At 62.1% G+C, this 55,250-nt stretch carries 55 protein-coding genes, 1 tRNA gene, 2 pseudogenes and 1 CRISPR repeat array (1 of these 59 running past the window's edge); of the genes and pseudogenes, 30 read left to right on the top strand and 28 right to left on the bottom strand.

Going from position 1 to position 55,250, the window contains the following annotated elements:
* Both fabB and fabA read right to left on the bottom strand, forming a co-directional pair.
* On the bottom strand, positions 1-624 hold the 5' portion of the coding sequence (fabB, locus tag BSG08_RS17075) for a beta-ketoacyl-ACP synthase I (RefSeq protein ID WP_093039058.1). Its footprint begins 606 nt before the window's first position; 624 of the gene's 1,230 nt are visible here — the first part of the coding sequence; the start codon lies at positions 622-624; its stop codon lies off the left edge, out of view.
* A 24-nt stretch (positions 625-648) separates the two neighbouring features.
* The gene (fabA, locus tag BSG08_RS17070) at positions 649-1,158 is read right to left on the bottom strand and encodes a bifunctional 3-hydroxydecanoyl-ACP dehydratase/trans-2-decenoyl-ACP isomerase (protein ID WP_093039057.1); all 510 of its coding nucleotides are present in this window, start codon (positions 1,156-1,158) and stop codon (positions 649-651) included.
* Positions 1,159-1,332: 174 nt separating this feature from the next.
* Between fabA and irrA the strand changes: the two genes are divergently transcribed.
* Both irrA and BSG08_RS17060 read left to right on the top strand, forming a co-directional pair.
* Positions 1,333-1,770: an iron response transcriptional regulator IrrA gene (irrA, locus tag BSG08_RS17065; protein WP_093039056.1), complete on the top strand. Its 438-nt coding sequence runs from the start codon at positions 1,333-1,335 to the stop codon at positions 1,768-1,770.
* Positions 1,771-1,781: 11 nt separating this feature from the next.
* On the top strand, positions 1,782-2,771 hold the full coding sequence (locus BSG08_RS17060; protein WP_093039055.1) for an NADPH:quinone reductase: 990 nt from the start codon (positions 1,782-1,784) through the stop codon (positions 2,769-2,771).
* Between the two features lie 48 nt (positions 2,772-2,819).
* Here the strand turns inward: BSG08_RS17060 and BSG08_RS17055 are convergent, their stop codons facing one another.
* Positions 2,820-3,248, bottom strand: coding sequence for an FKBP-type peptidyl-prolyl cis-trans isomerase (locus BSG08_RS17055; RefSeq protein ID WP_093039054.1), 429 nt, complete (start codon positions 3,246-3,248; stop codon positions 2,820-2,822).
* 209 nt (positions 3,249-3,457) lie between these two features.
* Here BSG08_RS17055 and BSG08_RS17050 point away from each other — a divergent pair, with 209 nt between their 5' ends.
* The 6 genes from BSG08_RS17050 to BSG08_RS17025 all read left to right on the top strand — a co-directional run bounded on the left by BSG08_RS17050 (position 3,458) and on the right by BSG08_RS17025 (position 9,212).
* Positions 3,458-4,144, top strand: coding sequence for a haloacid dehalogenase type II (locus BSG08_RS17050; protein WP_093039053.1), 687 nt, complete (start codon positions 3,458-3,460; stop codon positions 4,142-4,144).
* The gene (locus BSG08_RS17045) at positions 4,144-4,977 is read left to right on the top strand and encodes an alpha/beta fold hydrolase (protein WP_093039052.1); all 834 of its coding nucleotides are present in this window, start codon (positions 4,144-4,146) and stop codon (positions 4,975-4,977) included. Before BSG08_RS17050 ends, BSG08_RS17045 begins: the two co-directional genes overlap by 1 nt.
* A complete protein-coding gene (locus BSG08_RS17040; protein WP_093039051.1) occupies positions 4,974-5,948 on the top strand; it encodes a threonine ammonia-lyase in 975 nt (324 codons plus the stop codon). Before BSG08_RS17045 ends, BSG08_RS17040 begins: the two co-directional genes overlap by 4 nt.
* A gap of 9 nt (positions 5,949-5,957) precedes the next feature.
* Entirely contained in the window at positions 5,958-6,758 is an 801-nt protein-coding gene (pcaD, locus tag BSG08_RS17035) for a 3-oxoadipate enol-lactonase (RefSeq protein ID WP_093039050.1), read from the top strand.
* A gap of 66 nt (positions 6,759-6,824) precedes the next feature.
* Positions 6,825-7,910 carry an alcohol dehydrogenase catalytic domain-containing protein gene (locus BSG08_RS17030; RefSeq protein WP_093039049.1) on the top strand — a complete coding sequence of 362 codons (1,086 nt, stop codon included), beginning with the start codon at positions 6,825-6,827 and terminating at the stop codon, positions 7,908-7,910.
* A 69-nt stretch (positions 7,911-7,979) separates the two neighbouring features.
* Positions 7,980-9,212 (top strand): mandelate racemase/muconate lactonizing enzyme family protein, encoded by a 1,233-nt coding sequence (locus BSG08_RS17025; protein ID WP_093039048.1) that lies wholly within the window; start codon positions 7,980-7,982, stop codon positions 9,210-9,212.
* A 73-nt stretch (positions 9,213-9,285) separates the two neighbouring features.
* On the opposite strand, the gene BSG08_RS17020 is transcribed toward BSG08_RS17025, so the two are convergent.
* From BSG08_RS17020 to BSG08_RS16990, 7 genes are read right to left on the bottom strand one after another with little or no spacing between them, the layout of a single operon-like run.
* Positions 9,286-10,215 carry an AEC family transporter gene (locus BSG08_RS17020; RefSeq protein ID WP_093039047.1) on the bottom strand — a complete coding sequence of 310 codons (930 nt, stop codon included), beginning with the start codon at positions 10,213-10,215 and terminating at the stop codon, positions 9,286-9,288.
* Positions 10,216-10,219: 4 nt separating this feature from the next.
* Positions 10,220-11,017 carry an MBL fold metallo-hydrolase gene (locus tag BSG08_RS17015; RefSeq protein ID WP_093039046.1) on the bottom strand — a complete coding sequence of 266 codons (798 nt, stop codon included), beginning with the start codon at positions 11,015-11,017 and terminating at the stop codon, positions 10,220-10,222.
* Positions 11,017-11,808, bottom strand: a complete 792-nt coding sequence (locus tag BSG08_RS17010; protein ID WP_093039045.1) for a TatD family hydrolase — start codon at positions 11,806-11,808, stop codon at positions 11,017-11,019. Before BSG08_RS17010 ends, BSG08_RS17015 begins: the two co-directional genes overlap by 1 nt.
* 19 nt (positions 11,809-11,827) lie before the next feature.
* A complete protein-coding gene (locus BSG08_RS17005; RefSeq protein WP_093039044.1) occupies positions 11,828-12,949 on the bottom strand; it encodes a DNA polymerase III subunit delta' in 1,122 nt (373 codons plus the stop codon).
* Positions 12,946-13,572, bottom strand: a complete 627-nt coding sequence (tmk, locus tag BSG08_RS17000) for a dTMP kinase (protein ID WP_093039043.1) — start codon at positions 13,570-13,572, stop codon at positions 12,946-12,948. Before tmk ends, BSG08_RS17005 begins: the two co-directional genes overlap by 4 nt.
* Positions 13,569-14,732: a D-alanyl-D-alanine carboxypeptidase family protein gene (locus BSG08_RS16995; RefSeq protein ID WP_093039042.1), complete on the bottom strand. Its 1,164-nt coding sequence runs from the start codon at positions 14,730-14,732 to the stop codon at positions 13,569-13,571. The genes tmk and BSG08_RS16995 overlap by 4 nt, the downstream gene beginning before the upstream one ends.
* A 15-nt stretch (positions 14,733-14,747) precedes the next feature.
* Positions 14,748-15,665 carry an SPOR domain-containing protein gene (locus BSG08_RS16990; protein WP_093039041.1) on the bottom strand — a complete coding sequence of 306 codons (918 nt, stop codon included), beginning with the start codon at positions 15,663-15,665 and terminating at the stop codon, positions 14,748-14,750.
* Positions 15,666-15,880: 215 nt separating this feature from the next.
* On the opposite strand from BSG08_RS16990, the gene BSG08_RS16985 reads away from it, so the two are divergent.
* A tRNA-Ser gene (locus tag BSG08_RS16985) sits at positions 15,881-15,970 on the top strand.
* Positions 15,971-16,410: 440 nt separating this feature from the next.
* Here the strand turns inward: BSG08_RS16985 and BSG08_RS16980 are convergent.
* Positions 16,411-17,244 (bottom strand): ImmA/IrrE family metallo-endopeptidase, encoded by an 834-nt coding sequence (locus BSG08_RS16980; protein ID WP_093039040.1) that lies wholly within the window; start codon positions 17,242-17,244, stop codon positions 16,411-16,413.
* Positions 17,237-17,566: a helix-turn-helix domain-containing protein gene (locus tag BSG08_RS16975; protein ID WP_093039039.1), complete on the bottom strand. Its 330-nt coding sequence runs from the start codon at positions 17,564-17,566 to the stop codon at positions 17,237-17,239. Before BSG08_RS16975 ends, BSG08_RS16980 begins: the two co-directional genes overlap by 8 nt.
* A gap of 139 nt (positions 17,567-17,705) precedes the next feature.
* Between BSG08_RS16975 and BSG08_RS16970 the strand changes: the two genes are divergently transcribed.
* Together BSG08_RS16970 and BSG08_RS16965 are read left to right on the top strand one after the other, a co-directional pair.
* Positions 17,706-19,007: a site-specific DNA-methyltransferase gene (locus BSG08_RS16970; protein ID WP_093039038.1), complete on the top strand. Its 1,302-nt coding sequence runs from the start codon at positions 17,706-17,708 to the stop codon at positions 19,005-19,007.
* Positions 19,004-19,720, top strand: coding sequence for a DUF5681 domain-containing protein (locus BSG08_RS16965; protein ID WP_093039037.1), 717 nt, complete (start codon positions 19,004-19,006; stop codon positions 19,718-19,720). The genes BSG08_RS16970 and BSG08_RS16965 overlap by 4 nt, the downstream gene beginning before the upstream one ends.
* Before the next feature lie 18 nt (positions 19,721-19,738).
* Here BSG08_RS16965 and BSG08_RS16960 read toward each other — a convergent pair whose 3' ends face one another.
* Positions 19,739-21,436, bottom strand: a complete 1,698-nt coding sequence (locus BSG08_RS16960) for a recombinase family protein (RefSeq protein ID WP_093039036.1) — start codon at positions 21,434-21,436, stop codon at positions 19,739-19,741.
* Entirely contained in the window at positions 21,433-21,891 is a 459-nt protein-coding gene (locus BSG08_RS16955; RefSeq protein WP_217649908.1) for a DUF2924 domain-containing protein, read from the bottom strand. Before BSG08_RS16955 ends, BSG08_RS16960 begins: the two co-directional genes overlap by 4 nt.
* A gap of 703 nt (positions 21,892-22,594) precedes the next feature.
* Here BSG08_RS16955 and BSG08_RS16950 point away from each other — a divergent pair.
* From BSG08_RS16950 to cas2, 7 genes are all read left to right on the top strand, one after another.
* Positions 22,595-24,814, top strand: coding sequence for a CRISPR-associated helicase/endonuclease Cas3 (locus BSG08_RS16950; protein WP_093039035.1), 2,220 nt, complete (start codon positions 22,595-22,597; stop codon positions 24,812-24,814).
* Between the two features lie 76 nt (positions 24,815-24,890).
* Positions 24,891-25,589: a type I-C CRISPR-associated protein Cas5c gene (gene cas5c, locus BSG08_RS16945; protein WP_093039034.1), complete on the top strand. Its 699-nt coding sequence runs from the start codon at positions 24,891-24,893 to the stop codon at positions 25,587-25,589.
* Positions 25,586-27,316: a type I-C CRISPR-associated protein Cas8c/Csd1 gene (cas8c, locus tag BSG08_RS16940; protein WP_093039033.1), complete on the top strand. Its 1,731-nt coding sequence runs from the start codon at positions 25,586-25,588 to the stop codon at positions 27,314-27,316. The genes cas5c and cas8c overlap by 4 nt, the downstream gene beginning before the upstream one ends.
* Positions 27,313-28,266, top strand: coding sequence for a type I-C CRISPR-associated protein Cas7/Csd2 (gene cas7c / locus BSG08_RS16935; RefSeq protein WP_093039032.1), 954 nt, complete (start codon positions 27,313-27,315; stop codon positions 28,264-28,266). Before cas8c ends, cas7c begins: the two co-directional genes overlap by 4 nt.
* A gap of 193 nt (positions 28,267-28,459) precedes the next feature.
* Positions 28,460-28,903, top strand: a complete 444-nt coding sequence (cas4, locus tag BSG08_RS16930) for a CRISPR-associated protein Cas4 (protein ID WP_245770736.1) — start codon at positions 28,460-28,462, stop codon at positions 28,901-28,903.
* Positions 28,900-29,934: a type I-C CRISPR-associated endonuclease Cas1c gene (gene cas1c, locus BSG08_RS16925; RefSeq protein ID WP_093039031.1), complete on the top strand. Its 1,035-nt coding sequence runs from the start codon at positions 28,900-28,902 to the stop codon at positions 29,932-29,934. Before cas4 ends, cas1c begins: the two co-directional genes overlap by 4 nt.
* Position 29,935: 1 nt before the next feature.
* Positions 29,936-30,226, top strand: a complete 291-nt coding sequence (gene cas2, locus BSG08_RS16920) for a CRISPR-associated endonuclease Cas2 (RefSeq protein ID WP_093039030.1) — start codon at positions 29,936-29,938, stop codon at positions 30,224-30,226.
* Positions 30,227-30,422: 196 nt separating this feature from the next.
* A CRISPR array of direct repeats spans positions 30,423-33,168; the repeat unit is 32 nt; unit sequence GTCGCCCCCTTCCCGGGGGCGTGGATCGAAAC.
* A gap of 92 nt (positions 33,169-33,260) precedes the next feature.
* Here cas2 and BSG08_RS19850 read toward each other — a convergent pair.
* The 3 genes from BSG08_RS19850 to BSG08_RS16905 form a co-directional block, all read right to left on the bottom strand.
* Positions 33,261-33,395: a hypothetical protein gene (locus BSG08_RS19850; protein ID WP_093039029.1), complete on the bottom strand. Its 135-nt coding sequence runs from the start codon at positions 33,393-33,395 to the stop codon at positions 33,261-33,263.
* A gap of 106 nt (positions 33,396-33,501) precedes the next feature.
* A complete protein-coding gene (gene groL, locus BSG08_RS16910) occupies positions 33,502-35,139 on the bottom strand; it encodes a chaperonin GroEL (RefSeq protein ID WP_093039028.1) in 1,638 nt (545 codons plus the stop codon).
* A gap of 44 nt (positions 35,140-35,183) precedes the next feature.
* A complete protein-coding gene (locus BSG08_RS16905) occupies positions 35,184-35,468 on the bottom strand; it encodes a co-chaperone GroES (RefSeq protein WP_093039027.1) in 285 nt (94 codons plus the stop codon).
* Between the two features lie 218 nt (positions 35,469-35,686).
* On the opposite strand from BSG08_RS16905, the pseudogene BSG08_RS16900 reads away from it, so the two are divergent.
* Positions 35,687-36,828 (top strand): annotated as a pseudogene (locus tag BSG08_RS16900) (IS3 family transposase).
* 645 nt (positions 36,829-37,473) lie between these two features.
* On the opposite strand, the gene BSG08_RS16895 reads toward BSG08_RS16900, so the two are convergent.
* Complete coding sequence (locus BSG08_RS16895) at positions 37,474-38,595, bottom strand: fatty acid desaturase (RefSeq protein WP_093039026.1); 1,122 nt, start codon at positions 38,593-38,595, stop codon at positions 37,474-37,476.
* A 376-nt stretch (positions 38,596-38,971) separates the two neighbouring features.
* On the opposite strand from BSG08_RS16895, the gene BSG08_RS16890 reads away from it, so the two are divergent.
* The 3 genes from BSG08_RS16890 (at position 38,972) to BSG08_RS16875 (ending at position 41,022) form a co-directional block, all read left to right on the top strand.
* Positions 38,972-39,442, top strand: a complete 471-nt coding sequence (locus tag BSG08_RS16890; protein WP_093039078.1) for a hypothetical protein — start codon at positions 38,972-38,974, stop codon at positions 39,440-39,442.
* Positions 39,443-39,899: 457 nt separating this feature from the next.
* A complete protein-coding gene (locus BSG08_RS16880) occupies positions 39,900-40,544 on the top strand; it encodes a YiaD family glycine zipper/OmpA-like lipoprotein (protein ID WP_093039024.1) in 645 nt (214 codons plus the stop codon).
* A gap of 283 nt (positions 40,545-40,827) precedes the next feature.
* Positions 40,828-41,022, top strand: coding sequence for a hypothetical protein (locus BSG08_RS16875; RefSeq protein WP_093039023.1), 195 nt, complete (start codon positions 40,828-40,830; stop codon positions 41,020-41,022).
* Positions 41,023-41,077: 55 nt separating this feature from the next.
* Here BSG08_RS16875 and BSG08_RS16870 read toward each other — a convergent pair whose 3' ends face one another.
* Positions 41,078-41,809: a Crp/Fnr family transcriptional regulator gene (locus BSG08_RS16870; protein WP_425439306.1), complete on the bottom strand. Its 732-nt coding sequence runs from the start codon at positions 41,807-41,809 to the stop codon at positions 41,078-41,080.
* A 158-nt stretch (positions 41,810-41,967) separates the two neighbouring features.
* Here BSG08_RS16870 and BSG08_RS16865 point away from each other — a divergent pair, with 158 nt between their 5' ends.
* A complete protein-coding gene (locus BSG08_RS16865; RefSeq protein ID WP_245770734.1) occupies positions 41,968-42,219 on the top strand; it encodes a hypothetical protein in 252 nt (83 codons plus the stop codon).
* Between the two features lie 60 nt (positions 42,220-42,279).
* Here the strand turns inward: BSG08_RS16865 and BSG08_RS16860 are convergent, their stop codons facing one another.
* On the bottom strand, positions 42,280-42,435 hold the full coding sequence (locus tag BSG08_RS16860; protein ID WP_093039021.1) for a DUF3309 family protein: 156 nt from the start codon (positions 42,433-42,435) through the stop codon (positions 42,280-42,282).
* Positions 42,436-42,516: 81 nt separating this feature from the next.
* A complete protein-coding gene (locus tag BSG08_RS19320; protein WP_139274588.1) occupies positions 42,517-42,678 on the bottom strand; it encodes a CsbD family protein in 162 nt (53 codons plus the stop codon).
* Positions 42,679-42,890: 212 nt separating this feature from the next.
* Here BSG08_RS19320 and BSG08_RS16855 point away from each other — a divergent pair, with 212 nt between their 5' ends.
* Positions 42,891-44,087, top strand: a complete 1,197-nt coding sequence (locus BSG08_RS16855) for an AI-2E family transporter (protein WP_175544815.1) — start codon at positions 42,891-42,893, stop codon at positions 44,085-44,087.
* Here BSG08_RS16855 and BSG08_RS16850 read toward each other — a convergent pair.
* Together BSG08_RS16850 and BSG08_RS16845 are read right to left on the bottom strand one after the other, a co-directional pair.
* Complete coding sequence (locus BSG08_RS16850; RefSeq protein ID WP_093039019.1) at positions 44,034-44,420, bottom strand: hypothetical protein; 387 nt, start codon at positions 44,418-44,420, stop codon at positions 44,034-44,036. The genes BSG08_RS16855 and BSG08_RS16850 overlap by 54 nt on opposite strands.
* A gap of 6 nt (positions 44,421-44,426) precedes the next feature.
* Complete coding sequence (locus tag BSG08_RS16845) at positions 44,427-44,702, bottom strand: ElaB/YgaM/YqjD family protein (protein ID WP_093039018.1); 276 nt, start codon at positions 44,700-44,702, stop codon at positions 44,427-44,429.
* A gap of 457 nt (positions 44,703-45,159) precedes the next feature.
* On the opposite strand from BSG08_RS16845, the gene BSG08_RS16840 reads away from it, so the two are divergent.
* On the top strand, positions 45,160-45,372 hold the full coding sequence (locus BSG08_RS16840) for a DUF3185 family protein (RefSeq protein WP_093039017.1): 213 nt from the start codon (positions 45,160-45,162) through the stop codon (positions 45,370-45,372).
* A 106-nt stretch (positions 45,373-45,478) separates the two neighbouring features.
* Here BSG08_RS16840 and BSG08_RS16835 read toward each other — a convergent pair whose 3' ends face one another.
* Positions 45,479-47,326, bottom strand: coding sequence for an OmpA family protein (locus tag BSG08_RS16835; RefSeq protein ID WP_139274587.1), 1,848 nt, complete (start codon positions 47,324-47,326; stop codon positions 45,479-45,481).
* A gap of 638 nt (positions 47,327-47,964) precedes the next feature.
* On the opposite strand from BSG08_RS16835, the gene BSG08_RS16825 reads away from it, so the two are divergent.
* Both BSG08_RS16825 and BSG08_RS16820 read left to right on the top strand, forming a co-directional pair.
* Positions 47,965-48,486 (top strand): hypothetical protein, encoded by a 522-nt coding sequence (locus BSG08_RS16825; protein WP_245770733.1) that lies wholly within the window; start codon positions 47,965-47,967, stop codon positions 48,484-48,486.
* A gap of 182 nt (positions 48,487-48,668) precedes the next feature.
* Positions 48,669-49,373 (top strand): IS6 family transposase, encoded by a 705-nt coding sequence (locus tag BSG08_RS16820; protein ID WP_093039014.1) that lies wholly within the window; start codon positions 48,669-48,671, stop codon positions 49,371-49,373.
* A 9-nt stretch (positions 49,374-49,382) separates the two neighbouring features.
* Here BSG08_RS16820 and BSG08_RS16815 read toward each other — a convergent pair whose 3' ends face one another.
* The 4 genes from BSG08_RS16815 to BSG08_RS16800 are packed head-to-tail and all read right to left on the bottom strand — an operon-like array spanning position 49,383 to position 52,078.
* Entirely contained in the window at positions 49,383-51,047 is a 1,665-nt protein-coding gene (locus tag BSG08_RS16815; protein ID WP_093039013.1) for a recombinase family protein, read from the bottom strand.
* Positions 51,044-51,439 carry an HVO_A0114 family putative DNA-binding protein gene (locus BSG08_RS16810; protein WP_093039012.1) on the bottom strand — a complete coding sequence of 132 codons (396 nt, stop codon included), beginning with the start codon at positions 51,437-51,439 and terminating at the stop codon, positions 51,044-51,046. Before BSG08_RS16810 ends, BSG08_RS16815 begins: the two co-directional genes overlap by 4 nt.
* Positions 51,436-51,795, bottom strand: a complete 360-nt coding sequence (locus tag BSG08_RS16805) for a toxin-antitoxin system TumE family protein (protein WP_093039011.1) — start codon at positions 51,793-51,795, stop codon at positions 51,436-51,438. Before BSG08_RS16805 ends, BSG08_RS16810 begins: the two co-directional genes overlap by 4 nt.
* Positions 51,796-51,823: 28 nt before the next feature.
* The gene (locus BSG08_RS16800) at positions 51,824-52,078 is read right to left on the bottom strand and encodes a hypothetical protein (RefSeq protein ID WP_093039010.1); all 255 of its coding nucleotides are present in this window, start codon (positions 52,076-52,078) and stop codon (positions 51,824-51,826) included.
* A 201-nt stretch (positions 52,079-52,279) separates the two neighbouring features.
* Between BSG08_RS16800 and BSG08_RS16795 the strand changes: the two genes are divergently transcribed.
* The 3 genes and pseudogenes from BSG08_RS16795 to BSG08_RS16785 form a co-directional block, all read left to right on the top strand.
* A complete protein-coding gene (locus tag BSG08_RS16795) occupies positions 52,280-53,473 on the top strand; it encodes a DUF932 domain-containing protein (RefSeq protein ID WP_093039009.1) in 1,194 nt (397 codons plus the stop codon).
* 266 nt (positions 53,474-53,739) lie between these two features.
* Complete coding sequence (locus BSG08_RS16790) at positions 53,740-54,207, top strand: GNAT family N-acetyltransferase (RefSeq protein ID WP_093039008.1); 468 nt, start codon at positions 53,740-53,742, stop codon at positions 54,205-54,207.
* A 184-nt stretch (positions 54,208-54,391) separates the two neighbouring features.
* A pseudogene (locus BSG08_RS16785) lies at positions 54,392-55,165 on the top strand (ParB/RepB/Spo0J family partition protein); the annotation flags it as partial.
* Positions 55,166-55,250: the final 85 nt, after the last annotated feature.

Below are 55,250 nucleotides of genomic sequence, written 5' to 3'. Positions count from 1 at the left end.
CGAGGACATGGCCCCCATCGCGTCAAAGAGACAGCTGAGCGTCCAGTCCAGTTCCTCGGCGCCGCCGGCGAACATCACGTCCTGCCTGCCCATCATGATCTGCTCGGCGGCATTGCCGATACAATGCAGGCTTGTGGAACAGGCCGAGGTGATCGAATAGTTGATGCCCTTGATCCGGAACGCCGTGCTCAGATTGGCCGAAATCGTCGAGCACATGCATTTGGGCACGGCAAAGGGTCCGATCCGCTTGGTCGCGCCGGAATTCAGCACGACCTGATGCGCCTGCAGCATCGCCGAGGTCGAAGGCCCTCCCGATCCCGCCACAAGGCCCGTGCGCGGGTTGACGATATCAGCCTCTTCCAGCCCGCTGTCGGCAATCGCCTGGCTCATCGCAATATGGGCATAGGCCGCACCCGGCCCCATGAAACGCAGCGTGCGCTTGTCCACATGTTCGGTCACGTCGAGCTTGACCGCGCCCGCCACCTGGCTGCGAAAGCCGTGTTCGGCCATAGCTTCATTGGCGGTGATCCCCGACCGCCCCTCCCGGAGCGAGGTGAGAACTTCCTCGGCGTTGTTGCCGATGCTGGAGACAATCCCCAGACCGGTCACCACGACTCGACGCATAGGCGCACTCCTTCTTTGCGAGGCTCAGTTGTCCGACAAGGCGACCTTCATGTCGCTGACCTGATAGATGACTTCACCATCGGCCTCAACGCGGCCATCGGCAACCCCCATCGTCAGGCGACGGGTCTGCACTGCCTTTGTAAAATCCACGTAATAGGTCAGCATCCTGCGATCCGGGCGCACCATCCCGGTCAGCTTGACCTCGCCCACACCAAGAGCATACCCGCGCCCCTGCCAGCCCCGCCAGCCGAGGTTGAAGCCGGTAAGCTGCCACAAGCCGTCGAGCCCCAGACAACCCGGCATGATCGGATTACCGGGAAAGTGGCATTGGAAGAACCAAAGATCGGGACGGATGTCGAATTCCGCCACCACATGCCCCTTGCCATGCACGCCGCGATCCCCGGAAATATCGGTGATCCGGTCCATCATCAGCATCGGCGGTTCGGGCAATTGCGCATTGCCCGGTCCGAACAGCTCGCCGCGTGCGCATTTCAGCAGATCGTCCCGATCGAAGCTGCTTGGATAGTCGGCCATTCAGGCGGTTCCCTTGATTGCTAGACCCAGTCGTCAGAAACCCTCTACCATCCGGCAAAAGGCGCATGCAAGCCTGCGGCGTCAACACGCCTCCGTTTCAGGCGACAGTGTTTTTATTTGAAATCAGGGTGGTTCCGCCCCTATATTACTGGGAAACACGGGAATGACGAGACAATGACAGCGCAAGCAACGACAACAGCGCAGGCAACGACAGTTGCGACCAGATGGCTTTCGGGTGCCGGTCTGCGCCCGACCCGGCAGCGCGTGACGCTGGCCACGCTGCTGGTGGGCGACGGCCAGCATCGTCACGTCACCGCCGAAAGCCTCTTCGACGATGCCCGTACTTACGGGGAAAGCGTATCGCTGGCCACCGTCTACAACACCCTGCGCGCCTTTTGCGATGCGGGACTGGTGCAGGAGGTGACCGTGGACGGCTCGAAAAGCTATTTTGACACCAACACCCATGATCATCCGCATTTCTACTGGGAAGACGAAAACCGGCTCAGCGATGCGCCGGCGGGCGAGCTGGAAATCGCGCGTCTGCCCAAGGCTCCGGAGGGGGCCGAAATCACCGCAGTGGATGTGGTGATCCGCCTGCGCCGCACTCGCTGACCGGCCCCGCGATGCGCGCGGTCTGGTACTCGGAATTCGGCGCGGCAGCGGATGTATTGCGATTGTCGGATATGCCATCCCCCGACCCGGCACCGGGCGAGGTGCTGGTGCGGCTGCATGTCTCGGGAGTCAATCCGTCGGACGCCAAGGCGCGGGCAGGCAATCGCCCCGGTGCAACCAGGCCGCCCTTTCCGCGAATCATCCCGCATTCAGACGGCGCGGGCGTGATCGAGGCGGTCGGCCAAGATGTCGACGCCGGGCGCATCGGCCAGCGCGTGTGGATCTGGAACGGTCAGTGGCAGCGGCCATCGGGCACGGCGGCCGACTATATCGCCCTGCCCGCCGCACAGGCCGTGCCCCTGCCCGAAGGGGTGTCATTTGACACCGGTGCGACCCTGGGAATTCCGGGGTTGACCGCCGCGCACACCGTCTATGGCGGCGGCGAGGTGGCGGGACAGACGCTGCTCGTCTCGGGCGGCGCGGGGGCGGTGGGGCATAACGCGGTGCAACTGGCCAGCGCCTCGGGTGCGACGGTCATCGCCACCTGCTCGAACTCTGCCATAAAGCGGGTGCGCGCAGCAGGCGCCGCGCATGTGTTCGACTATGCCGACCCCGATCTTGCCGCGAGGATCCTCGATGCCACCGGCCGTCGTGGCGTCTCGCGCGCGATCGAGGTGGAATTCGGCCGGAACGCCGCCCTGCTGGCCGAGGTCATGGCCCCGAACGGCACCATCGCCGCCTATGGCTCGGGCAAGGACATGGTCCCGCAACTGCCCTTTGGCCCCTATCTCTTCAAGGCGCTCACGCTCGACATCACGCTGGTTTACATCCTGCCTGACGCCGCCCGGCAGATCGCCATCGCACGGCTGCATGAGGCCCTTGAAACCGGTGCGCTTCGCCCCGCGATCCACGCGCATTACCCCTTGGCAGACTGTGCCAGGGCGCATGAGGCGACGATGACGCCGGGGCGCATGGGCGCAGTTCTGCTCGACATCGCCTGACCCCTGCGACCCACGACGCGACCTGCCGCAGGGGCCGGAGCGCACGGTTCAGGCGATCGAGACCAATTCGATGGCAAAGGTCAGATCCTTGCCCGCAAGCGGGTGATTGGCATCCAGCACCACCTGCTCTTCGGTGACCTCGACCACCGTCACCGGCATCACCTGCCCCTGCGGCGTCTGCACCTGCAACTGCGTGCCCGGATCGAGCGGGATATCGGCGGGAATCTCGGCGCGGGGCACGGCCTGCTGGGCGCTCGGATCCGGCTGACCGTACGCCTCGTCGGCGGACACTTCGACGGTCTTCTTCTCGCCCACAGCCATGCCCGGCAGGGCGGCATCGAGACCGGGAATGATCTGCCCGGATCCAACCGCGAATTCCAGTGGATCGCGGCCCTCGCTGCTGTCAAAGGTAGTGCCGTCCGCCAGTGTTCCGGTATAGTGAATGCGGACGGTATCGCCCGGTTTGACCTGCGTCATGGCATATCCAATCTGTTGGGGGGATGAGTTTGCAAGGCCGCGTCTGCCACGCGGGTGCTTGTATGATGGATGAATCTTACCTGCCCCCGATCTGATTTGCAAACCGATCCTGACGATGACCCGCACTCCTCACAGCCGCGTGAGCGCTTGGGTCTTTCCCGCCGTTCTGTTCCGTGCCAGTCTGCGCCCGATCACAAAGGGGGACTGCCATGCCGATCACCACCTGCATCTTTGACGCCTATGGAACGCTGTTCGACGTCGCCGCCGCGGCGCGCAGCGCCGCGCAGGAACCGGGACGCGAGGTCTTTGCCCGCCACTGGCCGGCGATCGCCGAGAAATGGCGGCTCAAACAGTTGCAATACACCTGGCTGCGCGCCGTCATGGACCAGCACACCGGGTTCTGGCAGGTGACGCAGGACGGGCTGGACTGGGCGCTTGAAGCCGAAGGATTGCAGGCCGATGCCGGATTGCGCGAACGCCTGCTGCAACTCTACTGGGAGCTGGAAGCCTATCCCGAGGTTCCCGCCATGCTGGCCACACTCAAGGCGGCGGGCATGAACACCGCGATTCTGTCCAACGGATCACCGGACATGTTGCAGGGGGCAGTGCAGTCGGCGAGTATCGGGGATGTGCTTGACGACGTGCTCTCGGTCGAGAGCGTCGGCATCTACAAGCCCGCGCGCGTGGTCTATGATCTGGTGGGGCAGCGATTCGGCTGTGCACCGGATGAGGTGCTGTTCGTGTCGTCGAACGGCTGGGACGCCTGCGCCGCTGCAGGATATGGTTTCACGACCGCCTGGGTCAACCGTGCCGGCGACCCGGTGGACCGCCTGCCCGCAACACCAAGACACCGTCTGAGCGATCTGACCGGAATCCCCGATCTGGCGCGCGGCTGATGGCGCGATTCACCACCTCTGACGGATTGTCGCTGCATTACGAGGACGAAGGCGAAGGCCCCGCGATCCTCTGCCTTGCCGGGCTGACCCGCAACAGTGCGGATTTCAGCTTTGTGCTGCCGCATCTTGGCGGGCACCGGGTGATCCGCATGGACTATCGCGGGCGCGGACAATCGGATCACGCACCCGATTGCATGAGCTACAACATCCTGCGCGAGGGGCAGGATGCGATCGAACTGATGGATCACGCGGGATTGGACAGGGCCACCATCCTCGGCACCTCGCGCGGCGGGCTGATCGCAATGGTGCTGGCCTACAGCCATCCCGCGCGACTGTCGGGGGTGGTGCTCAACGATATCGGTCCCGAGGTTGATCCGAAGGGGCTGGAGCGGATCATGGATTATGTCGGCCGCGCGCCCGACCTGCCCGATCTCGACGCCGCCGCAGCAGCGCTTGCACATGTGCATGCAACCGGCTTTCCCGGCGTGCCGCTCGCCCGCTGGCGACAGCAGGCCGGATTCATGTTCGAGGAAAGGCCCGGCGGCGGCCTTGGCATCCGCTATGATGCCCGCCTGCGCGACGCGCTGATCGGTCAGGCTGGCGCGGGCGAGGCACCAGATCTGTGGCTGCTCTTTGACACGCTGCGCGATCTGCCGCTTGCCGCAATCCGCGGGACCAATTCCGACCTTCTGACACCCGCCACGCTGGCCGCGATGCAGGCCCGCCATCCCGGCATGATCGCCGCCACGGTGCCGGATCGCGGTCATGTGCCCTTTCTCGATGAACCCGAGGCGCTCGCCGCCATTCACGCCCTTCTGGACCAGATAGAATGACAGACATCACCATGATCCGCGCCTCCGCTGCCCGCCTTGCGGGCCATGCGAGGCGCACGCCACTGCTGTCCTCGCTCTTTCTCGACGAGATCGCGGGGCGTCGCGTGTTCGTGAAACCTGAATGCCTGCAACACACCGGCAGTTTCAAGTATCGCGGCGCGCGCTCTGCCATCTCGGCGCTTGATCCCGATACTCGTGCGCATGGCGTCATCGCCTTTTCCTCTGGCAACCACGCACAGGGCGTTGCCCTTGCGGCAAACGAATTCGGCGTGCCGAGCGTGATCATCATGCCCTCGGACGCGCCACGGACCAAGATCGACAACACCCGCGCTCTGGGAGCGGAGGTGGTGCTCTACGACCGCGCGACCGAGGATCGCGACGCCATCGGCGCGCGCCTGAGCGGCGAGCGCGGTCTCACGCTGATCAAGCCATATGACGAGCCGCAGGTGATCGCGGGACAAGGCACGGTGGGGCTGGAGATCGCCGAGGCTGCGGCCGCACTTGGCATCGGAACCGCCGATGTGCTGGTGTGCTGCGGCGGCGGCGGCCTGACCTCGGGCATTGCATTGGCACTCGAGGCAGATGCGCCGGGTTTGCGCGCGCGCCCCTGCGAACCCGAGGGCTTCGACGACGCCACCCGTTCGCTCGCCTCTGGCCGGATCGAACGCAACACGCGCCTTTCGGGCAGCCTATGCGACGCCATCGTGACACCGCAGCCGGGCAATATCACCTTTCCGATCATGCAACGCCTTTGCGGCCCCGGCCTTGTGGTCACCGAGGACGAATGTCTGCACGCCATGGCGCTTGCCTTCTCCCGGCTCAGGATCGTGGCGGAACCCGGCGGCGCGGTGGCGCTGGCAGCCGCCCTCTTTCGCCGCGATCAAATCGAAGGCGATGCGGTCTTTGCCACCATTTCCGGCGGTAACGTGGACGCCGATGTGTTCCGCGAAGCCCTGCACCGCTTTGCCTGAGGATCGCCCATGCCGTTTGCCGAATTCGATGATGTTACCCTGCACTACCTTGACGAGGGGACACGCGACGGCGCGCCCGTCGTCTTTGCCCATGCGCTCGGCACCGGCACGATGCTATGGGATGCGGTGGTGCCGTTGCTGCCACCGGGATTGCGGATCATCCGCTATGACGCGCGCGGGCATGGGAAATCCTCCTGCCCTCCCGCCCCCTATTCGATGGGGGCGCTGGTGCGCGATGCCGAGCGACTTCTGGATCACCTGAACATCACCGAAGCGATGTTCGTCGGTCTCTCCATCGGCGGCATGGTGGCCCAGGGGCTGGCGGTCAAGCGTCCCGATCTGATTCGCGCGCTGGTGCTCTCCAATACCGGGGCCAGGATCGGCACGCCGGAAATCTGGGCCGGGCGCATCGCCACCGCCCGCCGCCCCGGCGGGATGGCGGATCTGGCCCTCGCCTCCTGCCAACGCTGGTTTTCGCCGGTTTTCATCAGGGAGAACCGCCATTTGCCCTGGCTAGACCTGCTCAGCAGACATGATCCGGAGGGGTATGTCGGTTGTGCCTCGGCCATTTCAGGCACCGATTTCTATACCCCCACAAGCGGCCTGCGCCTGCCGACACTGGGGATTGCCGGATCAGAGGATGGATCGACCCCACCCGATCTGGTGCGCGAGACGGTAGCACTCGTTCCCGGATCACGCTTTCACCTGATCCGTCGCGCGGGCCATGTGCCCCCCATTGACCACCCCGAGGATTACGCGCGCCTGCTCGACGATTTCCTGCGTGGCACGGGCCATATCGACACGATGTGACGCGATCGTGCTTGCGGCCCCGCGCGAATCCGCATCACCTGACGCGAAACCAGAAGGAACAGAGACATGCAGATCATCAAAGCCGCGGTTTGCCACGCCTTCCGCGAGCCGCTCGTGATCGAGGACGTGCATCTGCGCGCGCCCCAGCCGGGTGAGGTGCAGATTGATCTCGAAGCGGTGGCGATCTGCCATTCCGACATCTCCTTTGCCGAAGGCGCCTGGGGCGGCACGCTTCCGGCGGTATACGGTCACGAGGCGGCAGGGCGCGTAAGCGCGGTGGGCGCTGGCACCACGGGCTTTGCTCCGGGTGATCCGGTGGTTGTCACGCTGATCCGCGCCTGCGGGAACTGTGCGCCCTGCGCTGCGGGACGGCCCACCGGCTGCGAGACGCCGCATGACGGCGAAGACGGACCGCTTGGTACGGCGTCGGGCGGGAGGCTGACACAGGCCATGGCCTGCGGCGCATTTGCCGAAAAGGTGGTGGTGCATCACAGCCAGATCGTGAAAATCCCCGAAGGCATCGACATGGCCGCCGCCAGCCTTCTGGCCTGTGGGGTCATCACCGGCGTGGGCGCGGTGGTCAATGCCGCACGCCTGCGTGCCGGTGAGGATGTGGTGGTGATCGGCGCGGGCGGCGTCGGGCTCAATGCCATTCAGGGCGCGCGCATTGCCGGCGCCCGGCGCATCGTCGCGGTAGATATGAGCGACGACAAGCTGGCCACCGCGCGCGCCTTTGGCGCGACCGACGGCGTGATGGCGACGCAGGAAAAGCCCTGGCGCGCAGCGAAACAAGCCATGGGGCGCGGGGCCGATGTGGTGCTGGTCACCGTGGGCGCGGCCCGCGCCTATGACGATGCTCCGCGTTACCTTGCCGGGGGCGGTCGCATGATCATGGTCGGCATGCCCCATACGGGTGCCGTCTCATCCTACGAGGCGGTCAATTTCGCGGCGGCAGGTCAGTCCATGATCGGCTCGAAAATGGGCGAGACGGTGATCCGCCGGGATATCCCCTGGATGGTCGATCTCTACCGGCAGGGGCGGCTCAGGCTCGATGAGCTGATTTCCGGCCGCTGGCGTCTTGACCAGATCAACGAGGCAATTGCCGATACCAGATCCGGCGCGGCCCGACGCAATGTGATCGTATTTGAATAGCGTTATTCCCGCCTGAAACGTCTCGGTGGCCCGAAGGCCGGGAACCAGAATACACAAAGGATAAATTCCATGAAACTCAAGGATCTGGACATCATCGTCACCGCGCCCCCGGCTCCGGGCTGGGGCGGGCGCTACTGGATTCTGGTCAAGCTCACCACCGATGACGGGATCACCGGCTGGGGCGAATGCTATGCCTCATCGGTCGGACCCGAGGCGATGCGCGCAGTAATCAACGATGTGTTCGCGCGGCACATGGCGGGCGAGAGCCCTGAGAATATCGAGTTGATGTTCCGTCGCGCCTATTCTTCGGGTTTCACCCAGCGGCCCGACCTGACCGTGATGGGGGCGTTCTCCGGGCTGGAGATCGCCTGCTGGGACATTCTGGGCAAGGCGCGCGGACGACCGGTCTGGGCGCTTCTGGGCGGGCGGATGAATGACCGCATCCGCGCCTATACCTATCTCTATCCCCTGCCCCATCATCCCGTCGCCGATTTCTGGACCTCACCCGAGATGGCTGCCGAAAGTGCTGCCGATTGCGTCGCGCGCGGCTATACGGCGGTCAAGTTCGATCCAGCCGGGCCATACACTCTGCGCGGCGGCCATATGCCCGCGATGTCGGATATCTCGATCTCTGTCGCCTTCTGCAAGGCTATCCGCGAAGCTGTCGGCAACAAGGCCGATCTTCTGTTCGGCACCCACGGGCAGTTCACCACGGCAGGCGCGATCCGGCTGGGTCAGGCGCTGGAACCCTATTCGCCGCTCTGGTTCGAAGAACCCGTCCCGCCCGACAATCCGCTCGCGATGACGCAGGTCGCGCAGGCCGTGCGCATCCCCGTCGCCACCGGCGAGCGGTTGACTACCAAGGCCGAATTCGCCGCCGTCCTGCAGGCCGGTGCCGCCGCGATCCTGCAACCCGCCCTTGGCCGTGCGGGCGGCATCTGGGAGATGAAGAAAGTCGCAGCCATCGCCGAGGCGCATAACGCGCAGATGGCCCCGCATCTTTATGCCGGACCCGTCGAATGGGCGGCCAATATCCACCTTGCCGCCTCGATCCCCAATATCCTGATGGCCGAGAGCATCGAGACGCCGTTTCACGATGCCCTGATCGGCGGTGGAATCCGTGTCGAAAATGGCCTTGTCACCCCGCCCGAGGCCCCCGGTCTGGGCATCGAGGTGAACGAGGATCTGGCGCGCGCGCATCCCTATACCGACAGCGGCCTGCATCTGGAAATGCAGGAGGCACCCTGCGATTACGTCAAAGGCAACAGCTTTGCCGGTGGGGCGCCGCTCAAGATCGGCTGACGTGCGCACAATGCCCCGAGCTACGCGCAAATCCGGTCGCCCGGCACCATCCCATCCCGTGGGCCCTTGCCTCTCAGGGCAGGATTTGCAGCCAGACCCATGCGGTGACGACCGTCAGCGCCGTCGACAAAAGCACGCTCGATGCCGCCACCCGCTTGGCGTTGCCATATATGTTGGCAAAGATATAGGCGTTGACCCCCGGCGCCATTGCCGCCGTCACCACCGCCGAGCGGACTGCCTCGACCGGCAGACCAAACCCCAGAACAAGGCCGTAGGTGATCAGCGGATGCGCCACCAGCGAGATCAGGCAGACATAAAGGATCACGCGCAGATCGCCCTCGGGCCGGTATTGCACCAGCACGCCGCCCAACCCGAAAAGCGCGGCAGGCAGCGCCGCGCGCACCATCAGATCAAGCCCGTCATTGACCGGCCCCGGCAGCGTGAGTCCCGAGAGATTGACCACGAAACCCAGCCCCACGCCCATGATCAGCGTGTTGGAGAACATCGCCTTGAGCACTTTGACGACAACCTGCGGCCCCGCCACGCCGCGCGCCTTCACCACCTCCATGACGGTGATTCCGATGCCGTAGCAGAATGGCGAGTGTACCGCGATGATCGCGAAATTCGCGGCGAGCGCATCCGCCCCATAGGCGCGTTCCATGATCGGCAGGCCCAGGAGAACCGAGTTGGAGAACAGACAGCAAAAGCCGATGGCCACTGCATCCTCCCATGTGCGCCCAAAGATCAGCCGCGCGCCGAACAGCCCCAGCAGAAAACCCGACAACGCGCCAGCATAGAATCCCGCCAACAGGCGCAGATCGAAATTTTGCCCCAGATCAAGCCGGGAAATGGCGGTAAAGAGCAGGCAGGGAATGGCGAATTTCTGGGTGAATGCCATCAGCCCGTCCACCCCCGCCTGACTGAACCAGCGCCGCCAGACCGCGACATAACCAAAGCCGATCACCAGAAAGACCGGCAGAATGACCTCGATCAACGCCTGCATCGGATCAGACCGGGTAGCGGATGATCATGCCGTCATGGGCCGGAGTCACATGTTCGGGGGTTTCCTCGACCAGTGTCCGGTAATCCATGTCGATATGCATGTTGGTCAGAACGCCGCGGCGCGGGCGCGCGCGCGCGATCCATTCGAGCGACCGCGAAAGATGCGCATGCGTCGGGTGCGGCGTGCGCCTGAGCGCATCGAGCACCCAGCAATCCAGCCCCTCCAGAATCGCCCAGGCGTCGTCGGGGATGACTGCCACGTCGGGCAGATAGGCCAGATCGCCGACCCGAAACCCGAGCGCGTCGATAGAGCCGTGCTGCACCCGGATCGGGCAGAGTTCGATTGCCCCACCCTCTCCCTCGACGCGAAACGGCCCTCTGATCGTATGCATGTCGAGGATCGGAGGATAGGGGCTGTCGTCAGGCTGGACGAACGCATAGCCGAAACGCGCATAGAGCGCGTTCTGCGTATCGCCATCCGCCCAGACCGGCAGCCGCCGACGCATGTTGAAGACGATCATCCGCAGATCGTCGATCCCGTGGACATGATCGGCATGAGAATGGGTATAGACCACAGCATCCAGCACTCCGACCCCGGCATCCAGAAGCTGCGCGCGCAGGTCAGGTGAGGTGTCGATCAGCACGCGGGTAGTGCCGGTTTCGGTCTCGCGTTCGATCAGCATGGAGCAGCGACGGCGCGCATTGCGCGGCTCGTCCGGGTCGCAGTCGCCCCAGTGTCCGCCCAGACGCGGCACCCCGCCCGAAGAGCCACAGCCTAGGATGGTAAACCGCAACTCGGCCATCACAGCACCGCCTTTGTGAAAAGCCGCTCGAAATTGGCCTCGGTCTGGGCCGCGAATTCGGGCCAGTCCATGCCATAGATCCCGGCCGCCTTCTGCGCCGTGTGAATCGTGTAGGCCGGTTCGTTGCGTTTTCCCCGATAGGGCGGTGGCGCCAGATAGGGTGCGTCGGTCTCGACCAGAATGCGATCCACCGGGGCGGCGGCAAGTATATCGCGCAGATCCTGACTCTTGGGAAAGGCGGCAATCCCCGACACCGAGAGGTAAAACCCCAGATCGAGCGCCGCGCGCGCGAGGTCGGGACCGGAGGAAAAGCAATGCATGACGCAGGTGTAGGCACCGTTGCGGTATTCGTCGATCAGGAGGCGCGCCATGTCCGCATCCGCTGCACGGGCATGAATGATCAGCGGCAGCCCGGTCCGACGCGCGGCCTCGATATGGACCCGCAGGCTGTCTTGCTGCACCGCCGCGCTGTCGGCGGTGTAATGGTAATCCAGACCCGTTTCACCGATACCCACGAATTTCGGATGATCCGCCAGTTTCACCAGATCCTCGACCGTGATCAGCGGCCCCTCCGACGCGCGCATCGGGTGAATGCCCGCCGCATAGAACACCGAAGGGTGCCGCTCGGCAATCGCGCGTACCAGGGCCTCCTGCTCCAGCCTGGTGCAGATCGTCACCATCCGATGCACCCCCGCCGCCACGGCACGCTCGATCACCGCGTCCCGTTCGGCGTCGAAATCTGGAAAATCAAGATGGCAATGGCTGTCGGTGATGCGGATGTCGGTGCTCATGCCTGTCCTCGGCCGGGGTTCAGGCCCCGGCGGTTTGCTGAATCCTGAACACCGTATCCAGCACCAGGGCGGCAGGGTCAAGGTTGACCGCCCGGCCGTGACGCGCCCGTGTACCGATCGCCTCGGCGCACTCCGCCCAGGCCCGGCCCTTGTGTGGATCAGGCGCCAGCCGCGAGAACAGCACCGCCTCTCCCGGCGCCGCCTCCGTCACGGGCGCTTGCCCCATCGCCCCGCTGCGCGCCAGACGAGCGAGCATCAGATCGGTCAGCGAAAACAAGAGGTCGAGCCGCTCTTCGGCCCCGCGCATGGCTACCGATTCGGCCAGTTTCAGCGCGCGCGCGCGGTCGAGGCGCGGCAGGCTCTCCATCAGGCCCATCAGTTCGCCATAAATCTTCAGGCCGCCCAGATTGATCAGCCGCACCGCCGCCCCCACCGAGCCGCCGGACAACTCCGCAAGCGCCGCCGGATCGCCATCGGACGCAATACCCACCTGTTCCAGCGCCTGCGCCATGTCGGGCGGTTCCAGCGGGACCAGCCGCAGCGTCCGGCAGCGCGAACGGATCGTCGGCAACAACCCCGAAGGCTGGTGCGAGACGAGCAGCATCACCGTGTGCGCCGGCGGTTCTTCAAGCATCTTGAGAAGCGCATTTGCGGCCTGCGTGTTGAGATCATCCGCCGCGTCCACTATCACCACCCGCCGCCCTCCATCCGCCGCCGAGAGGGCAAAGAAAGTGCCCAGTCTGCGCACCTCCTGCACACGGATTTCAGCGGCCAGCCGATCACCCTTGTCATTGGCCCCGCGCCTGAGCAGGAACAGCCCCGGAGCCGACAACGCCAGCAGCCGCCGCGCCACCGGATGATCGGCGGCAATGTCCAGCGTCTCGGGTGGCGGGGGCGCGCCAAAGAGCCCCTCGTTATGCGCCAGTGGCGTGGCCAGCAAGAACCGCGCCATGCGCCAGGCCAGCGTCGCCTTACCCACGCCGCGCGGACCGGTGATCAGCCAGCCATGATGCAATCGCCCGGTGTTGCACGCATCGAGAAACTCGGCCTCCGCCGCACCCTGACCGAAAAGCCGTGCGGTTTCGCGCGGATGTGGCGCGCCTTCTATACGGTCGGGTTCCGGAAGACTCTCATCGTTCATGGCAGCCGAACCCGAACCGCCTGCGCCACATCGGCAGCCACATCCTCCACATTGCGGTTGCCGTCGATCACAACGAAACGATCCGCGAATTCCTCTGCAAGCGCCAGAAATCCGGCGCGCATCCGCGCCTGCAACTCCTCGCCGAAAGACTCGAACCGCGCCTCCGCACCACCCCGCGCCAACGCCCGGTCCAGCCCGACTCCCGGCTCGATATCGACGAGCACGGTCATGTCCGGTTCGCGGCGGATCATCATCGCATGCAACTGGTCCACAGCCGCGCGCAGATCGCCCCGGCCCAACCCCTGATACATGCGCGTGCTATCGGCAAAGCGATCGCAGATCACCACCCTGCCCGCCGCAAGCGCCGGTTCGATCACCCGTTCCAGATGGTCCCGCCGCGCCGCCGTGAAGAGCAGCATCTCGGTTTCCGCCGACCAGCGATCCTTGTCCCCTTCCAGCACCAGCCGCCGGATTTCCTCGGCCCCCGGGCTGCCACCCGGCTCGCGGGTCAGAACCACGTCACGGCCCTGTTCGTGCAGCGCGTCGTGCAGCCGCCGCGCCTGCGTGGATTTGCCCGACCCGTCGATTCCCTCGAAACTGACAAAGAACCCCTGCCCGCTCAAAGCGTTCCCTCGGGCCCTTGCTGCAAGCGTGAGAGCAGCAGGCCCGAGACCGTGCGCAAGCGCGTCAGGAACCCGCCCTGCGCCACATCCTCGGCCGCCACCAGCGGCACCCGCGTCTCGGGCAGGTCGGCCGGCGCGAAAACCAGTTCGGCCAGCACATCGCCCTTGGCCAGCGGCGCGCGCACCGGCCCGGTAAACACAATCTCGGCCTTCAGTTCGCCACCGTCCAGAACCGGCAGGAGCGTGTTTACATCCTCGGCGGGTGTCAGACCAACGGTCGCCGCCTCTCCCATCCAGACCGGCGCGCGCGCCAGTTCCTCGCCCGCTTTCACGACCGATTTCTGCGCAAACTGACGAAAGGCCCAGTTCACGATCGCCTCGGATTCCCGCGCCCGCGCCTGCATGCTGTCCAGCCCGGAGATCGCGAAGATCACCCGCCTGTCGCCCTGTTTGGCCGATCCGGTCAGCCCATAGCCCGCCTCTTGCGTATGTCCGGTCTTGAGACCATCGGCGCCGATGCCAAGACCCAGAAGCGGATTGCGGTTGTGAATGTTGCTCGGCGCGCGCCCGTCAAAACGGAATTCGGTCTCGGCGAACATCTCGTAGAATTCCGGGAAATCCTCGATGATCCGCCGCGACAGCAGCGCCAGATCCCGCATGCTCATGACATGTCCCTCGGCGGGCCAGCCGCTGGCGTTCTTGAACACCGAATTCGTCATTCCCAGTTGCTGCGCACGCTGCGTCATGAACCGGGCAAACCCCGCCTCGGTGCCATCGGGGCTGAGCGCCTCGGCGATCACCACACAGGCATCGTTGCCCGACAGCACGACGATCCCGCGCAACAGATCCTCGACCCGCACCCGGTCCGTCGTGTCCAGAAACATGGTCGAGCCGCCAAAGCTCATGGCGTGCTGCGAAACCGGCAGACGTTCGTCAAGCGTGAGCCGCCCGCTGCGCACCGCTTCGAAGGCGACATAGAGCGTCATCAGCTTGGACATCGACGCAGGCGGCAGGGGGGTGTCGGCATTCTTGTTCAGCAGGACCGTGCCGGTGGTCACGTCAACCACATAGGCGGCGCGGGCGCTGGTCTCGAACGCATGAGCGGGCGCGGCCAGCGCAAAGCTGAGCAGGATGACGGAGAGATTACGGAAAAGGCGCATCACGGTCTCCCGGGATCAGTTGGTGACAGGATAGGCATCGGCAAAGCCCAGCCCCTTGATCTGCTCAAGCAGCACGGTACGTTCCGGAGTATCCGTGACCGGCCCGACAATGACGCGCCAGAACGTCTTGTCCTGCGACGTCTGCTCGAGCACCTGCGGGACGATCCCAGCATTGCTCAACCTTGACGAAGCGGCGCGGGCGTTCTGCTCCAGACTGAAGATACCGATCTGGATATATGGCTTTTCAACCGACACGGCTTGGGCCTGCGGAGCAGCGGACGGTTCGGTCTGTGGTCTGGTTTGTGGTCTAGTCTGTGGCACCACGACCGATTGCGACCGCGCCGCCTCCGCCACCTCGGCGGCGTCAATCGCCACCGCCGCTCCGGCGACCGGATCGAGCGTCGTTTCCTCGATCACCCCGGCAGGCTTCAATTCTTCCGTCGCCTCGTCAGCGGCGGCGGGCGCTTCGACCGTCGTCTTTTCGCGCCGCAGGGCAACCACGTCCAGCTCAGTGGGCGCCCCCGCCAGCATGCCAAGTTCAACGGCCGCATCCGAGGACACCTGCAGGATCGGACCGGGAGCGCTCATCTCGCGCCGGAACAGCGCGCCGATCACCGATTTCGAATTGGCCGTGTTGCGGATCAGCACGCGCTCGGGCTCCTTGACATCCGGATGCGCGACCCAGACGCCACCCAGCGACGGACGCCCGTCCCAGAGTCCCATATCAGTGACCTGGAACACATCCGGCGCCTCGACATCGCGCTCGACCATTTCGGGTGCAGCGGTTCTCGCGGCGGTCCCTGTCGATTGCTCCTGACCGGACTGGAAAAGCGCGAACTGTCCGTCCTCGCCGCATCCGGCGAGCACCATCAGACCGATTCCCGCCGCAAGTCCGCGCCAACCTCCGCGCCGCTCTGTTGATGAACCAGCCATGCCTCGCCCCTTGCCTGTCTTCGCGTCGCGACACCGCGCCCCGCCGGTTTGTCCGGTCGTTGAGATGACGGATTCGTAGCGCGTTTCTCCATCATGCGCGTCCGCACTCTAGCGCCTTGCCCTTCACAAGAAAAGTGCGCAACAGGGCGGTGCGCGATTTTCCCCGCAAACCTGTCTTCCAGAATCGTTTGCGCGCCTATAGGCACGTCAAGATCGGAGGAGTGGCAGAGTGGTCGATTGCACCGGTCTTGAAAACCGGCGTGCGTGAAAGCGTACCGTGGGTTCGAATCCCACCTCCTCCGCCACCCACACCCGTCTCTCTGGAACGGTGCGATTTTCTCCTGTTTTTCAACGCAAATTCAGAGCCTTGCTATAGCATATTCGCAACAGAGACGTACCGTTACTCGGCATTTTGCTGACATTGCGGTCCGAGTCTCAGATGGCCGTTTGAGACGGTTCGGTTTTGGGCGGGTTCACTGATTTACAGGGAATTATCAGGGTAATCTGGTTTTCCAGGGCTGTTTTGAGCCGGATCCGGCGATTTGCGCTGTGATTTCACGCGTGTTTGCAGGAGCTTGAGGGGCGTTTCCCTGTTCTGTCAGGAACAGGGAATTTTCTCCGGCTGATCAGGGAATGATTTTTGCCGATCAGGGAAGGCTGCAGAGGCTAACAGGGAATGCTGGCGCGGGACGATTCTCCACTAGAACCTTGGGACATCGAGCTCGCGGTGCACGGAATCGTCAGGTTAATCCGTCTCATCCGGTTCCGGCGCATCGGCCCAGAGCAGCGTGACCGCATGGCCGTCTGCGCCAACGCGGGTTTGTTCGAAGAGGTCTATGTCTGTACGGTTGATCCAGGCGGCCGCGTGGATCTCGGTGAATGCGGTGAAGCCTTGGCTGTTGTTGCCGACCGCGCGGAACGCGGCCGAGATCTGCGGCAGCCGGTCACCTGGCTCGAGATGGACAAATGGAAACCCGCCGTTGCGTGTCGAATATCGCACCTGCCCGTTCTTCGACCAGACCGCCGCCAGAGGCTCCTGGCGCCGATCGATCATGCGCCGGACGCAAGCCTCGAGACTGACGTCGAGACCCTCCCGCAGGCGCTGGCCATCTCGCAGGTCGGGATCCTTCGACAGGAACAGGTCCACCATCCTGAAGGGCGCCAGCAGTCCGATCGCGAACTCATTGGCCTGGCTCTCCTGCTTCTGATGACGTCGGCCCTCCCGCGTCTCGCGCATGTCCTGCGCGCGGCATCTGAACCCGTCCTCCGCAGACAGAACGTGCTGCTCCATCAGGAAATGTCCCAACTCATGTGCAATGGTGAAGCGGGCGCGGCGCTGTCCATGACGTGTACTCGCGAGGATCGCTCCCTGGCTCCGACACTGGTCCGTGAGCAACATGCCTTCAAAACCATCGAAGATGTCCGTGCGGATCTCCGCGATATCGAGCGCGCGTGCAATGTTATCCACCGGAACCGGCGGCGCGATCTTCCCGAGCTGGGCATGCACGGCAAGGGCGAGAGATCGCGGCAGGCTTATATCGGCAAGCTCGAAACGGTGCAGGTCCAGGGCCTCAGTCACGAGCCGCCGCGCGGGCCTTCAAGACCTTGATCATCTCCTCGACAATCTCCCGGTCGCGGTCGGTCAGATCATCCAGACCCCGGTGCAGCCGCTCGATCTGAAGCCGCTCCGCATCCGGTTCATCCGCCTGACCCACCAGTTCATCGATACTCACCCCAAAATGCCCGGCCAGCTTGCGCACGAGATCGAAGGACGGGTTGGTGCTGCGGCCTTTCTCAAGCTCCCAGATATGCGCCTTGGAAATCTTGATGGCGTCGGCCACTTGCTGCAACGACTGCCCGCTCTTCTGGCGCAGGCTGAAGAGGCGTTCTCCGATTTGCATGGTGCCCTCTGTTCGGTATGTCGAACTCCACCATACGGTATGATTGACGGCATGCCAAGTCGTTTGATATATCTTACGAATGAGGCCGCCGGAGTGATTCCGGTGGATCGAAGCAGGCAACAACCAACAGGAGGTCGCAATGACCCAAGCGAATATAGAGAGGATTGCGATCAGCGATCTCAGACCCTGGGCGCGGAATGCCCGGACCCATTCCAAAAAACAGATCCGCCAGATCGCGAACAGCATCGAAACCTTCGGGTTCACCAACCCGGTGCTTATCGACGGGACCCGCACGATCCTTGCCGGGCACGGCCGGGTGGAGGCGGCAAAACTCCTTGGGCTAGGGGAGGTGCCCTGCCTGCGGCTGGACTATATGAGCGAGGTCGAGAAGCGCGCCTACGTTCTGGCCGACAACAAGCTGGCGCTGAATGCCGGCTGGGACGAGGAGATTCTGGCGGCGGAGCTCGGGGCGCTGATGTCCGCCGATCTCGACTTCGATGTCTCGATCACCGGCTTCTCGATCCCCGAGATCGACGGGGTAATGGAAAGCGTGGCCCCCGAGGAGCCGGGCGATCCGGAGGATGATGTGATGCCGGGAGCGGTGCCGGCACGGGTGCGGCCAGGGGATATCTGGAAGTTGGGTCCACATCGCCTGATCTGCGGTGATGCGCTGGATCGCCAGGTGGTTGCAGCGTTGATGGCGGGTGAGACGGCGCGAATGGTGTTCAGTGATCCGCCCTACAATGTGAAGATCGACGGTCATGTGGGTAATTCCGGCAAGATCCAGCACCGGGAGTTCGCCATGGCCTCGGGCGAAATGAGCAGATCACAGTTCACCGCCTTTCTGGAAACCGCCTTCCGCAACATGGCCGATCACAGCCTGGACGGGTCGATCCATTTCCTCTGCATGGACTGGCGCCACATGACGGAGATGCTGGAAGCGGGTCACGCGGTCTATGACGCGCTGAAGAACCTGATCGTCTGGGCCAAGGACAATGGCGGCATGGGCACTTTCTACCGCTCGCGCCACGAGCTGATCTTCGTCTTCAAGAAGGGCGATGCTCCTCACATCAACACCTTCGAACTGGGCCAGCACGGGCGCTACCGCACCAATGTCTGGGAGTATCGCGGCGCCAACAGTCGGCACGGGAACAGGATGGAGGAGCTGGCGCTGCATCCCACGGTCAAGCCGGTACAGATGATTGCCGATGCGATCCGCGATGTCTCGGGACGCGGGGAGATCGTGCTCGATCTTTTTGGCGGCTCGGGCTCGACGCTGATCGCCGCCCAGAAGACCGGGCGGCGCGGATATCTTTGCGAGCTTGACCCGATCTATTGCAATCGCATCCTCGCCCGCTGGGAAGCCCATGCCAAAGACGATGCCGAGCGCGTCCTGTGCGGCTGGCAAACTCAGGACACGACTTTGGAGGCAGCTGAATGAGCGGAGAAAAAACCAGGCTGCTTGTGCACAAGCCCGATGCCGACTACGAGGTGGGCTATGCAAAGCCACCGAAAGACACGCGCTTCAAGCCCGGGCAGTCGGGTAATCCGATGGGGCGTCCGAGGGGGGCGAAGAACAAGCGACCGGCGCTCAACGAGGAACGTCTCAAGGACATCATTCTCGATGAGGCCTACCGCGACATCACCGTGCGCGACGGCGATCGCAATGTGACCGTGCCGATGGCGCAAGCCGTCATGCGCGCCCTCGCGGTCAATGCCGCCAAGGGCCAGCACCGGGCGCAGCGGCTCTTTGCAGAGATGCTGGCCACTACCGAGCGGCAGAACAAGCAGCTCTCCGATGAGTGGCTGCAGACCGCGATCGCCTACAAGGTCGATTGGGAGCGGGAATTGCAAAGACGCGCGCAGATGGGCATCACACATCTCCCTGCCCCCCTGCCGCATCCCGATCAGGTGCGGATCGACATGAACAAGGGAACCGCATGGATCCAGGGCCCGATGACCAAGGACGATCTCAAGGAACTGGAGGTTTGGCGGGAACGGCGCAAGAACTTTGAAGATGAGCGCGACTATCTCCTCGAACATCTGGACACCGAGAAAAACCGCAAAACCCGCAAGTTCATGGAGGATGATCTCGCGCAAACCCAGAAGATACTGGGCCTTATCGACCAGGTCCTCGACAGGATCGGGTATTGAGGACAGATCCTCGGAGGGTCACGCCGCACCCGGCCGAGCGCTCTCGAACCCCAACATCCGTTCCTGCACCCTCCAGTCCAACGGCAGCCGGGCGCGTACCAGCGTCTCCAGTGTCAGCTCAGGCGGCAGGGATCCGTCGAGGATCGCGGTCTGGATACGCGGGGTAAGATAGGCAAGCTGGGCACGCGGGCGGATATAGGCCTCCGTGACCCGCTCGCGTTTTGCTATCACCGAGATGGGCGTGCCTGATTGCAGCTCCGCCGCCCATTTATGCCCTTTCGCCAATCCCCGCAGCAGAACATGATCAGGGCCGCAAAAAACATCCCCGACGATGATCTTCGTCTCGACACCGCGCCGCCGGAGGTCGAACGGGGCGGTGCAGGTCAGCGCCTCGCGGGCCAATGCCGACGGGTCAATATCCAATACATTAGCCAGCATGGCGCTATTGAGATGGATCGTGATGCGCCCCCGGTCCAGATGTCCCTCGCGGACAAGGTCGGACAAGGTCCCGACATCACTGGTTCGAAGGCGCGCGGCCAATGCTTGGCCGAGCTCGACATGATCCTCCCCTGCCCTGACCTCCGGATGCTCCAGCAAGGCATGACGCCGGGCGGCCTGATCAAGGTGGTTTGCCACGGTGTTAGCGACCGACGTCTCGAAGGCCGCAGCCGGCAGGCGCCAGCCGCTCGGATCCTTTGCGCCGGACAGCAATCGGTTAGAGACATAATAACGGATGCGCGCCCTGCCCTTCTGCGTGTGGCTCGGCGTCAGACGGTCCCCGGTCGCATCGCGGAATTTACCTGTGAGCGGTGAGGCCACGTTTGCGCCGTGCTGGTGGTCCACCGATTTGCCGTTGGTTCTGGGTCTGGCACTGGCTGCTTGCAACCTGACCTGAACGCAGTCCCAGAGCGCATCGTCGATGATGGCAGGGTGCAGGCCGTCAAAGATCTTGTCCTTGTGGCGGATCCGGCCCGCATAGATCGGATTGCAGAGAATGTAGTGGATCTGGCCCCGGGAGAGCTTTCCGCCGCCTTGCACGCGGCCGGTCGAGAAGCTGTGCCGCTTGGAGCGCAGGCCAAGTCGGTCCGCTTGCTGCTTGACTGCCCGCAGGCAGCCTAGCGCCTCGTAAAGCGCGAAGAGACGCTCGACCGTGCTGCGCTCGGCCTCGTTGATCACGAGGCTACGGGTATTGGGGTCGGGATGGGCGTCATAGCCGAGGGGGGACACACCACCCATCCAGAGACCGCGCTTCTTTGACGCCGCGATCTTGTCGCGGATGCGCTCGGCGGTGACCTCGCGCTCGAATTGGGCAAAGCTCAGAAGCATGTTGAGTGTGAGCCGTCCCATCGACGAGGATGTGTTGAAGGCCTGCGTGACCGACACGAAGGAACAGTCTGCCGCCTCGAACCGGTCCACCAGTCTGGCAAAATCCGACAGTGACCGTGTCAGCCGGTCGATCTTGTAGACGACGATCATGTCAATGCGCCCCGCATCCACGTCCTCCATCAGCCTGTACAACGCCGGGCGCTCCAGCGTGCCACCGGAGACCCCACCATCGTCGTAGCGTGCAGGCAGAAGACTCCACCCCTCGCCGCGCTGGCTGGTGACATAGGCCGCACAGGCCTCATGCTGGGCATCAAGCGAGTTGAACTCCTGGTCAAGCCCGTCATCCGAGGATTTGCGCGTATAGATGGCGCAGCGAATTCTCTGGTTCATCGCACCGCCTTCCCCGACAGACCAAAGAAGCGTGGTCCGGACCAGTGCGCCCCGGTGATCTCTCGGGCAATGGCCGAGAGCGAGCGGTATGTGGTGTTGCGCCAACGAAAGCCATGTTCGGTCACATCGATGACATGCGTCACACCGTTCCACTCGCGCAGCAACCGTGCTCCTGCTTGCAACTCCGGACTGCGTTTTGGCGCCTCGTCGCCAATCATGCGCTCCAACCGTGCAACCAACCCATTCGGTAATCCCCCCATTGTGCGGGCCTGCGCCTCGAAGGCCAGTGCCCGGCGCAGGAAGGGTCGGCTCAGGCTCTTTGGTTGTGCGGTGCCGAATATCTCCTGCCAGAGCGCGCACAGGTCGGGTCGCTCCATCAGTTCGATCTCTGCGGCGGTGGTCAGTGATGGCTTGTTTGGCTTGTGCCTGGCTGGCTCGGTCGTGACTTGGGCCATGGTCGATCTCCCGATATCACGGGCCAACCCCTTGCCGGCCCCTGTACCGGAAGCAGCCCGAACTCACCTCGGGCACGGTCTCAGCAATGCTCGGATCCGCGCACTTGTCCAGTCTGATCGGGAAGAATGTCGTTGCGGGAAAACTGGCTTGGACGAGGGGATTGCAGAGGAGCCCCGCGGGTGCAAGGACACGGGGCGAATGCGCTCCATCGGCAATCTCGACGGGCCGGCTGATAGTGTCCGAGGACGTTCACTAATCGCCTTGGTCATGAGCCAATCTTTCAACGTTCCATCCTGCGTGCCGGGCTCTGAGGTTCTCTCCGCGGTCACCGCTTGGGGCCGTATGTTTGCGTTCAGGGTCGGGTGGATCGAAGTGGTGTGCGCGGTCGTTGCCGCAGTCCACGGAGCGATCTCACCCTCGCCGCGCGTCCCGGCTGGACGCATTGGGCGTCAGTCAGGGCACGTCGGGTCAAGGTTGCTCTCCTCTGTTCGCAACCTTGAATCAGAACTCACACCAAATGGGAATTGAACGTCAACAGACCTTAATCACGACACTCTCAGATAGTCTCCAATCTTACATCTTCTAAGCCAACGTCGAAAGGTTTCTGAGCGTTTATCATTATAAAGGATAATACTATACGATGGACTTTGCGCTCAAGATTTGATGGTGTCGCAATGCATCTTCCTATCCGGGACTACTGGGATGACAATCGGTCCTTTCGCTCATTCTGGGTCTACTGACGATCAAAGCGACTGGCAAACACTCTCTGACCATTTGCGAGAAACGGCGCTTCTGGCGGCTGGACGAGGCGCGAAAATCGGCCTCGAGCACACGGCCTGCCTGGCCGGTGCCTGGCACGATTTCGGCAAACATGATCTGGCGTTTCAGCGGCGCCTGATGGGAACTGCTGACCGCGTAGATCACTCGACAGCCGGGGCAGCCCTTCTGCTGAAACGCGCAAAAGGAGAGGAACTCCTTGTGGCCGAGCTTGTGGCCTATGCAATCCTCGGCCATCACGCTGGATTGCCTGATGCGACAGGGTCAGACGCCAGCATGGTCCAACGGCTGGACCGATTCCAGGACAATGTCCCACCAAACGTCACCGCGACGGCACAAGTCGAGCTTGCGCCGCTGCTGGCGGAGATCTCAGCCAAATTGCGCAATGACACAAGCAGCTTTGACCTGTCCGTGGCTGGACGGATGGTCTTCTCCTGCCTTGTTGACGGTGATTTCCGGGACACCGAGGCATTTTATGATCAGTTGGAGGGCCGCAAGAAAGATCGGGACTGGCCTGCACTGCCAGATCTCTTGCCCGATTTACGTGCTCGGTTCGACACCCATATGGCGCGGTTCACAGAAACAACCGATCTGAACCTCCTTCGCGCAGAAGTGCTTGCTCATAGCCGCGCCAAAGCAACCCTGCCGCCGGGGTTGTTCACATTTACCGTGCCGACAGGCGGTGGCAAGACTTTGGCGAGCCTTGGGTTCGCTCTGGATCACGCCGCTCGGCATGGGCATCGCCGTATCATCTATGCCATCCCCTATACATCGATCATCGACCAAACCGCCGCAACATTCCGCGACCTGTTCGGCGATATCGTGCTGGAACATCACTCGGCCATAGACACCGAGAAGCCGGGCCAGGAAGAACGCGCCAAAGCCCGGCTAGCGATGGAGGACTGGGCGGCACCGCTGGTTGTCACTACCAATGTGCAACTGTTCGAGAGCCTCTTTGCCGCCCGCCCCTCGCGCTGTCGCAAACTGCACAATATCGCCGGATCGGTAATCGTGCTGGACGAGGCGCAGAGCCTGCCACGATCGCTGCTTATCCCGACGCTTCGGATGATCGACACGCTGGGTTCAAAATACGGCTGCAGCATTGTGCTTTGCACGGCAACGCAGCCCGCCTTTGACAGCCGACAATTAAAGAAGGGTGGCTTGCCACTGGAAGGGCGGGAATTAGCTCCTGATCCGGTCGCACTGGCCAGTCGTCTGCGCCGCGCTCGGATCGTGCAGGGCGGCGCGATGGAGGATACGGCACTTATCGAGACCTTGCGCGACACACCACAAGGCATGGTGATCGTGAACAGCCGCAAACACGCGTTAGAACTGTTTCAGGCGGTGCAAGCCGAGGGTCTGGACGGCGCGGTTCACCTAACAACCCGTCAATACCCGGCTCATCGCCGCCGCATCCTAAGTGCTGTTCGACAACGCCTGAAGGACGGCACCTCATGCCGACTGATTGCAACGAGCTTGATCGAAGCCGGGGTTGATGTCGATTTTCCAAAGGGCTGGCGGGCAGAAACCGGGCTGGACAGCATTGTGCAATCCGCCGGGCGCGTGAACCGCGAAGGCAAGAACCCATTAAAAGCCAGCACACTGACCGTGTTCGAAGCGCCCGGTCAGCCGGTCCCCACTTCATTAAAACCCCTGATTGCAGCGATGCGGAGCACGGCCCAGCGGTTTGAAGACCTGCTTTCACCTGAGGCAATCCGCGACTGGTTCGAACAGGTCTACTGGACCCATGGCCCCGAGCGCATGGGACAACCGATGATCGATGCGTTTGTTTTTGGTCGCGCCGGCACCAATTTCCCCTATCGCAGCACTGCAGAGAGATATCGCATGATCGACAGTATCATGGTGCCTGTAATCATAGCCATCGAACCCGAAGCCAAGGCCGAAATTTCCCACCTTGGATTTGAACAACGGCACTCCGGCCCCATCGCCCGCGCGCTTCAATCCTACACGGTGCAGGTGCCACAAAAGGCGCGCGCCCTGATGATCCAGAACGGCCACGCCAGTTTCCACGCCCCCCACCTGCGTGGCGACCAGTTTTGCGTGCTGGAAACGAAGACCCTCTACCATCAGGACAGCGGGCTGCGTTGGGAAGACGCAGAGTATCTGGAGGATGGCATATTCTGATTCTTCAATCTGAAGAACATTTGGCCTTGTGACATACACCAAATGCGGTAACTTAAATGCAATTTGAGGGTATTAAATGGCTTATGGCATTCGTCTGCACGTCTGGGGCCAGCACGGACTGTTCACCCGCCCCGAGCTCAAAGTCGAGCGCGTCAGCTATGATGTTATCACCCCCTCTGCGGCACGCGGCATACTTGAGGCGATCCACTGGAAGCCTGCAATCTGCTGGGTGATCGACAGCATCCATGTGCTTGAACCGATCCGTTTTCAGTCGATCCGCCGCAACGAGGTGGGGCACAAGGCCCCGGCGGGCACCATCAAACGCGCGGTGAACCGGGGCGATATGCAGGGAGTGCAAATTCTGGTCGATGAAGATCGCCAACAGCGCGCCTCCACCGTATTGGTGGGTCCGCGTTATGTCATCGAGGCGCATTTTGTCCTGACCGCACGTGCCGAGGCCAGCGAAACCGAAGGCAAGCATCTGGACATCTTCAACCGCCGGGCCGCCAAGGGTCAATGCTTTCACCAGCCCTGCCTTGGCGCGCGCGAATTCGCCGCCGGTTTCGAGCTTGTCCCGCCCGGCGCCCCTCTGCCCGCCCGCAACGCGCAGGCGGAAACTCCCGATCTTGGCTTTGGCGCGCCGCGCGACCTCGGCTACATGCTGTGGGACATCGACCACGCCGCGCCCGGCCGCCCCTCGCTCCTATTCCGCGCAAGCCTGCAGGATGGCGTGATGGAAGTTCCGCAACCTGGCAGCCCCGAGGTAAAGCGATGAGCCTGATCGCCGCGCTCACCCGCGCCTATGACCGACTACCCGACGCCCCGCCCTATGGGTTTTCATCCGAAAAGATAGGGTTCTGCGTCGTTCTTAACGCCGATGGCTCCGTAGCCGAAGTAATCGACCTGCGCGATACCGACAAAAAACGCAGTCCGAAAATGATGTTGGTGCCGCAGGCTGTAAAGCGCACCGCCGGAATCGCGCCGAACTTTCTGTGGGACAAATCCGCCTATGTGCTCGGCGTCACAGTAGCCGAGGGGAAACGCACCGCTGAGGAACATGCAAAGTTCCGCGAGAAACATCTGGAATGGCTGAGCGAAGCTACCGATGCTGGACTTCTGGCTCTACGCCTTTTTCTGGAACGCTGGGAACCCATATCTTTCGCTCCCCCGCTCTGGGACGAGGAGACCCGCGACCAGAACATCGTCTTTCGTCTGTCCGGAGAGTTCGAGTTCTTACACGACCGACCCGCCGCCCGCGCGCTCTGGCGTCAACTCGGGGTTGCATCAGCTTCTGACCCGCAGATCTGCCTCGTCACCGGCACCCCCGGCCCGGTGGCTCGGCTGCACCCCTCAATAAAGGGCGTTTGGGGGGCGCAATCCTCCGGGGCCAGCCTGATATCGTTCAACCTCGACGCCTTTACCTCTTATGGCCACGATCAAGGCGACAACGCCCCGGTATCCGAGGCCGCCGCCTTTGCCTATACCACCGCACTGAACCGCTTTCTGGAGAAGGACAGCAACCACCGTATCCAGATCGGTGATACTTCGACGGTATTCTGGGCAGATGCCGAACCGGACACCGCAGAGCAGGCCGAAAGCTATTTCAGCGCCTTCTTCGACCCCCGCGCTGAGGATAGCGTGGAAACCGCCAAGATCGGCGACAAGTTGGAGGCAATCCGCAGAGGAGCACGTTTGACCGACGTCCAACCGGAACTGTCGCAAAACGTGCGTTTTCATGTTCTTGGCCTTGCGCCCAACGCGGCGCGGCTTTGCGTGCGTTTCTACTGGACCGGAGATTTCGGCGTGCTGACCGAAAACTATCAACGATACTTGTCCGACACCGCATTGCAGCCGCCTCCACGAAATGGCTGGCCGCCATTGTGGCGTTATCTGGTCGAACTGGCCGTGCAAGGCAAGCGCGAGAATGTGCCGCCGCTGATTGCGGGGGAATGGATGCGCGCGATCCTGACCGGGGCGGGCTATCCGCTGACGCTTTTGTCCACCACGCTGATGCGCATCCGCTCCGATGGCGAAGTGAACGCGCTGCGCGCGGCCATTCTGAAATCTGTTCTGATCCGTAATTTCAAATCAAAGGAGGCTCCCGTGGCGCTAGATCCCGCCAATACCAACAAGGGCTACATGCTCGGGCGTCTGTTCGCCGTCTATGAAGAAGTGCAGCGCGCTGCATTGGGCGCCAATGTGAACGCGACCATCAAAGACAAGTTCTATGGCGCAGCCTCGGCCACTCCACAGAAGGTTTACCGCACGCTGGATGCGGGATCGCAGAACCATTTTTCCAAGCTGCGCAAGGTTTCGCCCGGCAGAGCCGTCAATCTGGAAAAGCTGTTGACGTCAATCACCGATCTGATGGATCCCTGCGATGACCCAATTCCCGCATCGTTGAATTCTGCTGAGCAGGCACTGTTTGGTCTCGGCTATTACCACCAGCGCAGCGATTTTTTCCGCAAGCATGCCGACAAAACACCCGAGGTGACAGAATGACCACACTTTCCCGACGCCATGATTTTGTGCTGATTTTCGAAGTCACCAATGGCAACCCCAACGGTGACCCCGACGCAGGCAACCTTCCACGGCTTGACCCTGAAACCAACCACGGCCTTGTCACCGATGTCAGCCTAAAGCGAAAGATCCGCAACTACGTGGAATTGGCCCGCACTGGTGAGGCAGGCCATCACATCTATGTTCAGGAAGGGTCGATCCTGAACGAAAAACACCGACAAGCGTATACTGCCCTGAGAGGGGAGGGCACAGGCAAAAAGGAAGCCAAGCTGAATCCAAAAGACGATACAGAGGCGAGAGAATTGCGCGACTGGATGTGCCGAAACTTCTTCGACGTGCGCACCTTCGGCGCCGTCATGTCGACCGGCATCAATTGCGGACAGGTCAAGGGACCCGTGCAGATCACCTTTGCCAACTCGGTGGAGCCGGTGCTGCCCATGGAGATTTCAATTACCCGGATGGCCGCCACCAATGAGGCTGAGCAGAAAAAACGTGCCGAGGGCGCAGAGGAAAGTGATACCCGCACCGACAACAGGACAATGGGGCGCAAACATATCGTGCCTTACGGCCTGTATTTCGCGCACGGGTTCATTTCGGCCAAGTTCGCTGAGCGCACTGGGTTTTCAGAGGCCGATCTGGACTTGTTGTTCGAGGCACTTGCCAACATGTTTGAACATGACCGCTCTGCTGCACGGGGAGAGATGACCACTCGCAAGCTCATCGCTTTCCGCCATGACAGCGCGCTTGGCAATGCCCCGGCGCACCTCCTGTTCGACCGTGTGAAAATTGGCCGAAATGTCGATGGCGAATTTCGAGCCGCCGATGACGCCGGCCTCGGCAACCTTCGACCGGCGCGGAAGTTCAGCGACTATATGATCAGCATCGACCGCGAGGGATTGCCAATCGGTGTTGAAATTCTTGAATTGCTCTGACCATGCCTCCCCTGCCTGCCGAGATGGAACCGATCCCTCTCTCGGCGGTGCAGCATGCGGTGTATTGCTTGCGGCAGGCGGCCCTGATTCATTTAGAACGGCTCTGGGCCGAGAACCGCTTTACCGCCGAGGGTGATGTGCTGCATGCCGTGCCGACAAGGGCGGCAGCCGCAGGGCGCGTGGAGTGCGGCGGGTGCTATCGCTGCCGCTGGCCTCAAAACGACTAAACCTGACGGGAGTAGCTGATCTCGTAGAGTTTCAGGGAGAAACCCCTTTCCCTGTCGAATACAAACGTGGCAAGCCCAAGCTACACCGCGCGGATGAGGTGCAGCTCTGCGCGCAGGCTCTTTGCCTTGAAGAGATGACCGGCCAACGCGTGCCTACGGGTGCGCTGTTCTATGCCCAAACAAAGCGCCGGTCCACCGTTCCATTCGACACCCAGCTCCGTGCGCTGACAGAAGCCACCATCGCCGATCTCGCCACTGTGCTTGCCAGCCGTCAAACACCGCCACCCACCCCGCACCGCACGCGTTGTCGAGCCTGCTCCCTGCTGGAGCTTTGCCGCCCAGAATCCGTTAATCGCCCAGTGAGGCAATGGCGCGATCAGATGCTGTCCAAGGCACTAGAGGCGCCATGAAAAAGCTGCTGAACACCATTTATGTCACAACCGAAGGTGCCGCACTGAAAAAAGACGGCGAAAATCTGGTGGCCGAGATCGAGGGCGCTGAAAAGAAGCGTGTGCCCCTCCATATGCTGGCCTCGGTTGTGACCTTCGGCCCGATCTTGATTTCGCCCGCGCTGATCGGCATCTGCGCTGAACGCGGTATCACCATCGTCCTGCTTGACCGGATCGGCCGCTTTCAGGCTCGGATAGAAGGTCCGGTCTCTGGCAATGTCCTCCTGCGCCGCGCGCAATACCGGGTGGCAGACAGCGCCGAAGATATCGTTCGATCCATCGTCATGGGTAAGATCGCAAACCAGCGCGCCGTGATCCGCCGGTCCTTGCGCGACTACGGTTCTGAAATCGATCCACTCATTCGAGCTGCCCTAGAAACAACAACTGAGCGCATGGCGCTCATTCTGCGTCGGGTGCAGCTTGCGGATACGACGGTGGATCAGATGCGCGGCTCGGAGGGCGAGGCTGCCACCCTCTATTTCGCGATTTTCGATTACCTCATTCGCGCGCCCGACCCCGAATTACGCTGGACAAAGCGCTCACGTCGCCCGCCACTGGACGCCATGAACGCTCTGCTTTCATTTCTCTACACGCTCCTGACCCATGACTGCCGCTCTGCCTGCGAGGCGGTGGGGCTCGATCCGGCTGTCGGCTTTTTGCACCGCGACCGGCCCGGCCGCCCAAGTCTGGCGCTTGATCTGATGGAAGAATTGCGCCCCCCATTGGTCGACCGTCTCGCTCTGTCGCTGGTTAACCGACGACAGCTTCGCGCTCGAGATTTCCAACAGATGGAAACCGGTGCAGTGCTATTGACCGACGACGCCCGCAAATTGGTGCTGACCGCTTGGCAAGAGCGCAAGAAGGAAGAGCGCCTGCATCCCTTCCTTGCCGAAAAGGCCCCCTTTGGCTTGGTGCCCTATCTTCAGGCACAGATGCTGGCCCGCCACCTGCGCGGCGATATTGACGCCTATCCCCCTTGGTTCTGGAGCTGACATGTTGGTTTTGGTCACTTATGACGTCAATACGCTTGAGGAAGGCGGTAAAAAACGCTTGCGTCAGGTCGCCCGTGCCTGCGAAGATTTTGGCCAGCGCGTGCAGTTTTCCGTCTTCGAGATCGAAGTGGACCCCGCTCAATGGGCCAAGCTGAAAGCGCGGCTTGAAGGGATAATCAAACCCTCGTTCGACAGCCTGCGATACTACTATCTGGGTGCAAACTGGACGCGCAAAGTTGAACACGTCGGCGCGAAACCTGCCACTGACCTGAACGGACCACTTATCATCTAAATTAGTCTCGCACGCCCATTGCGAACCCCAAGCGTGACAATTTTAAGCCAATGTTCGCAGATGCGATAGCTCTTTGAAATTGTTGAAAAACCGCAAACTTCTAGGCCGCTCAGCCTGCTGAAGGGTTAATGTGTCGCCCACCTCCGCAACTTACTCCCAATTTACTCAATTTGAACAACAGCCTATACCCCACAGAGTCGCCCCCTTCCCGGGGGCGTGGATCGAAACTCTCCCTTTCCCTTTTCGCTTTTGCCGCTGCCGGGTCGCCCCCTTCCCGGGGGCGTGGATCGAAACGACCAGACGCCCGACCAGATCGGCGGGCGCCAGAGTCGCCCCCTTCCCGGGGGCGTGGATCGAAACTGTTCGTTCGACGGTCAGGAATCCCCGACGTGCGGTCGCCCCCTTCCCGGGGGCGTGGATCGAAACTTCCCGCAGCATGAGCCTGTGCAGCCCGTTACGGGTCGCCCCCTTCCCGGGGGCGTGGATCGAAACTGGTTCAGGCCGCGCGGGACTTGCCCGCACTGGCAGGGTCGCCCCCTTCCCGGGGGCGTGGATCGAAACCCAATCGGATCATCTGGGATGATTGGGAGGATTGTCGCCCCCTTCCCGGGGGCGTGGATCGAAACCGCCAGAACGCCCTGACGGTTGACGCGACCGAGCGTCGCCCCCTTCCCGGGGGCGTGGATCGAAACCGAATCGGACGCTGCCGAACACCGGCAATGCCATGTCGCCCCCTTCCCGGGGGCGTGGATCGAAACTGGCACCGTGAGCTGGAGCTTCTGCCCTGGCAGTGTCGCCCCCTTCCCGGGGGCGTGGATCGAAACCCTCGAGACCACCAGTAATCCCGGTGGGGTTCGAGGTCGCCCCCTTCCCGGGGGCGTGGATCGAAACCGCACCGTGTCGGGCAGCACGACATCGGCTGTTGGTCGCCCCCTTCCCGGGGGCGTGGATCGAAACTATGTCGGTCGCTCGCGCGTAGTTCGCGTCCGTTGTCGCCCCCTTCCCGGGGGCGTGGATCGAAACGGGCGTTTGGCGCGGTGAGCAGTCAGGGCAGCGGGTCGCCCCCTTCCCGGGGGCGTGGATCGAAACTGCCCAAATTCGCAGCCGAAGGTCAGGAGGCTTACGTCGCCCCCTTCCCGGGGGCGTGGATCGAAACTGATCATCACGCATCCCAATCTGTCGACGCCCAGTCGCCCCCTTCCCGGGGGCGTGGATCGAAACTCCGCCGCCTCAATACCGTGCCTGACGGTAGCCCGTCGCCCCCTTCCCGGGGGCGTGGATCGAAACCGTTTCGGTCCAGCCCAGCCCGCAAATCAACAAGGTCGCCCCCTTCCCGGGGGCGTGGATCGAAACGATGCCGCCGTGCGCACCGACAGTCACACCGCCAGTCGCCCCCTTCCCGGGGGCGTGGATCGAAACGGCTGATGACCCTGATCCTGCCCCGCGCCGGAACCGTCGCCCCCTTCCCGGGGGCGTGGATCGAAACAGCTTATGCTGCAATACGGCTTTATCCCGCGCTACGTCGCCCCCTTCCCGGGGGCGTGGATCGAAACTGGAAAACGGCGTTTCGGGCACGCAGTGGGTTGTAGTCGCCCCCTTCCCGGGGGCGTGGATCGAAACAAGCAGAGTAGAGAAGAGTAGAGTAGAGAAGAGGTCGCCCCCTTCCCGGGGGCGTGGATCGAAACCCACCATCCTTTGCTGGCGTCCCGACAAGCAGAAGTCGCCCCCTTCCCGGGGGCGTGGATCGAAACACTGAACAACGACTCCGCGAGGCTTGGCCGGATAGTCGCCCCCTTCCCGGGGGCGTGGATCGAAACTATCAGGCGACCACACCATGCGTCTATGCCAAGGTCGCCCCCTTCCCGGGGGCGTGGATCGAAACTTCGCAAGCTGTCACGGTTTTCGCCCAGCAGTGGTCGCCCCCTTCCCGGGGGCGTGGATCGAAACGTTTCATCAACATTTAGCTGCTAAGCGGTCCATGGTCGCCCCCTTCCCGGGGGCGTGGATCGAAACACCAGATAGAAGCCGCCGCTGTCGGATCAATGCCCGTCGCCCCCTTCCCGGGGGCGTGGATCGAAACCCCTCCCCCCCCACATAAAGGCCGCGAGCGCCCGGTCGCCCCCTTCCCGGGGGCGTGGATCGAAACCCGCCGCAACAGAAAGCACGGTAACGGTTGTGTCCGTCGCCCCCTTCCCGGGGGCGTGGATCGAAACATCACAAACACCCAAGACGCGCTCAACAAAATGATCGTCGCCCCCTTCCCGGGGGCGTGGATCGAAACCTTCATGGCCTGCAATTCGCTCACCTCCATGGTGACGTCGCCCCCTTCCCGGGGGCGTGGATCGAAACAAAGGTTTTGGCCGATGCGATCCGCTCGGGGCAAGTCGCCCCCTTCCCGGGGGCGTGGATCGAAACGAGGATGGCAAGCAACCAAGCCACAGATTCGCTAGTCGCCCCCTTCCCGGGGGCGTGGATCGAAACATCCCACCAGACATTAAATAGCCCATCCCGCGACGTCGCCCCCTTCCCGGGGGCGTGGATCGAAACAGATGGAAACATTCGGCCTTCAATTGCTGGTGGCGGTCGCCCCCTTCCCGGGGGCGTGGATCGAAACACCGCAGCGTCATGGGCTGCGTCGGTATGCTCAAGTCGCCCCCTTCCCGGGGGCGTGGATCGAAACACATGAGGGGTGGCGGCGCGGGTGGCGAAGTAGGTCGCCCCCTTCCCGGGGGCGTGGATCGAAACATAGCCTCTTACTATGAGGCAGAGGCAACATGCCGTCGCCCCCTTCCCGGGGGCGTGGATCGAAACGAACCGACAAGACAATCAACCGCAATTGTGGCGGTCGCCCCCTTCCCGGGGGCGTGGATCGAAACTATCGCATCCGGCACGCAGTCGAGACGGTTGGTGGTCGCCCCCTTCCCGGGGGCGTGGATCGAAACGGTCCGTGATCGAGGGGCCGATGCAGCATGTCGCCGCGTCGTGCCGCCACCCTGCACCGTCTCCATTGACGGTCAGATACTTTGCCCGCTACCTATTTCTTTTTGTGCTCGCCAAGATTGGTCAAGGCTTTGCCCTTCGTGAAGTCGGCTGTTGCAACGACCTTTTCCTTCGCCTTCTTGGGCTTCTTCGCTTCACGGTTGCCGCGTTGCTTGTCACCTTTGGTCATTTCAGTTTCTCCTGATTCTGGATTCTCTTGGCGAATTGATGAGTGTTTGTGTCCATCAAGAATGAAGTTTCGCGTCCCGAGGCTCCTGCACACGCGACGCCGCCGTTCACATCATTCCGCCCATTCCACCCATGTCGGACATTTCGCTGCCGGCGCCGGCCTTCTCGGACTTTTGCGCGACCATCGCTTCGGTCGTGATCAATAGCCCGGCAATGGACGCGGCGTTTTCGAGCGCGATCCGGACAACTTTCGTCGGATCGATGACGCCGGCTTTCAGCAAGTCGCCGTATTCTTCAGCCTGAGCGTCGAAACCGAAGCTCGGGCTGTCGCTCTCGATCACCTTGCCAACGACGACCGATCCGTCGATCCCGGCATTTTCGGCAATCTGGCGCAGCGGTGCCTGGATCGCGCGGCGGACGATCTTGATGCCGGCATCCTGATCATTGTTCTCACCCTTCAGCGTCGCCAGCACCTTGCCAGCATGAACCAGTGCCACGCCGCCACCGGGCACGACACCTTCCTGAACCGCAGCGCGGGTGGCATTTAGCGCATCGTCCACGCGATCCTTGCGCTCCTTCACCTCGATCTCGGTTGCCCCGCCGACCCGGATCACGGCAATGCCGCCGGCAAGCTTGGCCAGCCGTTCCTGCAGCTTCTCCTTGTCGTAGTCCGAAGTTGTCTCCTCGATCTGCGCCCGGATTTGCCTGACGCGCGCTGCGATCGCGTCCTTGTCGCCGGCACCGTCGATGATCGTCGTGTCATCCTTGGTGATCGCGACCTTCTTGGCGGACCCGAGCATATCCATGGTAACATTCTCCAGCTTGGTGCCCACTTCTGCAGAAATCACCTGACCGCCCGTCAGCACGGCAACGTCTTCCATCATCGCCTTGCGGCGGTCTCCGAAGCCGGGCGCCTTGACGGCCGCGACCTTCAGTCCGCCGCGCAGCTTGTTGACGACCAGCGTGGCCAGCGCCTCGCCCTCGATATCCTCGGCCACGATCAGCAGTTGCTTGTCGGCCTGAATCACAGCCTCCAGCAGCGGCACCATGGATATGAGAGAGGTCAGTTTCTTTTCGTGAAGCAAGATGACGCAGTCTTCCAGTTCGACGACCATCTTCTGAGCATTCGTTATGAAATAGGGGCTCAGATAGCCGCGGTCGAACTGCATGCCCTCGACCACTTCGGTTTCGGTTTCCAGTCCCTTGTTTTCCTCGACGGTGATCACGCCTTCATTGCCGACCTTGGCCATCGCATCTGCGATCTGACGGCCGATCACGACTTCTCCGTTCGCCGAAATGGCCCCGACCTTCGCGATCTCGTCGCTGTTGCCGACGGGTCGGGACATGGCCTTGATCTCGGTCACAACCGCAGCGACTGCCTTGTCGATCCCGCGCTTGAGATCCATCGGGTTCATCCCGGCCGCGACCGACTTCATGCCCTCCCGGACAATCGCATGGGCGAGTACGGTGGCGGTCGTGGTTCCGTCGCCAGCCTCGTCATTGGTGCGCTGCGCGACCTCCTTGACCATCTGCGCGCCCATATTCTCGAAATGGTCGGACAGCTCGATTTCCTTGGCGACGGTCACACCATCCTTGGTGATGCGCGGCGCACCCCAAGATTTGTCGATGATGACGTTCCGGCCCTTGGGTCCGAGGGTGATCTTTACGGCGTTGGCCAGCGTGTTGATGCCTTTGAGCATACGGTCGCGGGCATCGGTACTGAATCTGACGTCTTTGGCGGACATGGTGGGGTGCTCCTGGGAATGAGATTTCGGCGTCGCTGTCGGGGTCAGGCCATGACGCCGAGAATGTCGCTCTCCTTCATGATCATGAGATCTTCGCCGTCGAGCTTGATCTCGGTACCCGACCACTTACCGAACAGGATCCTGTCGCCTGCCTTGACATCCATGGCGATCCGATTGCCATCTTCGTCCCTTGCTCCGGTACCCACCGAGACCACTTCGCCTTCTTGGGGCTTTTCCTTTGCGGTGTCCGGGATAATCAGTCCACCAGAAGTCTTGTCATCGCCTTCGATGCGGCGGACCAAAACCCGGTCATGCAGGGGTATAAACATTTGGAAAGACTCCTTCTACGGGGTTTCTGATATGAAATGGCGATTTCAGGGAGTCTCTGGCACTCGACATACATGAGTGCCAACACATTTAAAGTGGTGACTGTCGGGTCAGTAAACAATACCGTCAAGAAAATAGAGATGCTGCGAAAATCTGAACAGCCGGGATAAGTGGATTTTCCGCGCAACGGCGGCATGATGCTGCAAGCGAGGAGAAGACCATGGCAAGACGACCGCGCCGGAACCACAGCCCGGCCTTCAAGGCGAAAGTGGCTGTAGCCGCGATCAAGGGTGAGAAGACGCTGATCGAGCTGGCGCAGGATTTCGACGTTCACCCGAACCAGATCAAGCAGTGGCGCGATCAGCTTCTTGAGGGCGCGACCGGAGTGTTCGGCGAAGCCCCGGAGGCCGAGGCGGGACCGGTGATCGATGTGAAGACCCTGCATGCGAAGATCGGAGAGCTCACGCTGGAGAACGATTTTTTGTCCGGCGCGCTCGGGCCGAGGCGGGTCTGTTGCCGAGCGCAAGAAAATGATTGATCCCACCGCAAAGCTGAGCGTCAGCCGCCAGGCCATCGTGCTGGGGATCAGCCGGGGCAGCGTCTATTACAAGACGCGCCCTGTGTCGGACGCCGATCTGAAGCTGATGCACCGGATCGACAAGCTGCACATGGAGTTCCCCTTCGCGGACAGCCGGATGTTGCAAGGGCTGCTGGTCCAGGAGGGGTTCAAGGTCGGACGGCTGCACGTTACCACGCTAATGAAGCGCATGGGCATCGAAGCTCTTTACCATCGGCCGAACACCTCGAAACCGGCACCGGGGCACAAGATCTACCCCCTACCTGCTGAGAAAGCTGCCCGTCATCCGGCCCAAACAGGTCTGGGCGATGGACATCACCTACATCCCGATGGCGCGGGGCTTCATCTATCTCGCCGCGGTCGTGGACTGTTGCACCCGGCGCGTTCTGTCCTGGCGGGTGTCGATCACGCTGGAGGCCGACTTCTGCATAGAAGCTGTGGAGGAGGCGTTGGCACGTCACGGCACCCCCGAGATCATCAACACCGGTCAGGGCAGCCAGTTCACCTCGACTGACTTCATCAAGGTGCTGGCCGCCCGCGAGATCAGGATCAGCATGGACGGCAAGGGGGCCTGGCGCAACAATGTCTTCGTGGGGCGCCTGTGGCCGACCATCAAATACGAGGAAGTCTACCTGCGGGCCTATGCCAGCGTGTCCGAAGCCCGCGCCGGGATCTGCCGCCATCTTGGCTTCTACAACAGCCGCCGCCCGCATTCGTCGCTTGACGGGAAAACCCCCGATCAAGCCTACTTCAACCAGCCAATGCCCGAAGCGGTGGCGGCGTAACCGAGGCGGAGAATCCGCTTATCCCGGCTGTTCAGATCAACCGAACCACCTCTCACTAACGCGCAGGATTCACGTCCCTGTCGTTATTCCGCGCCGTCAGTCAGTATTTTCGATCGTAGAACCAGCGCCCGAAGATGTGTCTGCAAGCGTCTTGGGCCTTTATCGCCGCCTTTCGAGTGGATCATGTCTTTGGTCAGTAACTCTTGTTCTCTTCGGCAGACTCAGTGACGGCGTCAGCGCCTGCGGACACGTCTCTTCCGATACCGGCGGCGGTGTTACAACCCTGTAGCGTGAACGGTACAGTCAAGGTCGCCGCGATCAGCAGCGTTGACGCAAGCCTCGGCAACTTCATGAGATTCCTCCTGATATGATATGCAGCAGCAAATGCCGCGATCTCTGAAGGTCTGGTTATTCCGATTTCGAAAAGTTGACACTAACCTGCGTTAGCCTTCGGGGACCGAATGCCTCAAGATCTGTCCATTCAGCGACATTCTCACTCCCACGGGGAACGAGGGGCAGAAAGACTCACTCTGCGCTTTACGAACGCAGTGGCCGCTTTCGGCGAGTAGGTCCCGATGCAGTCTGCGGAGGCACCATGCTGAACCCGAGGCGCTTTGAAATTTCTTGGAGGAAATCCCCTCAGACTCAGCCCATTAATGCCCGGGCCTCCGCAAAGGTTAGCAGTTTGCAGCGCTTTTCATCCCAGAGGTGGAGACGTGCGCAGCGAAAACTTTGCCAAAGCGTGATGCGTTTGGATTGTGCAAGCATATCGTGGTCTTCGATCACTTCGGGAAGACGATAGAAAGGTATGCGGCTGGCCAGATGATGCACGTGGTGGATCCCAATGTTTCCGGTGATCCAGCGCAGAACGCCCGGGAGGGCATAGTGCGAACTGCTGTCGAATGCGGCGTCCTGCACGTTCCAGTCTTCCTCGCGCTCCCAGCTTGTGTCCTCGAACTGATGTTGCACGTAAAAGAACCACATTCCGGCCATCGCGGCCAAAAGCATCGTTGGCAGAAACACGAACAGGAGGACATCCCAACCGCCCAGCCAGACAATAGCCGCCAGGGTGACGCCAATTGCGACATTTGTCCCCATCGCACTCTGCCAATAGCGCCAGCCGGACCGCATCAAGTGAACAGGCAGCCGGTTCTGCAGGAAGAATGTGTAGAACGGCGCGACTCCGAACAGGAACACCGGATGGCGGATCAAGCGATAGACTGCCCGGCCGATCCACCCCTTCGCATAGTATTCGCTGACCGTCAGCGTCGGTAGATCCCCGACGCCCCGCCGGTCCAGGTTTCCAGTCGTGGCATGGTGGATCGCGTGCGTCTTGCGCCAGACGTCATAGGGCGTCAGCGTCAGAACACCGATCATGCGACCGATCCAGTCGCACAGGCGCCGGTCCCGAAAGAACGAGCCATGACCGTAATCATGCTGGATCATGAACAGCCGGACCAGGAAGGCGGCATTGATGACCGCCAATACCATGGTCAGCCCGATGCTGATCGACAACATCCACCAGGCAACTGCCCATGTCGCGACAAACGGGGCAAGCGTGACGGTCAGTTCGAAAATGCTACGGGAGGGGTTCGGCTGGCGATATTTTGCCAGGATTCTGGTCCATTCCGATGGGGTCAACCGGGTGTCACCCTTTTGTTCCTGGCGGACCAGGACGGATGATAGACCGTTGGGAGGGCGCGGAACCGAGCGGGGATTGAAATTGGGATGGCTGCGCGTTCGCTGGCATCGCAAATGCGTCAACATCGACGGCAATCCTTTGGTTCACCTTTCGGGTTGCAATCCGGCACCAGAATCTCTCGGTCATTCAGGGCAAGCCGGAGCGCCTTGCGAAACGAGGGCGCCACCATTCCTGCATGATAGGTGTGTTGGGACATTGCTGGTTATTTTTCCTGCGGATATTTTGCCACGGCGATACCATTGTGGCAGCAAAGATCACGGCAGGGGCTAACCTCGATCAGCCCGTTTCGCCGCGATATTTCCTAGGATGTGTTCTGCAGGGAACGGTGCAGGGAAGGCTTGGGGAGAATGTATGGATAGCAGTAATGAGTATGCGGTCATCCAGATCAGGGGTGGCGGTCATCCGCGCACAGTCGACTGCAAATCGGAAGGGAGCATCTGGATGGATAATCTGACCAGCAAGACCACCGCCGTTTTTTCCCGACCGTTTACCGTTCCGGGTTTTGACGAGACACTTCCCGCGGGTGAATACGAGATCGAGACAGAGCTTTCATCGCCTCCCAGCCACCTCAACCCACAAGCATGGAAGGCGTCGGTCCTAGTTCACCTGAATCCGCGGATATCCCATCCCGGCCTTGCCCGAAGCCTGACCCTGTCTCTGGTCGATCTGGACAAGGCCCGCGCCAAGGACAAGCTGTCTGGAAGGGAGCTGTCGCATTTCTTTCTCGAAGAGATGTTGTCCGATCCTATGGTGCGTCTTGTCATGCAGGCCGACGGTGTTTCCGAAGCACAACTGCGTCATCTCTATTCGAGCGACAGTTCGCAAAGACAGTCCCGTGATGTGTCAGGCATCGAGCGTGCGGAAAACGAAGGCATGCCGACGCGTACCGAAATCGCGCCACCGCGACAGTGAAATCCATCATATCAATCGAGGGGTGTTTCATTGATCGGAGATAATCGCATGCAATCTGAAAATGAGAACACCGACATCTATCATCCGGCCCGCGCATTGGACGACACGCCCAAGGAAAGATGTTGCCTGCGGTGCAAGGCCATCTTTTGGAGCGATGGGTTCGGAGAACGGATCTGTCGGCGCTGCAAGGGCCTGACCGCATGGCGGAACGCAGCCCACTCCAGTCGCGGCACATCGCGCAATCGCTGAAAGAATGTGTGAAGCTGATCCGTCTTTTCCGCCCGGGCCGATTTCGGGTCGCTCACTTCTGTGCAAACCGGCGACAGAGCATTGGTTGAAAGCAAAGCACCTAACGCAGATCAGTATGCCTGACCGCCAATAATGCAATTCAGAGATCAGTTCGGGTGAAACCGCCGCGCAGGTGCGTGGTGATTACCTTATTGAAAGGACACAGAAGATGGGCAACCATGGAAAGACAATTGCATTCGTCATTACCGCTGCAACGCTCGTGCTCGGGGGTTGCACCTACAACAATGGGACCGCCAACAAGCCCGCAACCGGCGCCGTTATCGGCGGTCTGACCGGAGCGGCGGCCGGGCGGGTCATCGGTGGGGATACCAAGGCAACCTTGATCGGTGGCGCAGTCGGGGCCGCGGTCGGTGGGGCGATCGGGGCGCAGATGGCGGCGCAGGAACGCGAGTTGCGCCAGTCTCTCGCCGGCACGGGTGCAGATGTCACCAACACCGGCAGCCAGCTCCGGGTCATCCTGCCCGAGGCGGTGACATTCCGTACCGCGTCTTCGGTCGTCGATCCCGGGTTCCGGCCTGCATTGAGGACGGTTTCGGAAAGCCTGCGCCAGCATCCCAACTCGACTGTTCGTGTCGTCGGGCACACGGACAATGTCGGGTCGGCAACCTACAACAACCAACTCAGCCGTGACCGTGCGATGTCGGTTGCACGGGAACTTGTTGCCAATGGTACCGCCGCGTCGCGGGTCACCGTATCAGGTCGCGGGTTTTACGAACCGATCACATCGAATGCGAGCGCAGCCGGGCGCGCGCAGAATCGCCGGGTCGAGATCGTGATAACGCCGACCAATTGAGCGTATCCAGAGTTGACTGAAATGGGACGTGCCGGGATCAACCCCGCGCCCGTCCCGTTCTTGTCGGGCCGCAGGAACCGCGCTTGAAAAAACTCCCCGGCACCAACCTGGATCAGTCCCACCCCGACCGCGTCCGGATAGGGTTCTGATTGATGGCAACATATTCCGCCATCGATTGTTTGTAACGAGCGCTGGCAAAGCTTTCCTGTCGGGTAGCCGGAGACCATCCCGGTCCGACGGGGAGCTTTGTCAATTCGTGCAGACCGTTTAAAGGATCAATTCCATGGACTCGAAATCACCTGCACTCAACACGGCCGAAAAGATGAAATCCGTCAAGGCGGCCTGGGACAAGGCTCCCTCTGGTCCCAAGAAGGATTCGGCGCTGAAGCACTATCAGGCAGCCGAAAAGGCGCAAACGGCGAAGAATGACGCTGAGTGCAACCGTGAACTCGACGCGGCAAAGCACGCGCTGGCATAAGGGCCGCAGGGCCGCGCAACGATGCCTCTCCGGCGGGATTTGTCGGAGGGGAGGTTCAGCGCAGCAGGGGCCCTTCCTGATCGAGATATTCTGTGTCGAAACAGGCGAACTCCTTGAGACGCTCGAAGTTGTCAAAGACAACGCGCCCCTTCCGAAATGTGACGAGCCCCTCTTCGCGCAGTAGTCGAAGAACGCGGTTCACATGCACGGCGCTCAGACCGAGCGCGTCGGCAAGGTGGTATTGCGTCAGCGGACAGTCAAAGCCCGTCCTGTCGCCGCCCCCCACGAGTTTCAGCCGCGCCCCGAGTTCGAGCAGGAGATGCGCCATGCGTTCCTCGGCCGAACGACGGCCAAGGTTGACCAGGTGCTCCACCACCATCGCTTCGTCCCGCGAGGCGGCCCAGAGCACTGCTGTGGCGAGGCGTGGCGCACGCGAAAAGCCATCGAAGATATCCGACGCCAGAACCTCGGAGGCCTCGATATCGGTCACCGCCTCGACGCTGTGGTCGGCGGTGCGGAACAGGATGCTGCGCAGCCCCAGAAAATCGCCGGGTATCTGGAAATCAACGATCTGGCGTTCACCATTTGGCAGGATCTTGTAGGAAAAGGCCCATCCCTTGGCCAGAATGAAGGCAGATTGGTTTCTCTCACCATGATTGATCATTTCATGCCCGGAAAGAAAGGTCCGGCGGCGCTGGTGAAAACGCGCAAGCGTTTCCACGTCGACATCCGAAAGGGTGACGAAGGCGGAGAGTTTTCGTGTCAGCGGGCTGTTTGCAGGCAAGATGTCAACTTTCAGAAAAGATCGGCAGCGGGTGGTACCCAAAGTCAAGTAGCCGAAAGAGAAGTGCCTCACGCTGCTTTGGATCAGTCGAGTGTAGCAGATTGCGCCTATGATCGCGACAAGCTCCGGCCAGCGGATAGTCGGAGCCACCTGTCCCATGAATGGAAAGTGACACCGATATGACCACGCATCACAGCATCGCCGGCACCGCCGCACTGTCGATATGCGAAGCAATACTTCTGGCACTCAATGACCGCAATATCCTTCCGGAAAACGAGATTCTGGGGATTCTCAAGGATGCGGCGGCGGCACACGAATTTGCACCCGATGATGGTGCCGCCGAGATGCACGTCGCTGTGGCGGCCTTGATCAACAGCATTCTTGCCGGCGGCAACTCTGTGCGCCGACGCTGACTGGCCTGGATTTTCCGGGATGTCGGCGTATTGCCGATTGCGCGCTGGCAGGTTGCGCCCCTAGAGGCGACCCGTTACCACCAGCACGAGCAGGATCAGCAAAATGAGACCAACAGAGCCGCTGGGGATATACCCCCAGGACCGGCTATGCCCCCAGGTGGGAAGCACGCCAATCAGCATGAGAACGAGTACGACGATGAGAATGGCGCCAAGCATGAAGGTGTCCTTTGTTCTGGATTCGGGTATGAGTGGTCCCGCCGCGGGGGGACAGCGCGGCGGGACCATTCGGCAGCATGATCAGCCCTTCCGCGGAGCGACCTGTACCTTGCCGAATGCCTTTTGAAACCGTCCTTCGGCCTTTTTCGTCTTTCCCTCAGCCTCAAGCGTTTTGTACTCTGACTGCCTGGTCGCGCCCTTCCTGGTCGCATCGCCGGCCTTTTTCTTGCGGTTCTTTTCCATGGATCATGGTTCTCCGTTGGGTTCCGGCATTAATTGAGCGATCACGGGGCCAGAACGATCTGACGCGTCTCAGACGCTTCTGAAAGCATCTTCGCCTTTCGTCATGCTCGCGGCGCTAACCTGCATCAGCGCGGGCAGAATTTGCTGCCCTTAGGCTTTCGGCGGCGCGTATGCGTCGCTTATCCATCGCAACAGAAAGGCTGGCGCGCGCCATGTCCGACCCGACCTTGCACACAGCATCAAGAGAGCCGCACCCGGCACCATCCGGAGGCTGGTTTGCGTCGCTTGACCGTGGCACGATCCAGTCGTTGCTGCTGGGCATCATTGCCGGGGTGATGATGCTGGCGGGATTGAGCGCGGCCAGCCTGATCGCGGTGCCCACGGTTCTGGCGTTGCTTTGCGCGATTGCTCTTGCGCCCTGGGTCCGATGGCTGGAGAGATCGGGCGCTCCTGCGTCGCTTTGTGCTGCTTTGGTGGTTGGCAGTATTCTGATCGGGGCGGCCACTACTGTCTATTCCCTGGCGCCCTCAGCCGAGGCCTGGAACAGCCGCGCGCCGCAGATCCTGCGCGAGGTGGAACGACGCGCCCGCGAGATCGCATCGGGGGTTTCGGACACTCTGCAAACCAGTCCAGAAGTTGTCCCCTCTGAAATGCCCGAACAGCGCGTTCCGACCGAAACCAGTGATGCGCCCGAGCCGGGACCGGGTGAAGACGCCGTGGACAAGCTGGTCGAAGGCGGCCAGAGACTGCTTGCGGACTGGGCGATCGGCGCACCGGGACTCGCTGCGGGGATCGCGTTCTGGGCGATGCTGACCTTCTTTTTTCTGAGAGACCGCGTGATGCTGGCCCGATGGGGCATGTCGCTGATACCCTGGCCTTCGACACGCCGGGCGGTTGGGCGGGCCATGCGCGACGTGCGCACCAATGTTGCGCGCTATTTGCTGGCAATCAGCGCCATCAATCTGGGGCTTGGCCTCTGCATCGCTGGAGCGTTTTACCTGCTCGGGGTGGAGAACGCCCCTCTCTGGGGCGTTGCTGCGGCGCTCCTGAATTTCATGCCCTTCATCGGAGTTGCCATTCTTGGGGTGGTCACATTGGGTGTCGGGATCGTTTCTTTCGAGGATCCGTTAGTTGCCTTTGCACCCTTTGCCGTCGTCGTCATACTGAACTTGATCGAAGCACAGGTGGTCACGCCGATGGTCGTGGGTTCAAGGATCCGCATCGCCCCGATTGCCGTCTTTGTGGCGATTGCCTTCGGGGCGTGGCTCTGGGGCGCTGCGGGTGCGCTGGTTGCCACTCCGACGCTGATTGTCGCAGTTGCCTTCGTGCGGCGTCTCAACGTCGCTTCGCCCTCGTCACGACCGTCGCGCCAGTACGAACGCGGCCACAAAGGCCACGAGCGGCAGTAAGGGTCGCGCCGACCGGGCAAGGACGGTCGCGAGGGCGATGTCGGTCTCGGCGCGGCTTCGTGCTGCCATGGTCCGCGCTGCCTGCCTCGCGGAAATCGCGCGCCCGAAAAGATGCATGGCCAGTGCAAGCACCGCAAAGAGTGCGGCGAACGCGATGGCCGCAACCGGGAATCCAACCTCCCGCATCAGCACGACAAAACCTGCCGAAACGAGAAACGCTGTCGCCACGATCGCAAGAAGCGCCGTGGCGATTGCCATTGTGGCGCGAATACCCGCGCTGCGGACCGCGGTGCCGGCAAGGTCGCGCAGCGGATCCCATAACGGCAGCGCCATGTCAGTTCAGCCCTTCCGCGCCATCATGCCAAACAGCAGCCCAATTCCGGCGGCAATCCCGACAGCGGTCAGGGGATGATCGAGCACCGCGTTGGTTGCCGTCGTGCGGGCGTCACGACCGGTCTGCCCGATCTGCTGACCGGCCTTTCCGATACCTTCGGCCATATTGTCAGAGAGTGTTGATGCAAGCTTTGCCAGGTCTGCCCGCAGCACCTCGATCTGATGGCTTAGGTCGTCAGGGGAAGCGGCGGCTTTGATGGCTGAGGTGACAGGGGTGTTCATTCGGTATCTCCAGTAATGGGTCAGTCGCCCCAGATCGTGCCGGGGCCCACATGCTATATGCTTGATTGCGACCAGCCTGCGCCGTCCGATCGGGACTGTCGCAAGTTTGGGATCGCTGGTGTTGTGTCGTTCAGCGCAGGCCCAAGTAACCCAGAACGAACATGACAATCACGACAAGGCCGACAAAGTAAATGATCTGGTTCATCGGCTCCCTGCCTGTTCCGCAACCAGCGAATGGCTAGTCATCGGAGAATGAGTAATCCTCTCGCTGTTGGAGCACCACAACATGGATCAGTCTCGCCTGGCATCTCATGAAGCGGTCCGAGTTGGGCTTTGATCCGGCCGCACCAGCAGCAAAGTCAGTCACACGGCTGATTTGCATCAGTCAGAGTGAATAGATGTCAGGTTAGTATAGAGTCCTGACATCATCGCTCACCCCGTTTCAAAGGAACAGAAATTGTCACAGTCAAATATCCTTGGCCTTGTCGTCCTCGCCTTGGGCAGCTTTCTGCTGTTTTTCGCATGGCGTGCCTCGAACACCCCGGTCGATCAGTTGTCAGAGGCGCTCACCGGACGATTTACCAACAACACGATGTGGTATCTGGTTGGCGGGCTGATCGGCACTATAGGTGGTCTGGCACTGCTGCTTCGCGGCAGGAAAACGTCCTGAGCCTTGGTTCAGGACCGAAACGCCCCCGGCCAGAAGAGTGACCGGGGGTATCTTCAAACCAATGGCTGTTGTCTCGGACAGGCGCTGCAAGTGAGCCCTTGAGCGTTCAGAGTCCTCTTTGCCGGACAAGTGCCGTGATCCTGCGCACAGCTACACGACGGTTCAGACGCTCGGCGTCCTGCGTTGGGATCTTCAGAAAGCGTTCGCCATAGCCCTGGACGACCATGTTCTCGGTCGGCACATCGAAATACTCGCTGAGGGCCAGCGCCACCGACTCGGCGCGCCGGTCGGACAGAAGCAGATTGTAGCCCGGCGCCCCAACCGCATCGGTATAGCCCTCGATCAGGAACAGTTCGGTCGGATCATTCGCGATCAGCTCGCGCATCAGCATGCCCATCTGCCGGAGCTGTTGTGCCTGCGACGGCTGAATGGCGGATGAGTTGGTGGCAAAGGTGATATTCCGAAGATTGATCTCGGGGCTCAACTGCCGCACCTCGTGGATTTCCCGCACCTGCCGCAGGCTGAAACTGCGACCGATATCGCGCCGGTCAGCGGCAAGCAGCGCCAAGCGCAGGCTTTCACGGTCGCTCGCGGCCTGATAATCGAAATCGTCGAATTCTGGTTCAGGAAGGTCACGGATCACCACGGGTTCAAAACTGCGGGTGTCGTCGAACAGCACATATTGACGCCCGTCCGTCTCGACAAGAACGCGCCTCAGAACGCGCCCGCCCGAATCGCGGATGGTGATGATCTCCGTGCCGTCACTGCGAAGGACATTGGTGCGCGTGGAACCGTCGCTGAACCGCTCGGTGCGTACATCCGAACCGGGCTGACGCAGCAGCGCGTCATCGTCTTTGAGGATCCGGTAGTAATTGTCATCATCAACCACAACGACCCGATCACCCGTATTTGCTTCGACGCGCTGACCATTCAACAGGATCGCGCCCACCACGACCGCGCCAAGAGCCAGCAGACCAGCCTTCTCCAGATCGCTAATTCCGCTCTTTGATTTCGCCTTTGGCGCGACATTTTGCTGGGTTGTGCTGCGCTCCTGGTCTTCGGGACTCCACTCAAGAAACTCCTCGCTGCTCGAGCGCTGTGTCTCCTCTGTAACGGTCTGGGTTGTCACTTCGGCCGATGTTTCTGCATCCGTATCGGTTGCCAGCGCTTCGAGCGAATCGCCGGTCAGAGTGTCGACACAGACGACAGAACCGTCACTGGCGATAACCTCTGCGAGACATGCTTCGGTATTGTCCGTGCTCGTGCTGGTCGTAGCCGTGTCGGTTTGTTGGTCTTCTTCGGCTGGCGCCTCTGTCGTGGCTTGTGTCTCGGCCTCAGTGGCAGCATCCGCCTGCGTTTCTGGTTCAGCGCCTGCGTCGGTTTCTTTCTTTTCTGCTTCGGCGGTTGCCTGAGCCCCGGATTCCGCGTCTGCGGCTGCCTGAGCCTCGGCACCTTCTGCCGCAAGGATTGCTGCGTCGGCTTCGGCCTGCGCCTCGGCTTCGGCCTGAGCCTCGGATTCCGCGTCTGCGGCGGCCTGAGCCTCGGCACCTTCTGCCGCAAGGATCGCTGCGTCGGCTTCGGCCTGCGCTTCGGCTTCGGCGGCTGCCTGAGCCTCGGCTGCCGCGTCTGCCGCCGCCTGTGCCTCAGCCTCTTCTGCCGCGAGGGCTTCGGCTTCGGCCTGTCCAGTGGTATCGTCCTCGACAGGTGCGGCTGTGGCGGCGTCGGTCGTCGCCGCTTCAAGTTCCAAAATGTGAAGGCCACACTCCAATTCCTCGAAGATATTGACCTCGGCACATATTTCTTCGGGCGTGCGCAAAGGGGTCTGTTCGTCTGTCTGTGCGCCGGCATCGTTTACGCTCACGTCCGGGCTGGATTGCGCGAACGACGGCAATGGCTGCAGCAGCGACAATGCAGCAAGAATTGCCGTAGTTGATTTCAATGGCCTGTGGGTCATATCGTTTCCTCTCAAGTGGAGTGCAGAAGGTTCGAGCCAGGTCAGGTGCTGCAGCAGAGTGACTGCAAGCTGACTCGGCCAATAGAAGAAGGCATCATGCGGGCATCACTTCAGCGCCTCGACAGCTGCCCGGCATTCCTCCAGACGCTTGGTTTCGTCATGAACTGCGAATGCGGCCTGCGCAGCCCGAAAAGGTGCAAGGGCTATGCTTCGGCCCGGACTTTCGGGGGCGGAGGTCCACGCTTGCCAAGTATCGTTCATCTGGTGTGAGGTAGATATGAAAAGCGAGCGATCTGGGTCCACGTGATTCTCCTGAAATTCCCCAACCAAGAACGCAGGCAGAACCTCTTCGGGCTGAAAAAAGGACAGTGCTGAGTGCTGTCGGCCCCTTGGAGGCATTTCCGATGTTGTATGGTCCGATCATTTTCCAAGCTAAAGCGGACGCGCCAACATCACGCTGATACATGTTAGTATCAGAACACTCATTTTGAGCGATAGCTTGATAGAGGGCGAACGAAAACGCCGCCCGAATACGTTGATAAATCATATCACATCACATCGAAAAGCGAAACGTGTCAAATGCTCGACTGGGCATTGCACGGCGTGCTTGCGATGAGGATCAAACAAGGAAAAAAGAAATGAAACTTCTCCGAACCACCGCACTTTGTACCGGCCTGGCACTGATCGCCGCCGGCCCGCTGGCCGCAATGGAAAAGACCTTGTCCGGCGTAGAGGTCAAAGCTGACCTGAGCGCCTATGAAGACAACAATGTTCTCAAGTTCTGGCCGACGCTGGAAGAAGACATCACCACGGCGATTGCCTCGCAAGTGACCGTTGACGATCGCGCCGACGCGCCGCGAATCTCCGTCGAGATCAGCAAGGTTGCGATCGACGGCGATACAACTCTGCCTGATACCGGGGAGTTCAATCAGCTTGAGGGCACGGTGACCACTTACGAAGGGGTCAACAATGTCGCTTCAGTCTCCAAGGGACAAGCCCGAGATGCACAGATTGGCAGCTATGCAATGCGTATGAGTGCCGTAAGTGGCGAACAAGAAGCACCGGAAGGCTGGGTTACTGTGGCGCCATCCCAAGACGATTTCTACAATGCCCTCATCAATGCTTACGCGACGGCAATTGTCGAACGTATCGAAGAATAATGATCAGCAAGAGACGCCAATCCAGCTCGGGTTGGATTGGCGGTTCTCTGACTCTTAAGCATCTTCCGACGAAGAGAGCTTCGACGCTTGCTAGACCTTGCGATGCACACGGGGCTGCACCCAAAGGCACAGTCAGACGAAACCAGCTTGAGCCGGGCAGGGCGGTTTCGTAACCTCGCCGGATGACCAAACCTGACCCATTTCGCTATTTCAAGACGAGCCGAGAGATTATCCGCCTAGCGGTGATGATGTACGTCCGTTTTCCTCTGTCCCTTCGAAATGTCGAGGATTTGCTCCACGAACGCGGCATCGATGTCAGCCACGAAGCGGTGAGATATTGGTGGCACCGGTTCGGTCCGATGTTCGCGGCGGAGATTCGAAAGCGACGGATTGAGGGGATGAAATTCAGCCGATGGCGTTGGCACCTCGACGAGGTCTTCGTGAAGGTCAATGGGGAGCGGCACTACCTTTGGCGGGCCGTGGATCACGAAGGCGAAGTCCTGGAAAGTTTTGTCACAAGGACGCGCGACAAGAAAGCCGCATTGAAATTTTTAAAGAAAGCAACGCGTAAGCATGGCCGCCCGAACGTTATCGTCACGGATCGGCTGCGGTCCTACGGTGCCGCGCTGAAGGAGATTGGTGCGAAACACCGCCAAGAAACTGGCCGCTGGCTGAACAATAGAGCAGAGAATTCGCACTTGCCGTTCCGACGACGAGAGAGGGCCATGCTTCGCTTCAGGCGCATGCGAAGTTTGCAGAAATTCGCCGCCGTTCACGCATCAGTCTACAATCACTTTAATCAAGAACGCAGTCTCTCAACTCGAACGAATTTCAAACTCAACCGCGCCGCTGCTCTTGCCGAGTGGCGCGGTCTCTGCGCGGCATAAGGGACAGGCTTACTGTCCTTGTGGAGACTGGTTCGAATTAGTCTGCCAGCACCGCCACTCTGGAACATAAGTGCGAACGCCGTTCGCCGCAGTTCCTACGCCATTTGCCGACGCCAGAACCTTCAGAAGCTCGTTGCGCGAACCCATGATCCGAACCTCGCGCTCGGCAACCTCGACCCGCTGGGCCAGCGCCCGCAGATGATCCCGCCGAAATCTGCCGTCCTTTCCACGCATGCGCCGACGGGCGACGGCCGCGAAACGGGCGATCTGGTCGGGTGTGACCGCCTGGCCCGCGCTCTCGATCGAGGCGCGCGCGCGTTCCGCGTCGATGCGCGCCTGATCGCGCGTCGCCTTCAGTTCCTCGATGCGCGTCCTGAGCGACGGATCGTCCAGATCGACGACGCCGCTCTCGATGGCGTCGTAAAGGCGCTTCAATCGCGCCTCGGCGGCGGCCGCGCGGTTGACAAGTTCTGCCGCATGCGCGCGCCGACGTTCATCCCTCTCCTCACGACGGTCGAGATGGATGGCGAGCAAGTCGCGTAGCCGTTCGGGCTGAAGGAGCCGCTTCTCCAGATGCTCGGCCACCAGATGGTCGAGCCGGTCCATCTGGACCGTGCGACCCTTGCAGCCGGTCTTGCCCTGCCGCGCGGCGGTCGAGCAGGTGTAGTAGCGATAGTGCTTGGCCTTGCCCGACGTGCGCAGCGTCATCGCGCCGCCGCAGTCGGCGCAGAAGCAGATGCCGGTGAGCAGCGTCGGCCCGCTGACTGTCCGGCCCGGCACGACCATCGGACTGCGGGACTTGAGCAGTTCCTGGACCGCGTCGAAGGTCTCCCGGTCGATCAGCGGCGGCACGGGCACGGTGACGGTTTCGGCCTGGGACTTCGGCGTGCCGTCCTTGTAGCGCCTACCCCAGTGATGCTCGCCGATATAGGTCCGGCGCGTCAGGATGCGGTGCACGGTGCCGACGCCCCAGCGTCCGCCGGTGCGGGTGTAGAGCTTGCGCGCGTTGAGATACGCCGCGATCGCCTTCACGCCCATGCGCCCGCTCGTGCCGTCGCCTTCCAACGCCAGCTTGAACATCAGCCGGACCGTGTCGGCATGCAGCGGATCGATCTCCAGCACCTTCTTGATCTTCGCGCCGCGCTTCTCGGCGTCGACGACGCGATAGCCGACCGGCGGCAGCGAGCCATTCCAGAAGCCTTGGCGGGCGTTCTCCTTCAGGGCCCGGAGCGTATGCTTGGCGTTCTCCTTGGACTGATACTCGTCGAACAGCGCCATGATCTGGCGCATCATGACGTGCATCGGGTCGTCGCCCAGCTCCTGCGTCATCGAGACGAGCCGGACGCCGTTCTTGGCAAGCTTGCGGACGTAGAACTCCAGCTCGAAATGGTCGCGGAAGAAGCGGCTGAAGGAGTGGACCACCACGACGTCGAAGGCCGCCGGCTTCGCCGTGCCGGCCTCCATCATCCGCTGGAACTCCGGCCTCCGGTCATTGGTCGCCGAGGCGCCGGGCTCGATATAGGTCTCCACGAGCTGGTACCCGCGCGCCGCGCAATAGGCTTCGCCCTGCCGGCGCTGGTCGGGGATCGATACGTCGTGCTCGGCCTGCCGGGCCGTCGAGACGCGCAGATACAGCGCCGCGCGCAGCTTCACGGCGGGTTGCGGGGCGTTCACGAGCGGCCCCCTGCGGCCTTGCGCTCCGTCCCGTCGATCAGCGGCAGGTCGAGCGAGACTCTGTCGTAGACGATCTTCGGCTTGAGGCGCCGGCCCTCGCCGGGCTGCATCTCGATCAGGCCGTAGTCGGCCATCTTCTTCAGCGTCCGCGACAGGTTCGACTTGGCGCGGCCGGTCATCTGCGCGAGATCGTCGAGCGAGCCCGGCGCGCGTTCGGCGATGGTGCGCAGGAGCTCGCGGTTCCCGGCCGACAGGACCTGGGCGAAGGACTCGGTCGAGGTGAACCAAACCTTGGGGTCGTCCGGCCCCTGGCGCTCCTCGCCGCGGGCGATCCGCATCGTCCGCGCCTTCATCGTCTCGTAATCGGCGATGCCGACCTTCAGCGTCGTCATGGGATCACTCCGCTCTCCTTCAGCACTGCGTCCACCAGCGTCCAGAAGTCGGCGAGCAGCGTCGCCGCATCCCGGTAATCGTAGGGACGCACGGTCCGAAGCCGGTGCCGGTGATCCTGCGGTTCGCCACGCTTGCGACGGCCCACGGGGTGGGCGTTGTCGAAGCCGGCGAGCCGTCCGCCGTCGGGACCGTGCAGGGTCAGCGCATAGTCGAGCCCGTGGGGCTTCTCCGGGCTGACCGGCACACGGCGGACAACGAACTTGACCCAGTGCCCGCCCTGCGGATCGACGACCAGCACCTGGCTGTCGAGATCGAGCAAGGCGTCGAGGCCGGGATCGCGCGTCTCTCTTGTCATGAGAGGTTATCGCGAGGTGATAACAACGTCAAGCGCGATCCGGCCCTTCCGGCCCGAACAGCTCCTCGAGAATGTCGCCGAACCAGGCCTCGAAGACGTCCACCTCCTCGGGCGTCACCGGCACGTCCTCGGGCCAGTCATCGGTCACTCGCCAATCCGACAGATCGTCCGCGACGGGACGGCCGCGCGGCTTCGGCTCTGGCAGACGGCAGTAGTCGAAGAGATCGATCTTGGCCGGAGGGGAGCCTGAGAAGCGGCGTCTATCGTTTGCGGCGGAGGACATGGTTCAACCGTGCCGCGCGATCGCCGGTTCATAAATCAAAACTGTCGGGCCGGAGAGCTCTCGGCGGCGAAGACAGGCACGCTGCGCGACGCCTCAGCGCGTGGTGCGCCAGCGATGAGAGTGAAAGTCCAGCGGCTGTCGCCGTGACGGGTTTGGAGGTCGAGAGAGAGGCTCTCAGGCCGCCCGTCATGGAGATGAGCCATGACTTCAGTCGAGATCATGACCGGCCGCCCCGAGAGCGGCGGCTACAAGGTGGACGTGTCGCGCGGCGAGCGCGTGGGCCGCGTGTCGTCGGAATGGTTTTCCCGGCCGGACGACGAGCGTTATCTGTCGCTGGACGACCTCTTCGCCTCGGTGAAGGGCCGGGCCGAGCGCAGCCGGACGCGCACCGTCGAGAGCGCTGCGATCCGCGTCGAGGCGCACCGTGACGACCCCGAGCGGCTGGCGCTGGTCCTGCCCGACGCTGAGGCTCCGGTCGCGCCAACCCATTGGAGCTTCGGCCAACTCGCCGGTCTCGTGGGCGCTCCGGCGGCCTATCTGCGCCAACTCCCGGCGCCGCTCGCGGGCATCAACCTGCAATACGGGCTGACCAACCACCGCGCTGAACAGGTCAAGACGCTGGAGACGGACGACGGCCGGACCGAGCTGCGCGCCGTCACCGGACCTGATTACGGGCGCATCTACGATCACGAGCTCGTCTCCGCCGTCCGCCGCATTGCGGGAAACGGCACCGGCGACACGCGCTGGAAGGTGCCGGGCGTGCTCGACTGGTCGACTGGCGTCTACAACCCGATGGTCGACGTCACCAAGGATACGACCACGCTCTACGCCTCGGACCGGGACGTCTTCCTCTTCCTGGTCGACGACATGAACCCCATCGAGGCGGGACGGCGGCCGGACGGCTCGCCCGACCTTTATTTCCGGGGGTTCTATTGCTGGAACTCCGAAGTCGGCGCGAAGACGCTCGGCATCGCGAGCTTCTATCTCCGCGCTGTCTGCCAGAACCGCAATCTCTGGGGCGTCGAGGACTTCCAGGAGATCTCGATCCGGCACTCCAAATACGCCGCCAACCGCTTTGCCCATGAAGCCGCCCCGGCGCTGATGCGCTTCGCCAACTCCTCGCCGGCGCCGTTCATCGAGGGCATCCGTGCGGCGCGCGAGAAGATCGTCGCACGCTGCGACGAGGATCGCGCCGATTTTCTGAAGAAGCGCGGCTTCTCGAAAGCCGAGACGGCGAAGATCGTCGAGACCGTCCTTGCCGAGGAGGGCCGCCCGCCCGAGAGCGTGTTCGACTTCGTGCAAGGCATCACGGCCGTCGCGCGGTCCAAGCCGCAGCAGGACGCGCGCCTCGCGATAGAAACCCGCGCGAAGGCATTGCTGGAGCGCGCGATTTGATCGCGGGACATTGCGGATCGCCCGCCGTCGTGGCATTGAGGCTCCAGCCGCGCACCCGTGCGGCATGGAGCTTTGATGTCTACGATTGCGGGTCACCGCGCGTCCTGATCCGAGGGCGCTGAGCACAGAAGACGTTGGCGGCCGCGAGAGCGGCTGCCCGCTTATCTGTGCATAGCAATCGAACATCACTGGCGAGAACGGCACGCGACTGGATCCAGTCAGTGGCCCGCCGGTTTCTCGCCGAACAGACGAAAGCTCCACATACCATGACCATTGAACTGACGATCCGTCCCGCCGAGCGGCAGGACATCGCCGCCATACAGTCCGTGGCGGACAACGCCGAACTCTTCCCACCCGAGATGCTCGAAGACATGATGATCGGGTATCTCGACCGGACCAGCAACGACCTGTGGTTCGTCGCCCTCACCGGCGACCGCCTTGTCGGGTTCGGGTTCTGCGAACCCGAGCGCATGACGAGCGGCACGTGGAACCTGCTGGCCATCGGCATCCTCGACGACTGCCGCGGACAAGGCATCGGCGCGGCAATGATGCGTCACCTCGAGGACCGTCTTCGCACGGCCGGCGAACGCATCCTGATCGTGGAGACCCTCGGCACGCCAGCCTTCGAGCGCACGCGGTCCTTCTACCGCACGAACGGCTATGTCGAGGAAGCCCGCATCCGGGAGTTCTACGAACCCGGAGGCGACAAAGTCGTCTACTGGAAGCATCTCTGACCAAGAACCGGGCCGTCCCTTGGGACGGCCCGGCCTCTATCGCGGCTGCATCACGCGTTTGCGCGTCGATGCAGCCGTACATCTGCGGCGTCGCCTCTTCAGAGTGAGAGGGCGGCGCTGCGCTTCGTGACGGGTTTGGAGGTCGAGAGAGAGGCTCCCGATCGGCCCGTCGCGGAGAACTCCGATGACCAAGCAACAGAAGATCACCCTCAGCGCCTCGCGCGATATCCCCTTCAACAAGCTGGTGCTCAGCCAGTCCAACGTCCGGCGCATCAAGGCCGGCGTCTCGATCGAGGAGCTCGCCGAGGACATCGCCCGGCGCACGCTGCTCGCCTCGATCACCGTCCGGCCCGTGGTCGACGAGAGCGGCGCCGAGACCGGCATGTTCGAGATCCCGGCGGGCGGGAGGCGCTACCGGGCGCTGGAACTCCTCGTCAAGCAGAAGCGGCTCGCGCGCACCGCCCCCGTGCCCTGCATCGTGCGCACCGACGGGCTCGCCGAGGAAGACAGCCTTGCTGAGAACGTCCAGCGCGCGCCGCTCCACCCGCTCGACCAGTTCCGCGCCTTTCAGGCGATGCGCGAGAAGGGCCGCAGCGAGGAGGAGATCGCCGCCGCCTTCTTCGTCTCGCCGAACGTTGTGAAGCAGCGGCTGAAGCTCGCCGCCGTCGCCCCCTCGCTGCTCGATGCCTACGCCGAGGAGGAGATGACGCTCGACCAGCTGATGGCCTTCACGGTCAGCCCTGACCATGAGCGCCAGGAACAGGTCTGGGAGGCGCTGAAGCGCCACTACTCCAGGCAGCCCTACGAGATCCGCCGCATGCTGACCGAGGGCGCCGTGCGCGCCTCCGACCGGCGGGCGCAGTTCGTCGGGCTCGACGCCTACCAGGAGGCCGGCGGCCTCATCCTGCGCGACCTGTTCCAGTCCGACGATGGCGGCTGGCTGCAGGATGAATCGCTCCGGGTTTGTCGGAGACCTATAGCTTCATTTCACGCGACCATATCGAGCACGTCGCGCTGTGCATAGAAGTTCTCTTCGGCCTCTG

The organism is Roseovarius azorensis (assembly GCF_900109455.1).
In the GTDB taxonomy this organism is placed as follows: Bacteria; Pseudomonadota; Alphaproteobacteria; order Rhodobacterales; family Rhodobacteraceae; genus Roseovarius; species Roseovarius azorensis.
Note: the sequence above shows the minus strand (reverse complement) of the source record. Positions and strands in the feature narration are given on the sequence as shown.

Bases quoted from the DNA above. Each gene is read 5' to 3' on its own strand.
- cas8c (WP_093039033.1), top strand. From the start codon at position 25,586: ATGAGCCTGATCGCCGCGCTCACCCGCGCCTATGACCGACTACCCGAC.
- BSG08_RS16800 (WP_093039010.1), bottom strand. From the start codon at position 52,078: ATGTCCTCCGCCGCAAACGATAGACGCCGCTTCTCAGGCTCCCCTCCG.
- BSG08_RS16845 (WP_093039018.1), bottom strand. From the start codon at position 44,702: ATGAACACCCCTGTCACCTCAGCCATCAAAGCCGCCGCTTCCCCTGAC.
- fabA (WP_093039057.1), bottom strand. From the start codon at position 1,158: ATGGCCGACTATCCAAGCAGCTTCGATCGGGACGATCTGCTGAAATGC.
- BSG08_RS16880 (WP_093039024.1), top strand. From the start codon at position 39,900: ATGGGCAACCATGGAAAGACAATTGCATTCGTCATTACCGCTGCAACG.
- BSG08_RS16860 (WP_093039021.1), bottom strand. From the start codon at position 42,435: ATGCTTGGCGCCATTCTCATCGTCGTACTCGTTCTCATGCTGATTGGC.
- BSG08_RS17040 (WP_093039051.1), top strand. From the start codon at position 4,974: ATGACAGACATCACCATGATCCGCGCCTCCGCTGCCCGCCTTGCGGGC.
- BSG08_RS19850 (WP_093039029.1), bottom strand. From the start codon at position 33,395: ATGACCAAAGGTGACAAGCAACGCGGCAACCGTGAAGCGAAGAAGCCC.
- BSG08_RS16995 (WP_093039042.1), bottom strand. From the start codon at position 14,732: ATGCGCCTTTTCCGTAATCTCTCCGTCATCCTGCTCAGCTTTGCGCTG.
- BSG08_RS16975 (WP_093039039.1), bottom strand. From the start codon at position 17,566: ATGCAAATCGGAGAACGCCTCTTCAGCCTGCGCCAGAAGAGCGGGCAG.
- BSG08_RS16795 (WP_093039009.1), top strand. From the start codon at position 52,280: ATGACTTCAGTCGAGATCATGACCGGCCGCCCCGAGAGCGGCGGCTAC.
- pcaD (WP_093039050.1), top strand. From the start codon at position 5,958: ATGCCGTTTGCCGAATTCGATGATGTTACCCTGCACTACCTTGACGAG.
- BSG08_RS16970 (WP_093039038.1), top strand. From the start codon at position 17,706: ATGACCCAAGCGAATATAGAGAGGATTGCGATCAGCGATCTCAGACCC.
- BSG08_RS16875 (WP_093039023.1), top strand. From the start codon at position 40,828: ATGGACTCGAAATCACCTGCACTCAACACGGCCGAAAAGATGAAATCC.
- BSG08_RS16825 (WP_245770733.1), top strand. From the start codon at position 47,965: ATGAAACTTCTCCGAACCACCGCACTTTGTACCGGCCTGGCACTGATC.
- BSG08_RS16865 (WP_245770734.1), top strand. From the start codon at position 41,968: ATGGAAAGTGACACCGATATGACCACGCATCACAGCATCGCCGGCACC.
- BSG08_RS17060 (WP_093039055.1), top strand. From the start codon at position 1,782: ATGCGCGCGGTCTGGTACTCGGAATTCGGCGCGGCAGCGGATGTATTG.
- BSG08_RS16895 (WP_093039026.1), bottom strand. From the start codon at position 38,595: ATGTTGACGCATTTGCGATGCCAGCGAACGCGCAGCCATCCCAATTTC.
- BSG08_RS17030 (WP_093039049.1), top strand. From the start codon at position 6,825: ATGCAGATCATCAAAGCCGCGGTTTGCCACGCCTTCCGCGAGCCGCTC.
- BSG08_RS16965 (WP_093039037.1), top strand. From the start codon at position 19,004: ATGAGCGGAGAAAAAACCAGGCTGCTTGTGCACAAGCCCGATGCCGAC.
- BSG08_RS16905 (WP_093039027.1), bottom strand. From the start codon at position 35,468: ATGTTTATACCCCTGCATGACCGGGTTTTGGTCCGCCGCATCGAAGGC.
- BSG08_RS16950 (WP_093039035.1), top strand. From the start codon at position 22,595: ATGACAATCGGTCCTTTCGCTCATTCTGGGTCTACTGACGATCAAAGC.
- BSG08_RS16990 (WP_093039041.1), bottom strand. From the start codon at position 15,665: ATGGCTGGTTCATCAACAGAGCGGCGCGGAGGTTGGCGCGGACTTGCG.
- BSG08_RS16820 (WP_093039014.1), top strand. From the start codon at position 48,669: ATGACCAAACCTGACCCATTTCGCTATTTCAAGACGAGCCGAGAGATT.
- BSG08_RS16805 (WP_093039011.1), bottom strand. From the start codon at position 51,795: ATGACAAGAGAGACGCGCGATCCCGGCCTCGACGCCTTGCTCGATCTC.
- BSG08_RS17020 (WP_093039047.1), bottom strand. From the start codon at position 10,215: ATGCAGGCGTTGATCGAGGTCATTCTGCCGGTCTTTCTGGTGATCGGC.
- BSG08_RS16850 (WP_093039019.1), bottom strand. From the start codon at position 44,420: ATGGCGCTGCCGTTATGGGATCCGCTGCGCGACCTTGCCGGCACCGCG.
- cas1c (WP_093039031.1), top strand. From the start codon at position 28,900: ATGAAAAAGCTGCTGAACACCATTTATGTCACAACCGAAGGTGCCGCA.
- BSG08_RS16810 (WP_093039012.1), bottom strand. From the start codon at position 51,439: ATGACGACGCTGAAGGTCGGCATCGCCGATTACGAGACGATGAAGGCG.
- BSG08_RS16835 (WP_139274587.1), bottom strand. From the start codon at position 47,326: ATGACCCACAGGCCATTGAAATCAACTACGGCAATTCTTGCTGCATTG.
- cas5c (WP_093039034.1), top strand. From the start codon at position 24,891: ATGGCTTATGGCATTCGTCTGCACGTCTGGGGCCAGCACGGACTGTTC.
- BSG08_RS17005 (WP_093039044.1), bottom strand. From the start codon at position 12,949: ATGAACGATGAGAGTCTTCCGGAACCCGACCGTATAGAAGGCGCGCCA.
- BSG08_RS19320 (WP_139274588.1), bottom strand. From the start codon at position 42,678: ATGGAAAAGAACCGCAAGAAAAAGGCCGGCGATGCGACCAGGAAGGGC.
- BSG08_RS16790 (WP_093039008.1), top strand. From the start codon at position 53,740: ATGACCATTGAACTGACGATCCGTCCCGCCGAGCGGCAGGACATCGCC.
- BSG08_RS17015 (WP_093039046.1), bottom strand. From the start codon at position 11,017: ATGGCCGAGTTGCGGTTTACCATCCTAGGCTGTGGCTCTTCGGGCGGG.
- BSG08_RS16890 (WP_093039078.1), top strand. From the start codon at position 38,972: ATGGATAATCTGACCAGCAAGACCACCGCCGTTTTTTCCCGACCGTTT.
- cas2 (WP_093039030.1), top strand. From the start codon at position 29,936: ATGTTGGTTTTGGTCACTTATGACGTCAATACGCTTGAGGAAGGCGGT.
- BSG08_RS17055 (WP_093039054.1), bottom strand. From the start codon at position 3,248: ATGACGCAGGTCAAACCGGGCGATACCGTCCGCATTCACTATACCGGA.
- BSG08_RS16960 (WP_093039036.1), bottom strand. From the start codon at position 21,436: ATGAACCAGAGAATTCGCTGCGCCATCTATACGCGCAAATCCTCGGAT.
- groL (WP_093039028.1), bottom strand. From the start codon at position 35,139: ATGTCCGCCAAAGACGTCAGATTCAGTACCGATGCCCGCGACCGTATG.
- BSG08_RS16855 (WP_175544815.1), top strand. From the start codon at position 42,891: ATGTCCGACCCGACCTTGCACACAGCATCAAGAGAGCCGCACCCGGCA.
- BSG08_RS17050 (WP_093039053.1), top strand. From the start codon at position 3,458: ATGCCGATCACCACCTGCATCTTTGACGCCTATGGAACGCTGTTCGAC.
- BSG08_RS17025 (WP_093039048.1), top strand. From the start codon at position 7,980: ATGAAACTCAAGGATCTGGACATCATCGTCACCGCGCCCCCGGCTCCG.
- cas7c (WP_093039032.1), top strand. From the start codon at position 27,313: ATGACCACACTTTCCCGACGCCATGATTTTGTGCTGATTTTCGAAGTC.
- irrA (WP_093039056.1), top strand. From the start codon at position 1,333: ATGACAGCGCAAGCAACGACAACAGCGCAGGCAACGACAGTTGCGACC.
- BSG08_RS16955 (WP_217649908.1), bottom strand. From the start codon at position 21,891: ATGGCCCAAGTCACGACCGAGCCAGCCAGGCACAAGCCAAACAAGCCA.
- BSG08_RS17045 (WP_093039052.1), top strand. From the start codon at position 4,144: ATGGCGCGATTCACCACCTCTGACGGATTGTCGCTGCATTACGAGGAC.
- BSG08_RS17010 (WP_093039045.1), bottom strand. From the start codon at position 11,808: ATGAGCACCGACATCCGCATCACCGACAGCCATTGCCATCTTGATTTT.